This is a genomic window from Hyphomonas sp., from assembly GCF_041398385.1.
Classification (GTDB): Bacteria; Pseudomonadota; Alphaproteobacteria; order Caulobacterales; family Hyphomonadaceae; genus Hyphomonas.
Map to the genome: position 1 here is coordinate 1 of NZ_JAWKUW010000009.1, position 56,312 is coordinate 56,312.

The window sequence follows — 56,312 nt, forward strand, 5'->3', positions numbered from 1 at the left end:
CTCGACAGTGATCGGTCTTGCGAAGAAGCAGAAGGCGCCGATCCTTCCGCTCAACCTCGATGCCTGGAATTCGCAGCTTTACTACCTGTTCTGCAATCTCAGCGGTGAGCTGCGCGACATCACCCTGTTCCACGAGCTGCTCAACAAGAAGGGCGCGAAGGTACGGATGACGTTCGGTCAGCTGATCGACCCTGCGTCGCTGCTGGGCGATACGAACGAGCTGACCGAACAGCTCAAGCATCATGTCGCCTACGAACTGCTGGGCAATCCGAAAGCCGTGTTCCAGCCCTGAGGGTCAGTAGGAGGTGATCCGGCCGGCCATGGCGGGATTGGCGGGGCAGGCGGCCGGAACGCCGTCCGAACCATCCGGCATCTGGCCGTCATGGCGCGCGGCCCAGGCGGCGGCCACGGAGATTTCCTGCGCATCGTCGAACAGGGTGACGAGGCGCTTCAGCGCCGTTTCGCTGGCATCGGCCGATTTCGCGGCCTCGAGCGCAGTGAGCTGGACTTCTGCTTCCTCCGCCATGCCGCGGAAGATGCAGCCAAGGTCCTTCGCGCCGCTGACCTGGTCGTTCCATGTTCCGAGACGCGTGGCGGTGGCCGAGAAGCGTTCGAGGTCGATGAGATAATGGTCCGGCAGGGTGGGGGCCTCGCCGGTCCGTGCTGTATCGAGGTAGCCGACGGATTCCGTGTAGAGCGCGGCAGCCCGGGCACCCCAGCTTTCCGCGAGTTCCGGACTGGCGGCGGCCGGCAGGGCCAGCGCAGCGAGCGCGATCGGGACGATGAGGCGTTTCAACATGGGGCAGACGCTCCTTTTCGCCTGTGAGGCGAGCAAGTCCCGTGCCGCTCCCGCCGCAGGGCTTTCCGCAAGGGCCGGTCTTGCCAGTCATGGGCCGGCTGCCCAAACATCGGGAAAACAGGGAAATGAATGGGATGAGCGGGGAAAACAGGGGAATCGTTCGCGACCAGCCGCCGGAAATTCCGTCCGAAGGCGGCCCGCTCGCGCCGTTCCACGGCGAGGTGCCCCCGGCGCCGGACTGGTTCCGTAAGGCGGTCGCCACCCCTTACGAGACGGGTTCGGTGACGGTTAAGGGCGCGAACGTGACCTATCAGCGCTGGGGCAGGCGGGGCGCGCCGGGCCTCCTCCTGGTGCATGGCAACGGGGCGCACGCCCATTGGTGGGATTTCATCGCGCCGTATTTTGCGAGCCGCTACAATGTTGCCGCCATCACATTTTCCGGCATGGGCGACAGCGACCAGCGCGAAAAGTACAATATGGAGACGTTTGTCGAAGAAGAGGTGGCCGTGGCGGAAGCTGCGGGCCTTTTCGACGGGCCGACGAAGCCGATCATCGTGGCGCATTCCTTCGGTGGTTTCGTCACGCTCGTGACTGGCGCGAAATATGGCGAGCGGTTCGAGGGCATGGTGATCGTTGACAGCCCGGTGAACCCGCCGGAGCGCCCCCATCGGGGACCGGACCGCAAGGGACGCCCGAACCGGGTCTATCCGGACCTTGCGGGTGCCCTTGGCCGTTTCCGCCTCGCCCCGCCGCAGCAATGCGAGAACCTCTACGCAATGGACTATATCGCGCGCTGGAGCCTGAAGCGCGCCGACGGGGAGGGCTGGACGTGGAAGTTCGACCCGTTGATCTGGACGCATTTCGATCCGGGCCGCGACCCCGGCGAACTTCTGAAGTCCGCGCGCTGCCGCGTGGCCATCATTCGCGGCGAGGACTCATCCCTGATGCCCGACGATGTCGGCGACTATATGCGCCAGCTGCTCGGCCACCAGGTGCCGTTCATTTCCATTCCGCATGCTGAGCATCATGTCATGCTCGACCAGCCTCTGGCCTTCATCGCCGCGTTGCGCACGCTGCTGGCGGAGTGGGACCATTCGGACCCGCACCGCACCGTGTAGCGCGATCACGAAGGCGGCGTGGCCGGCACGACCCGGCCGGCAATGCCCAGCCACTCGACGATCTTGAGCGCAGATTCCCAGAGCGATGCCTGTTGGGCATCGCCGTCAGACTCGGCTCTTGCGGCCTCAGCCGAGAGCACGCTGGCCGATTCCTCGACGCCGACGCGCCGCATCGTCGTCACCGCCGTCGAAAAGGCTTTCGGGTCGCAGAATTCAGTACGCGGGCTGCCCAGCACCCAGGCTACCGCATTGCCCTCTTCCTTGCGCCCGAGCAGGCAGCGCTGGTCAGGCTCGAGGCTGAGCCACAGGATGGCCTGGAAGTCCGGGAAGGCGCCGCCGAAAATGTCGGAATGGCCGAGGCCGCCATCGGAGACGGCGGACGTGTCGATCGTGTTGAGATCGGGCAGCAGGACGGGATCGGTCGAGTCCCCGGCGCGCCGGCCCTTGCCGTTGAAGCGGCGTGAGGCCTGAAGGGCGAGATCCTTCGAGCTTGCATACAGTGTCAGATCGTCGGCCAGCGGGCCGAAATTCTTCACCATGTCGGAGAAGATCTGGGCGTCGACATCAGGAGAGGCGAAGACAATTTCATTGAACAGCTTTTCCTGCGGCTGGCGCTCGGCAAGCTTTTCAAGCGCCTTGACGAGGAACTCGTTGCCCATCGAGTGCGCGACCACGCTGATGCGTTTTGCGTGGGTCTTCTCGGAAAGGACGAGCAGGAAGTTCTCGAGGTCCGCGGCGGCCTCGTCGTTGATCTGCGACCGGTCTGCGCGGTAGCTGAACAGGCTGCCGGCGGACGGCCAGGAATAGAAAACGGCCGCACCATCGATTTCGAGATCGGTCGACAGCTGCGCCGTCCGCTCGATGCCGTCAGAGAACTTTGTGTTGTAGCCGTGGATGAAGACGAAGATTTCGCGGCGCTTCGACTTGGCGAGTTCCAGTTTCACCTCGTTCACGAACGTGTCCATGCCGGGGAACACTTTCATGTCTCCCAGGATAACGTGCCGAGCGGGGTCCGGCCGGAATTCGAAACGAAGGACGCTCGGCTTTGGAACCTCACCGATATTGCGGTTGCGCGGCACCGAGACCATGACGCTGCCGGTCTCGAGGGGCCCGCGCGTCGCGCTGTAATAGGTGCGCGGGTCGATCACCGGGCGGCCGGAAATGTCGATCTGCTTCACCGGCGCAGGGGCGCGGTCCGTTCCGTAGAAGACCCTGACGAGATCGAAGTCGGCTTCCTCGCCGAGCTCGCGGACCATGGGTTCCCCGGGGGCTGCGGCAGCGGCGAATTCCTCGTCCGACCGGGCCCGGTCCACCGAGTCGCGGAGAACGGAATCGGCTTCCTCAGCGGTGTAGAGACCGCCCGCCCTGGCGATCTGGCCGAGGTCGAGATCGTTGGCCTTGGCAAAGGCGAGGAGCGGGGCCATGCGCGGATGGTCGGCGCCGAGATGGTCGTTGACCAGTGCCACGGCGCGCCCGGTGTGGAAGGTGGCCGCGTCCTTCCGGCCGGCATCGATCGCGATCTCGCCCATGCGGGCCTCAAGGTCGATGAGCCGGGTGAAGTCCGGCGACGGGAGCGCCGCTTCGGCGTCATAGGCGGCCTGGTAGGTGGCGAGCGCGGTGTCCGGATCTCCAAGGATTGCGAGCAGGTCGGCGAGATTGAGCTTCAGGGCCTCGTCGCTGGCCGGATCGGCCATCAGCGCGTGCGCCAGCTCCACCTGTCTGGCCGTGTCGCCGGCCGCTTCGGCATCGCCCAGCTCGACCAGCAGGTCGCGCGGCGGGGCCGGCTCGGCTTCCGCGGCAGGTGCGGGCGGGGCAATCGCCGGAGGCGTCTCCGGCGGTGTGGCACAGGCAGCAAAGCAGCTCAGCAGGACAGCCAGTGCGGCGGTGCGGATGCGGATCATGCGTCTCCTCCTCCCCGGGCAGGCGAATACTAGCCGGGGGCGGGGACCGGCCGCAACCACTTCTGCGGCGGCAATCAGCCGTCTTTCTTCCAGCTTACCGAATAGAGGTCGAACCGGCGGTCCTTGAGGTTCTGGACGGCGCCGGACTGGCGGGCGGTCAGCAGGTCCGACAGGGACAGGTCGGCCAGCGCAATGGTCTCGGTGTTGGGGGCTGTATCAGCGGCCACACCGTCGCGCGCGAACGGGAAGTCCGACGGTGTCAGGATGCAGCTTTCGGCATAGTGGATGTCCATGTTCTCGACGTTCGGGAGGTTCCCGACCACACCGGAGAGGGCCACATAGCACTGGTTCTCGACGGCGCGGGCCTGGCAGCAATAGCGGACCCGCAGGTATCCACGGCGCTCATCGGTGCAGAACGGTACGAACAGGATGAGGGCGCCCTGGTCGACCAGATGGCGGGCGAGTTCCGGAAACTCGGAATCGTAGCAGATCATCACGCCGATCGGGCCGCAATCGGTCTGGATCACGTTCGCGCCCTGGCCGCCCTTGATGTTCCACCACATCTTCTCCGACGGCGTCGGGTGCAGCTTCTGCTGGGTGTGGACCGAGCCGTCGCGCAGGAAGACATAGGAGATGTTGAGAATGTCGCCATTCTCCATCCGGCTCGGATGCGTCCCGGCGATGATGTTGATGTTGTACGATACCGCCAGCTTTTCCACGAAGGCGATGAAGCGCGGCGTATATTCGCTGATCTTCTCGATCGCCTCCACCGGCCCCAGCGGCTTGTGCTCAAGCGACAGGAGCTGCAGCGTGAAGAGTTCCGGGAACACCACGAAGTCCGCCTTGTAATCGGCGGCGATGTCCGTGAAATATTCGATCTGCTGTTCGAATTCGTCGATGGCATTGATGCGGCGCATCTGGAACTGCACCGTCGCGATGCGCACACGCTCGGGCAGGGAAGTGTCGCCAAGACTCGGCTTTGCCTTGATCTTGTCCTGCTCCAGCGGGTTTTCCCACAGCATGTGGGTGGCGCAATCCTTCGACTGGGTATCGCCCAGCAGGTAATTCCGCATCACGCCGATCGGCCGGAAGCCCTGGCGCAGCTGGAAATTGATCACCGGATCCTTCAGCTTCTGGTCGAGGACGGCGTTGATGTAGTCCTTCGGGTCGGGATAGTCCTTTGCGTGACGGGCATAGCCCGGCATCCGTCCGCCGAAGACGATGCCCTTAAGTTCCAGCCACTGGCAGAGATCCTTCCGTACCCGGTAGAAGCGCTCCCCGATGCGCAGGCGCCGGTAATCGGGATGCACCATGACGTCCATGCCGTAGAGCATGTCGCCGTCCGGATCGTGCCGGGCGGCAAAGCCCGCGCCGGTGATTTCGGTCCATGTATGGGGCTTCAGTGCCACCTCGCTCGAAATCATGAAGGTCGCGCAATAGCCGACGATCCGGCCCTCATATTCGGCGACGAACTGGCCGTCATGAAAGCGGTTGATATGGCCGAGGATTTCGCTCGGCCCATAGCCCATGCCGGTGCCGTAGACGCGCTCGGATACCTCCACGATTCCGGGAATGTCGCGGGTCTCGGCATTGCGGACGATCAGTTTGGCGGGTTTGTCGGGCATGGGGCTCAATCTTTTGCGGGCTGAACTTGGATCAATGGGGCAGGCGGAGGCTGGCGCGCAAGCCCCCCATCGGGCTTTCCGACAGGCGCAGGTCGCCGCCATGCGCATGGGCGGTATCGCGCGCAAGCGTCAGGCCAAGCCCGGTGCCGGAGGCATTCTGCGAGCGGGCCTCGTCGAGGCGCGAGAAAGGCCGGAACGCCTCTTCATGGCGTTCCTTCGGAATGCCGGGACCATTGTCGTCGACGTGGACTTCAGAGGCGTGCGGGCCCGCCACCAGCGTCACGCGCACGTCGCCGCCATACAGGGTACCATTGGAAATAAGATTGGTGATCGCCCGTTTCAGCGCAAGGCGCCGGCCACGGATGCGGATACTGTCCGGCCCGATGACCTCGACCGGCTTGTCGAAGCCGGAAGCGATCTGGCGCACCAGCACGGCAAGATCGAACGGCGCGACACTGTCCTCATCTTCGCCCTTCGCGAAGGCGAGGTATTCGTCCAGCATCATCGCCATATCGTCGAGGTCGGCCTTCATGGCCTTGATCTCGCCCGTCTCGTCCATCATGGCGAGCGACAGCTTGAGGCGGGTCAGGGGCGTGCGCAGGTCATGGCTGACGCCTGCCAGCATGGCGGTGCGCTGGTCGGCAAAGGCGGTGAGGCGGTTCTTCATGTCGATCACCGCCCGCGCCGCATCGCGCACTTCATTGGCGCCCGACGGGCGGAAGTTCGGCACGTCGCGTCCCCGGCCGAAGGCGCGCGCCGCTTCCGACAATTGCAGGATCGAGCGCACCTGCTGGTTCAGGAATGCAATGGCGATCGCCAGCATCAGGCCTGTTGCAACGATCATCCAGACGATCAGGAAGTGCGTATTGGCCACCTGCGCGCGCTTCTTGTCGACATCGAAGACGACCGGCGCGCCGCGGTTCGAGACGATGAAGGCAATGCGCGAGGAAGATCCGTCAAGAAACACATCCACGTCCTGATGGAAGGTGTTGCTCAGTTCACGGACCAGCACATCGCGATAGGCAAAGTCCGACCGCAGCCGGTCGACGGCGGTCTGCGGGTCGGGCACCGTGCACTGGACCGATATGTCCAGCTCCTGCGCCATCGCCGCCACATCGTCTGGTGCGCGGTCGCAATACTGCATCAGCAGGGCCGCGTCGCGCCCGACATTCTGGGCCAGCTTGCGGTTCACTTCGGCGATGTGGCCGGAATAATAATACCAGGTCAGGATGCTGAGGATCGTCAGGATCGGAATGATGACGAGCGCCAGGATGCGGGCGTAAAGGCCCCTGGGTGTGAAGTCTCTCAGCCTGAAAGACAAAAGTTTCATGGATCAGGGCGCAGCCTGCTTGATCATGTAGATATTGGTGTTGGACTTGTGGTCCACCACATAGCCGTGCTGGTCCAGCAGCGCCATGCAGTCGCGCTCCCAGCGGCCGGCATGGCAGTCCTCCATCATGATCGCCGCAGGATGCAGCGCCGCCGGCGCGGCCTCGAAGAAGGGGAAGAGGGCGCGGTCTTCGAAGCCTTCAATGTCGATCTTCAGGAAGTCGATCCGCGTCATGCCGGCTTCCGCGAGGATCGAGAGCAGCGGTCGCACCGGCACTTCGATTGCCTTGGAATTGGCATTTCCGACGAGCGAGCTCTGGCCGAGATCGTCGCCGAGATGCAGTTCCATCATGCAGTCTTCGGCGCCGACGGCGCAGTTGAACAGGTTGAGATCTAGCTTGCGCGAGAAGTCCGGATTGACGGTCTTCAGGTTGCCGGACAGCCGGGCGAACATCACCGGGTTTGGCTCCACGGCGACCAGCCGGCCTTTGGGGATGATGGACGCGGCATAGAGGCTGATGATCCCGGCATTGGCGCCGATGTCCACGAACTGGGCGTCGTTGCGCCGAAGGAACCGGTCCATGAAGGCGGCCTCAGCCCGCACGACCGACTTTCCCATCAGGGCCGATTTCAGCTCGGAATTATTGTCATGGATGTTGAGGCGCGCATTGACGCCGAACAGCTCGACATCGAGCGGCCCGTCGACCGTGCTGCGCAGCCATCTGGCCAGGATCTTCCGGGGCGAGCCGCGTTGCAGGAAGGAGTTTCTGGAAGCCGACAGCACACGGGAGACCGCCGGCGAGGGACGGAAGCTGCCGAAGGGCTGGCTGTCAGCAGTCATGATCGTCGTTCCTTGCCATGCCGGGCCATGCCGGAAACCTGCCCTGCGCTTGGCTCTAGCTGGGTAGGAGCCGATAGCCAACCCCGCGCACTGTCTGGATATGCACGGGCTCCCTGGGGTTGGGTTCGATCTTGCGGCGCAGGCGCGTGACCTGCACATCGACCGACCGTTCCATGCCGGCGGATGTCAGTTCCGCCAGTTCCTCGCGGCTGATCGCTTCGCCGGGGCGCGCGGCGAGGGCGGACAGGAGCTGCAGCTCCGCATCGGTCAGGCGGATGCGGTCGGCGCCGTCTCTCAGTTCCCCGCGGGCGGCATTGAAGACGAGGCCCGACATTTCGATTTCCTCCGGCGGCGCTTCCCGGTGCGACCGGCGCAGGATGGCGGCGCAGCGCAGGGACAGTTCCTCCGGTTCGAAGGGCTTGGCGAGATAATCGTCGGCGCCGCGCTTCAGGCCTTCGATCCGGTCGCTGGCCTCGCCGCGCGCAGTCAGCAGCAGGACCGGCGTGTCCTTCAGCGCGCTCGTGCGGATGCCCGCCAGCAGCGACAGGCCATCCTCGCCCGGCATCATCACGTCCAGCACCGCAAGGTCGAACGCCATCGTCGCCATCAGTCGCCGGGCTGTTTCAGCATCGCCCGCCGCGGTGACGCGATAGCCTTCGCGCGCGAGGAATCGTTTGAGCAGGTCACGGATCCGGTCGTCATCGTCGACGACAAGGATATGCGCGGCCTCACCCATCAGCGCACCAGCGCGTCGAGTACCCGGCGCGTTCCGTCCACCGCGTCCGGCCCGGCGCTGCGGAAGGCAAGCCGAAGCCGGTCGCGCAGGACGATGGCGATGGGCGTCGTCAGCGTGGTGCCGGCATCCGACAGGGCCAGCGTGCGCTGGCGGGCATCCTCGGCGCCCTTGGCCTTTTCGATCAGGCTGCGCTGATCCAGCGCACCCAGGATGCGGGCGAAGGTCGGCACGGTCATGCCGAGCGACTCCCGCATCTCCGACACGGTCAGGCCCGGCCGGTACCGGATTGCCATGAGAATCTGCATTTCTGACTTGCTGAGGCCTGCCTTGTTGCGCGCCTTTTCTGCGGCTCTGTTGAGTTCCATGGCGCCGGCCAGAAGCAGGCCGACCCCCCGGTCCAGCTCCTGATCCATCAGGAAGAGGCGGGGGTCGAATGGGCGGTTCAGGTTGACGTCTGGTGCCATAGGAATGAAATGAACGCGAAAATCAAAGAAGTTCAAGCGAGGAGCGCTGAGAGCAATGGCCGCAACCCCGGCAACCCCCTACGACGACCGTGACGGATATATCTGGATGGACGGCGAATTCGTGCCCTGGCGCGATACGAAAATCCATGTCCTGACGCATGCCCTGCACTATGCCTCGTCGGTCTTCGAAGGCGAGCGTGCCTATAGTGGCAAGATCTTCCGCTCGCTCGACCATTCCAAGCGCCTGCACAAATCCGCGGAAATCATGGGCTTCGAGATTCCCTTCTCGGTGGAGCAGGTCGAGGAAGCCAAGCGCGAGGCGCTGGCGAAATCCGGTCTCGAAAGCGCCTATGTCCGCGCCGTCGCCTGGCGCGGCTCGGAAATGATGGGCGTTTCGGCTCAGAACAACACGATCCATCTGGCTGTGGCGTGCTGGCACTGGGGCGACTACTTCGCCGACAAGATGAAGGGCATCCGCATGACGCATGCCCCGTGGCGCCGCCCGGCACCTGACACCGCGCCCTGCCATGCCAAGGCGGCCGGTCTCTACATGATCTGCACCCTGTCCAAGCACGCCGCAGAAAAGGCCGGCTATGCCGACGCGCTGATGCTGGACTATCGCGGCCAGGTGGCCGAGGCGACCGGGGCCAACATCTTCTTCGTCCGCGACGGCGCGCTGCACACGCCGACGCCCGACTGCTTCCTCAACGGCCTCACCCGCCAGACGGCGATCAAGCTCGCGAAGGAACGCCAGATCGAGGTGATCGAGCGGGCCATCATGCCGGACGAGCTGCCGACCTTCTCGGAATGCTTCATCACCGGTTCGGCTGCGGAAATCACGCCGGTCGCAGAGATCGGCGCGCACAGCTACAAGCCGGGCCAGATCTCCGAAGCGCTGGTCAACGATTATTCGAACCTTGTGAACGGCAAGCTCGAAATGGCGCTCTAGCCTGCCATGATGTGAGCGCCAGCGGCCCCTTGCCGCCGGCGCTCACTTGATTTCCCCTGTGAAAATGGGCCTAAGAAGGTGCGCGTGGTGCCGTCCCGGCAGTGCGCAAGTACATTTCTGATTGCCGGACCCATAGATGAAGCGCCTGATCCTGATGCGTCATGCCAAGACCGAACCCTTCGGGGAGGGCATCGACGATTTCGGCCGCGCCCTGACCGAACGGGGCCATGAAGACGCAAAGCGCATGGCCGAGGAACTCGTCGCCATGGGCTGGAGTCCGGAGCGGATCCTCGTCTCGACCGCGCGCCGCGCCCGGGAAACCTGTTCCGAAGCCGCCCGCGTCTTCGAGGGTGAAAAGGTCCGCCCGATGGAGTCGCTCTATCTGTGCGGCGTCCGGGGCCTCGCCGATGCGGTCTCCCAGAATGACGGCGCCGGAACGCTCATGGTGATCGGCCACAATCCGGGCATCCATGATTTCGCCCTCGACATCCTGCGCGAGGGTGGCAGCCAGGACCATTACGCGGCCCTGCGCCTCTCCGAGAAATTCCCGACCAGTTGCGTCGCCCTGTTCGAACGTGAGGATGAGGGCAGCTTCGTCCCGGCGCTGCTGCGCCTGTCGGCCGTCCTGCGGGCGAAGGATTACCGCGAAGTCGAAATCGACTGACCCCACAAAAAAGCCGCCCTGCCTTGGAGCAAGCAGGGCGGCGGGCGGGTCAGGCACCGTGGCGGGGGAGAGAGGCAGTTCGGCGCCTGCCGGTTCTGTCTTATTTCGACATGTCCACGACGTGCGCGGCGGTGAAGTTCGCATTGCCGATGCGGCGGACGACGTCACGCATCGTGTTGCGCTCGCAATATGAGACCGCGAAGGATTTGCCGAACGGGATGTCGGCGCTTTCCGCTTCGCAACGGTCAGCGACCTGCTGCTTCACGTTTTCATATTCAGCGGCGGCACCGGCCGGGGTGGCGAGGGCGTCACGGTCGAACTGGACCGCCATGCGGAACGGCTCGGAGGAGGCAAAGGCCGGAGCGGCGAGGCTGACGGCGAGGGCGGCGGCGATGAGGGGGCGGATCATGAGAGTATTCCTGCTTGCTGGTGTTTTGAAGAGAGAGGGAGACGGCGCTGCCAGTCAGGAAGGGGGCCTGACCAGGGGGGTGGCAGCGCCGTCCGGCGGTTAGTGCGACTCGCGGCGGACGAGGCGCTTGCGGCGGCGGACCAGGAGGCTCTGCTTGTGCCGGCCCGGCTCGTCATTTGCCGGCCGGGTCCGCAGCGTATTGCTGCCAGTGAGGATGGCGAGAGCCATCGGCGCGGCAAGCGCAACGATCTCGGGGTCAGTCTGACGAACGCGGGGGGTCATTTTTAAAAAAGTCCTTCTTGGTTTCTTGTCCCGGCGGGACCATCCCGCCGCCGACACACTCAAGATAGGACAGATCTTATCGTTTTTCAATATTAATTTATCGAAAAAAAATAAAAGCCGGAAAAATCAAGGCACTCTGTCGTTTTCCGATTATCGATATGGTGCCATGCGGGCTGTCTTCAAGCCAATGAATTGCCGTTCATGTTCGAATCTGCTGCCGTTTTTGGAGATTCCGGCACCTGGCCGGTGCGGAAGGGTGCCTGAAGTCAACGCACAGTCATCCTTATGGACCCTCTGGTCACGCCCTGGTCACGGGTTGGGACGGATCTATCCCCCCTCTTGTCCGACGAATAAGGATGTTCTATATTTGTTCCATGAGTGGTGTACATGTCATCTGGTTCAAACGGGATCTGAGGATCCACGACCATGCGGCGCTCGCCGCCGCATTGGCCAGCGGCGGGCCGGTTCTCCCCCTTTATATCTTCGAGCCCGGCCTCTGGACCCAACCCGAATCCTCCCGCCGGCAGTTCGACTTCCTGATGGAATCCCTCACCGAGCTGGACGAGGCGCTGACCGGCCGGGGCGCCCGGCTGGTGGTTCGCACCGGCACCGCCCTCGACGTGTTCGCTGACCTCCACCGCCGTCATGGGCTTGCGGCCATCCACACGCATGAGGAAACCGGCCTGCAATGGAGTTTCGAGCGGGACAAGGCGGTACGCCGCTGGGCACTGCAGGCCGGTGTTTCGCTGCGTGAGCAGGACCAGTCCGGCATATTCCGGGGCCTGAAGGACCGGGACGGCTGGGCCGCGCGCTGGGATGAGGCCATGTCGCGGCCGCGCCTGCGCGCGCCGGAGGCCATCCCGATGGCGGCGGTTCCGTCCGGGCCCTGGCCCATCGCGGAAGATTTCGGCCTCAGGGAAGATGAGTGTCCGGGCCGCCAGAAGGGCGGCCGCACCGCTGGCGTTGAATTGCTCCGCAGTTTTCTCGCGGGCCGCGGCCGGCGCTACCGCAAGGCCATGTCCAGCCCGGCCGGCGCGGCGGAAGCCTGCTCGCGCCTGTCGCCGCATCTTGCATTCGGCACGGTCTCCGTCCGCGAAGCCGTGCAGGCGGCGCGGCGCGCAAAGGCCGCCTATGAGGTCGACGGTGACACGACCTATGCCGACTCTCTCGACAGTTTCCTCGCCCGCCTGCAATGGCGCAGCCATCTCATGCAGAAGCTGGAAGACGACACCTCGATCGGGGTGCGCCCGCTGCCCCCGGCCTATGATGGCCTGCGTCCGGAGGCAGCAGCCGGGGATGCACGCCTCGACGCCTGGCTGAACGGGCGCACCGGTTTCCCCTTTGTCGACGCCTGCATGCGCTCGCTTCGGTCCACCGGCTGGCTGAACTTCCGCATGCGCGCCATGCTCATCGGATTTGCGACGCATCACCTCTGGATGGACTGGAAGCGTCCGGCCGAACAGCTCGCCACCCTGTTCACCGATTTCGAGCCCGGTATCCACTACCCCCAGGCCCAGATGCAATCCGCCATCACCGGCACCAATATCCCCCGCGTCTACAATCCGGTGAAACAGTCACAGGAACAGGATCCGGACGGCGCCTTCATCCGCCGCTGGGTGCCGGAACTGGCGGCGCTGCCGACGCAATACCTGCATGCGCCCTGGGAAGCGCCGAAGGCCGAGCTTGCCCGCGCGGGCATCGTCTTCGGCCAGACCTATCCGATGCGCATGGTCGATCATATTGCCGCTGCGCGGGAGGCCCGGGAGCGGATCGCCGCAACGCGCCGCAAGCCGGGTCATGCGGAAACGGCCCGCGTGCTCGAAGACCGGCACGGCAGTCACAAGGCCGGCATCGCACGCCCCACACGCCGCGCCGGCCGCCTCGGGAAAGTTCACGCTGGCCCGGTTCAGCTCAGTTTCGATCTTGGGCTCCCGCCGCCGGCGCGGTAAGGGAAGGCCGATCTGCTTTCAGGCGAAAATAAAAGCCCGACACGGGAGTTGTTTCGGAATCGCAACGAATGCAACTTCCGGTATATGTCCTTTCCGGGTGAAATGATTTTTCTACCGGAATGGGAGTTGATGGGATCCGAGGGTCGGCAGTGCCGGTCACAGAGCTGCGCGGGCTTCCGGCGCCGCCGCCGGATGCCCTGCTCGCCGATGCGGCCGCTTCAGGCTTCGCCCGCCGGGCCGCAGGCCTCTCGGCCCGTGAGACGCTCACACCCCCGCAAGTGCGGGCATTCGCACGGTTAATCGCCGTGGCCGGAACGCTCGGCCTCGCAGCGCCCGGCCTCCTCGCTGGCACGGCCCTGATGCTCGCGCCGGTCATCTTTCTTGCGGTGATCCTGTTCAGGCTGGCCCTGCTGGGCGTGGCGCTGGTTCCCCGCCGGCGAGCGTCCCTGCCGCCGGGCCTGTCGGTCCTGCTGCCGACCTATACAGTGCTGGTCGCGCTGAAGGATGAGGCGCCCTGCGTGCCACAGCTGGCGCGCATGCTGCGCGGCTTCGATTATCCCGATCACCTTCTGGACGTGAAACTGCTTCTGGAAACCGGGGACACGGAAACGCGCGACGCCATCGAGGCGGACACATGGCCCCGCCGCACCGAACTTCTCGTACTGCCGCCCGGTGATCCGCAGACCAAGCCGCGCGCCCTCAATTATGGCCTCTCCCGCGCGGCCGGTGCCTATGTCGTTGTCTATGATGCGGAAGACCGTCCCCATCCCGGCCAGTTGCGTGCGGCGGCGGAAGCTTTCGCCCGGTCGGGGCCACAGCTTGCCTGCCTTCAGGCGCCTCTGGTGGGCACGCCGGCAAGCGGCGGATGGCTCTCGCGGCAATGGGCCCTCGAATATGCGATCCAGTTCGGCCTGATCCTCCCCGCGCTCGCGCGCCTCGGCCTGCCCATCGCGCTTGGCGGCACCAGCAACCATTTCCGCCGTTCGGTCCTGCGCGGCGTTGGCGGTTGGGATGCCTGGAACGTGACCGAAGATGCGGACCTTGGCTTGCGCCTCGCGCGGCTCGGCTGGCGCGTCGGCACGATTTCCTCGCCAACCCTGGAAGCGCCACCGGAGAAGGGCAGGGTCTGGCTCGCGCAGCGCTCACGCTGGCTCAAGGGATTCGTGCAGACCTGGCTGGTCCTGATGCGCGATCCAGCGGGGGCTTTCCGGTCGCTGGGGGCGGGCGGGTTTGCTTCTGTCCAGCTGACGCTTGGCGCGGCGATCCTGTCCGCCCTTGTGCACGGGCCCTGGATGCTCTGGTGCCTTGCCTGCCTTGCCAGCCCCGGCCTGACGCTCGGTCCGGTCGGCATGGCGGGTCTCGTCCTCTCGCTCGTGACCGGCGCTCTTTCCGCGGCGTTAGCGCCGGGCCGGCCCCTTTGGTGCAAGGCCGGCGACATCCTGACCCTGCCGCTTTACTGGCCGCTGCAGACACTCGCCATGGTTCGCGCCTTGTGGAGCCTTGTCCGCCGGCCGCACTACTGGGCCAAGACTCCGCATCCCCTCTGACCCGGCGACAGCGCTTGGCGGCGGCGTGGGCAGGGCATAGGGTCATCCCAACCACATCACACAAGGGAGACCGACATGGCCGACACCGCCGTCGACGAGCTTGAGACCTTCCGCGCCGAGACACGCGCCTGGCTTGAGGAGAATTGCCCGCCTTCCATGCGCACGCCGATGAAGGACGACGAAATCGTCTGGGGCGGCACGCGCGAAAAGTTCAAGAATCCGGAGTCGAAAGTCTGGCTGGAGCGCATGGCCGCGAAAGGCTGGACCGCGCCGCAATGGCCGAAGAAATATGGCGGCGGCGGCCTCTTGCGCACGGAAGACAAGGTGCTGCAGGAAGAGATGCGCCGTATCCGCGCGCGCCCGCCGCTCTTCTCCTTCGGCCTCTGGATGTTCGGCCCGGCCCTGCTTGAGTTCGGTAACGAGGAACAGAAGCAGCGCTTCATTCCGGACATTGTCCACGGCCGCACACGCTGGTGCCAGGGCTATTCGGAGCCGGGCGCCGGCTCTGACCTTGCCGACCTGCAGACGCGCTGCGAAGACAAGGGCGATCATTATCTGATCAACGGCCAGAAGGTGTGGACCTCCTATGCCGACAAGGCGGACTGGATCTTCTGCCTCGTGCGAACGGACACGAGCGTCAAGCATGAGGGCATCAGCTTCATCCTGTTCGACATGGCATCGCCCGGTGTCGAGGCGCGGCCGATCCAGCTCATCTCCGGCGAAAGCCCGTTCTGCGAAACTTTCTTCAGCGATGTGAAGGTTCCGAAGGATCAACTGGTCGGCAAACTCAATGGCGGCTGGGAAATCGCGAAGCGCCTCCTGCAGTTCGAGCGCTCGTCCATCTCGGCCGGCGGGTTCGGCGGCACGGGCGGCTCAGGTATTCTGAGCCCGGAGGATTATGCCAAGCAGCATATCGGCACCGACGAGTCGGGCGCATTGCTGGATGGCGACCTGCGCGCGCGCATCGCAGAGCACAAGATGTATGCCAAGGCCTTCAACCTGACCGTCGCGCGTCAGGCCGAACAGGCGAAAGCCGGCCAGGCTGTGAGCCACACCGCATCCATCCTCAAATACGGCGCCGCCAAGATGAACCAGGATCGCTGGGAACTGACGATCGAGGCGCTCGGCACCGAAGGTCTCGGCTGGGAAGGGGAGGGCTTCGACAAGGGCGCGATGAAGTCCACCCGCCAATGGCTGCGGTCGAAGGGCAACTCCATTGAGGGCGGCACCAGCGAGATCAATCTCAACGTCATCTCCAAGCGTGTGCTTGGACTGAAAGACCATCAGTAGGCCAACGGCGGAAGAAACGGAGACACCCAACATGACTTTCCTTCTGACCGAAGACCAGGAAATGCTGCGCGACACGGCGATGGCCTTTGCGCGCGATGAGCTGCCCGTAACACGCCTGCGTGCGCTGCGCGATGCCGGGACAAACGGCAAGGATGCCGAAACGCGCCAGAAGCTCGCTGAACTCGGCTTCTTCGGCGTCATCGTGCCGGAAGAGCCGGGCGGCGAGACATTCGGCCTTGTCGGCCTTGGCCAGATCCTTGAAGCGCAGGGCCGCACGCTGGCGGCAACGCCGCTGCTGCAGACGGCCCTGATCGGCGCGAGCGCGCTGGAACTCGGCGGCAGCCCGGCGCAGAAAGCCGAATGGCTGGCGAAAATCTCCGGCGGCGAGACGACCTTCGCGCTCGCACTGGACGAAAGCGCGCATTTCAATCCGCTGGGCATTGCCACCGAAGCTGAACGCAACGGGCAGGGCTACACGATCAATGGCGAGAAGCGCTACGTGCCGGACGGCCATCTTGCCGACATGTTGATCGTCGTGGCGCGGACATTCGGTGAGCCGGGCGACCGTCACGGCCTGTCGCTGTTCATGGTGCCGGCCAACGCAAAGGGCGTGTCGATCCAGGAACTCGAAACCGTCGACAGCCACGGCGCGGCGCACATCAGCTTCACCGATGTCGTCGTGAAGGAAGACGCCGTGATCGGCGTCGTCGACCAGGGCGCCGATGTGCTGGAGCCTGTGCTCGACCGCGCGGCCATTGGCCTTGCCGCCGAAATGCTCGGTTCCTCGCAGGCAGCGTTCGAGATAACGCTCGAATACCTCAACAGCCGGAAGCAGTTTGGCCAGTTGATCGGATCGTTCCAGTCGCTGCAGCATCGCGCGGCAAAGATGTTCGTGGAACTGGAAATGACGCGCTCCTGCGTCGCGGCGGCGCTGTCGGCTGCGGATGAAGGCAGGACTGATCTTTCCGAACTCGCCAGCCTTGCCAAGGCGCGTGCGGGCGAACTCGTACATCTTGTCTCGAACGAGTGCGTGCAGATGCATGGCGGCATCGGCATGACGGATGCCGCCGATCCGGGCCTCTACATGAAGCGGGCCCGCGTGCAGGAAGCGCTTTACGGTTCAGCGAGCTGGCACCGCGATCGCTTTGCGCGGCTGAACGGCTACTGATCCAGCGGCAATCAAGCGCAAAAGAAAAGCCGGGCGCAGCGCAAGCTGGCCCGGCTTTTTTCCGTTTCCGGAAGATCGCTTATTTCAACGCGGCGCCTTTGCGCAGCGACTTGGCGATGAGGTAGTAAACCACCGGGCGATGCTTTGCGCGCACCGAACGGCCATACTTCTCGATCGCTTCGGCGATGGCGGCATCGGCCTTGGCTTCGTCAGCCACGCCAAGTTTCTTGGCGATAAAGGTCTTCTTGATGCGCTCGAGCTCATCTTTCTGCGATGCGGCCACCGTGGCGGAGTCCGACTTGTAGATGGACGGGCCGCAGGCCTTCACGGCGCCTTCGAGCAGCGCCATGTCAGGACGGGCTTCACCGACCTTTTCCTTCAGGTCGGCGACATACTTTTCCATCAGGACTTCTTTTTGCGAAGGCGCCTTTGCGGGGGCGGCCTTCACCACTTTCGGGGCTGCAGCTTTTTTCGGTGCAGCAGCTTTCTTCTTCGGCTTGATTGCTTTTGCCATGGGAGTGTCTCCTCTATGGGCCCGTCGAACGGGCGTGATTTCAGATTACGCAGCGACTGTTCACGAATCAAAATGAAACGTGAAAAGACCCAAGCCACGATTTCCACAAGGAAACAACCCTTCGCGATCAGGAATCGCGAAGGGTTGAGCAGAATTTTACTATCAGCCTACGGATAATTCGTCAATTGCCTGCGGCGTAGATCATGCACACGCTGGAAGAGATCGTCTGCTTGCGATTGTCAGACGGCAGATCGAGGGCGTCGATGTCGGCCTGGCTGATCGTCACCTGCTGGCGCCCCACCATGCCTGAAGCGACAGGGGCCGGCGGGGGAGGTGGCGGTGCGGCGGCATAAGCCATCTCATCGCGGTAATAGCTGTCGTCTGATCCGGAGTTGGTCGACCAGCGGCCAAGGCAGGGGCCGCCGCCTTCTTGCACGGCCAGCAGTTTGCCGAGCTTTGTGCTCGCGGCTTCAGCGGTTGCCTTGGCGCGCGCGGCGCCATCCTTCACGGCGGCTTCATAGGCGGCGCGGTTCATCTCTGTCGTCGCTTCGAGATAGGTGCTGAGCGCGGTGGAGGATTCCGGGCCAAGCGCCAGCGCGCCCGCGCGCGCCTTTCCGGCAATCGCCACATCCTCGACCAGAACGTTCAGCGACACGCGCGCCTCGTAACCGGCCACCTTGTCGGCGCGGTCATTCTCCACCTTGTTGCCGTCCTTGTCGCGATACTGCTCATAATAGGGCTGCACGGACACCGAAGACGTCACGATAGCCTTGTCGCCTGCAATCTTCTTGATGGCATCATAGGAAATCTTGCCGCGCTGCACGGCCAGCTTCATGGCTTCGTCGGCTTTCTTGTCGGTTTCGAGATAAGTCACGGAGAATGAGGCGCGGTTCGGCGCAACCTGCATGTTGGCGCGGCCGATGGCCTCGATCACCGGCATCCGCGTCCAGTAAGGCGTCACATAGACATCTTCCTGGTAATCGCGCCCGCCGGTTGGCGAGGCCGACTGGGCGAACGCGGCCGGCGTTGCGGCCAGCAACAGGGCGGCGAGTGACAAAGCGGTCTTCATGGATGTTCCTTTCGTGCGGGCAGGACACTTCCCCCCTGCAAGAGCAGGTCTTCCACACTTCCCGGCGTGCGGCTAGGCTCGACACTTAGGGAATCGGTCGGGAGGCGCCGCGCACCCATGTCTCGCTATGCTGCACTCATTATCGCCGCACTGATCTCAGTCGGCGGTGCCGTCTTCTGGAAGACCGGCCCCGCTGCGCAGAGTACGGCCATTCTTGCCGCGCTCGTTACGCTGCTGGGCCTGTATGATCTTGTCCAGAAGCGCCACTCGCTGTGGCGGAACTATCCGTTGCTGTCGCGCGTGCGCTGGCTGGCGGAAGAATTGCGGCCCTTCTTCCGTTCCTACATCGTCGAGAGCGAAACCGAAGGGCGCCCTTTCAATCATGAAGACCGCGCGATGATCTATCGCCGCGCCAAGGACGTGACCTCGGTTGAGCCCTTCGGCAGCCATCTCGATATTGACCGGCCACCTTACGAATGGCTCGCGCATTCGATGGCCGCCGTGCATGCGGACGACTCCGACCCGCGCGTCATGGTCGGCGCACCCGGAACCGCGCAACCCTATTCCGCAAGCGTCTTCAACATTTCCGCGATGAGCTTCGGCTCGCTCGGGGCGCACGCCATCGAGGCACTGTCGGCCGGCGCCAAGAAGGGCGGCTTCTATCACGACACGGGCGAAGGTGGCGTCTCGCGCTATCATCGCAAGGGCGGGGCCGATCTCGTCTGGGAAATCGGTTCGGGCTATTTCGGCTGCCGGGCAAAGGATGGCGGTTTCGATCCGGAGCGCTTCCGCGATGTCGCGGCCGATCCCCAGGTCAAGATGATCGAGATCAAGCTCAGCCAGGGGGCGAAGCCCGGCCATGGCGGTGTGCTGCCCGGCGCGAAGGTGACGCATGAAATTGCCGAGGCACGCGGCATTGAAGTCGGACAGACCTGCGTTTCGCCGCCGGCGCATTCGGCGTTTTCCTCGCCGGTCGAAATGATGGAGTTCGCAGCGAAGCTGCGAGAGCTTTCAGGCGGCAAGCCGGTGGGCGCAAAATTTGCCGTCGGCAATCGCTGGGAAGTGCTCGCCTTGTGCAAGGCGATGCTGGAGACAGGCATCCGGCTCGATTTCATGGTGGTCGATGGCGGGGAAGGCGGCACGGGCGCGGCGCCCGCGGAATTCCTCGACCATGTCGGCGCGCCGCTGCGCCAGGGGCTTGTCCTCACACGCAATGCCCTGGTCGGTACGGGCCTCAAGGATGAGGTACGCCTTGCCTGTTCGGGCAAGCAGATCAGCGCCTTTGCCATTGCCTCGTCCATGGCGCTCGGTGCGGACTGGGTGAATACCGCGCGCGGCTTCATGTTCGCGCTCGGCTGCATCCAGTCGCTCAACTGCCATAACAATCATTGTCCCACCGGGATTGCGACGTCCGACAAGAGCCGCCAGCACGGCCTCGACGTGTCGGACAAGACGCTGCGCGTCGCCAACTTCCATCGCAATACGGTCAAGGCGCTGACGGAAGTCGTCGGTGCTGCGGGGTGCCGGCATCCGAGCGAGCTGACACCGCGCCACATCATGCACCGCGTGACCGAAGACATTGTGCGGCCGGCCGACGAATCCTATGACCTCCTGCAAAGGGGCCAGCTCCTCCACGATGCCGATGCGACGCATCTGGCGAAGGAGTGGAATTTGGCGCAGGCCGGCAGCTTCAGGCCTGCAGGCCTCTGAGCGCCGTGCGCTGGCTCACCCCGGTCTTGCTGGGTGCGCTCGCGGCGTTCGGCCTGTTCCTGTTTGCCGTAGTGACCAAGCAGCCCCGTCATGACCGGGCCTGGTATCCGCACCTCTCGCGCCTTCCGCATGTCGAGCTTGAAGGCGGTGTCTTCTCCATCGCACCTTACGGCAACTGGACGTATACGGAAGACGCGCCAAAGGACATGGTCTGGACCGAGGTGCCGCCGCACCGGATATCCGATGTCCGCCGCGTCTGGTTCGTGATGGAGCCGCACCCCGGCCTGAAAATGATGGCACACACCTTCGTCATGTTCGAATTCGGGGAAGGCGATCTCATCGGCCTCACCGTCGAGGCCCGCAAGGAAACGCGGGAGGAGTACTCCGCCCTCGCCGGCGCCTTCAACAAGTTCGAACTCATGTTCTATTGGGCCAGCCCGCGCGATCTGATGACGCGCCGCGCCGTGATGATGGACCGCGAACTCTACATGTATCCGCTGGAGCTGACCCGGGGCGAGGCAGAAGCCTATCTGACAGCGCTGCTTGAAAAGACCATCTCGATCGAACAGCGCCCGCGTTTCTACAACACGCTCACGTCCAATTGCACCAATGAACTCGCCAAGGCCGCTGCGCTGCCATGGGATCCGGCCTTCATCTTCACCGGCGGAGCGGACAAGGCGCTTTACCGGCTGAAGCGGATTGCCGGCGAAGGTGGCTTCGACGCGGTGCATGAACGCGCCCGTGTCGACCAGCGCGTCCGCGAGATCGCCGATCTTCCGGAGACGGAGTTCAATGCGGCACTGGTCGCCGCCGCGGCGCCCTAGTCGGCGGGCGAGGCGTTCGCTTCCGATTGCAGCAGGATGTAGCGCTCGATGCCGACCCGCTCGATCAGGGCGAACTGCGTCTCGATATAGTCGACATGTTCTTCCTCATTGTGGAGGATCTTGCCGAACAGGTCGCGGCTCACATAGTCCTGCACCGACTCGCAATATCCCATCGCCTCGCGCAGCAGCGGGATTGCCATGTTTTCCAGCTTCAGGTCGCATTCGAGGATTTCCTGGACGTTCTCGCCGATCTGCAGCTTGCCCAAATCCTGCAGATTCGGCAGGCCGCCGAGGAACAGGACGCGCTGGATCAGCCAGTCGGCGTGTTCCATTTCCTCGATCGATTCCTTGTATTCCTTGTCGCCCAGCTTCGAGACGCCCCAGTCGTGCAGGATGCGGGAATGCAGGAAGTACTGGTTGATCGCGGTCAGCTCGTTCTTCAGCGCCTTGTTGAGGTATTCGATGACCTTCTTGTCGCCTTTCATGGCAGAGCTCCTTTCCTGCTACGGGGATATACGTAGCAGATAGGCCGATTGGTGCAGCGCGGCAACAAAAACCCGAATAAAAACAATTGCATATGAAAGTGCGACACAGTCGCATTCATCACCCCGCGCCAGCGGGTTCAAAAGCCGAGAGATGCCAAGGGGTTGGGCCTATTCGGCCGGGACGAGCGCCGGGGACTCACCGCGCTGATACATGTGATCAGAGATCATTTCACCGATCGACGGGCGGCACTTGCCGCACTGGAACTTGCAGCCATGGTGCGCCTGCACGGCCTTCGGGCTGTCGGCACCGGCATCGACGGCCGCCCGGACGCTCTTGCAGTTGATATGATTGCAGACGCAAATGATCATGAGAACCATTTGCAATAAAATGCGAATGATTGTCAATACGCTGGATCGCGCAGGTGCGAACATTGCCCGGATCGGCGAAATTTCTCGGTTCAGGCGCACGGATCTGTCAGGGTTTTCCGTTAACTAACAGGGATGTCGAAGCGGTCGCCCTCTCTGAAGACGATGCAACGCGTGTCGCTCATGCGCGCTGGCCTGGTTGCGCTTGTCTCGATCCTGGCGAGCTACATCCTGACAGCTGCTTCCATATTCGTTTCTCCGATTGAAGGTGACGACGTTGCCGAGTTCATAGTGCCGTCTTTCGTCATCGCGACCATTGTGCCGCTGCTGGTGGCGACGCCCGTATCCCTCATCATTCAGCGTCAGCAGATCCGGCTCAGTGCAGCTTTGGTGGCGCTGGAAGAAGCCAATGCAGAAATCGCCTACAGGGCCCGTATGGATGGCATGACCCGCATCCTGAAGCGCGACGCGTTTCTGGAAGACATGTCGGCACTCCAGGCAAAGGGTCTGCGGGGCGCCATGCTGATGATCGACGTTGATCACTTCAAGTCGATCAATGACGCGTTCGGGCATCACGCCGGCGACGAAGCGTTGATATTGGTCGCCGCAGCGATCCGGTCCGTCGTGCGCGAACAGGATCTTGCCGGCCGTCTGGGCGGCGAGGAGTTCAGCGTTTTCCTGAAAGATGCTGACCTCACTTTGGCGGGTCAGATTGCCGAGCGCATCCGCGTCGCCATCAGCGAGGTCCGGTTTTCGCCGTGTGTCGGCGTCAAGCGCCAGATCACCGCCAGCATCGGCGTTGCGATTGCCGAGGACGACCTCGAACTCGACGACCTTCTACGCGTCGCCGATCACTGCCTCTATGCATCCAAGGAGTCCGGCCGCAACCGCGTGACCACCAGCGAGACGCACTGGAAGCTCGCCTAGGCGTCGCCGCGCCAGATGCTGAGGCAGACACCGCTGCCGACATCCAGCACGACACTCTCATATGGACCGCCCGGGTTGCCGACATAGTCCGTGTACGGCTTCAGTGTCTTTCGGAAGCTGTGGATGTTGTCGGCAAACACCACGGCGCCCGGTGCAAACCTGGGCTCCAGCAACTTCAACACAGGCACATAGAGATCCTTCCAGCCGTCCAGGAACAGGAAGTCGATCGGCCCATCCAGCGGTGCGAGGCTTTCCAGCGCATCGCCCTCGCGGATATCCGACCAGCGCGAAAGGCCCGCGTCTTTCAGGTTGGCAATCGCCACCTGCGCCTTCGCCGCATCCTTTTCGCTTCCGGTGAAGAAGCCGCCGGCCTCGCGCGCCGCAGCGGCAAGGTAGATCGACGAAATGCCGTAGGAGGAGCCGAACTCGACAATGTTCTTCGCGCCCCGGCTGACTGCGGTCACATACATCAGCTGGCCGAATTCCGGCGAGACGGGGATGTAGGCTTTCGAGAGATAGGGCTCCGCCGAGTCGAAGGAGGAGCGTCCGGCGAACTTGCCGGCGACGATCGCGGGCAGGGCGCGGGCAAAGACATGAACATCCCGGCGGGCGGCGTCCCGGTGCAGGCGCGCCAGCGTGTGGGCGACATCCGGATCGTTCAGGCCGCGGCGCGGCGGGGAAGCGACCTCGCAATCGAAAGGCATGGGGCTTTCCTTTTTTCGTCCAACTCCTATCTCTATTAAATATGAGCGATAGCTCGCATTGAAACTCGCATTTGCCCATGTCCGCCGACACCCTGCCAGTCCCCAGAAAAACACCGGTTCAGGCCCGGTCCAGCGCCACGGTCGAGGCGATCCTCGAAGCGGCGGCTCACATTCTCGAAGCCGAAGGGCTCGAGGGCTACACGACCAATGCAATCGCAAAGCGGGCCGGCGTCTCCATCGGCTCGCTCTATCAGTACTTCCCGAACAAGGACGCGGTGACGGCGGCGCTCGTGCGCTCGGACTCGGATTCCATGGCGGTTCGGATGGAAGAGGTGATGGCCACCCATGCGGGCCGTCCTGTCCGCGACTGTATCGACGCGCTGATCGACGTTGCCGTCTGCCATCAGTTCGACCGGCCGCTGCTGGCCCGCCTGATCGACCTTGAAGAACACAGGCTCGGCGGCAGTCTCGGCATGGAGGACGCCAAGCTCCGGATCGTCGGCGTCGTGCGCAACCTCCTCGCCAATAGCGATCTTGAGCTGCCCTTCGACGTCGAAACCGTCACGCAGGATATATTCGCCATGTCGCACGGCATCACCGATTCCGCAGGCATGAGTGGCGAGACCGATCGCGCGCGCCTCAACGCCCGGATCCGCCACGCCATCCTCAGTTATCTTGGCCTTCCTCCCAGCTGAACACGTCCTCCACGCCGACACCAAACACGCGCGAGATGCGGAAGGCGCTTTCGAGGGAAGGGGAATAGCGGCCCTGTTCCATGGCGATCACGGTCTGGCGCGTGACGCCGATTGCCTCTGCCAGGGCCGCCTGGCTCATCTGGTCATGCATCTCGCGCAGCTCGCGGATGCGATTCCCGATCGGGGGGCGTTTGGCCATGGTTTACACGCCCCGCCGGAAGAGAAGGATCTGGAATCCGTATTCGGCAATCTGGCTCACCATCAGGCTGGCAAAGCAGATGTGGAACAGGAGGTTCCCGTCGCTGGTGACGCCGAAATTCATCATGCCGGTAAAGACGCCAATAGCGAGGACATAGCCCGACCAGTGACCGGCCTTGTCCAGGATGACCTTTTCCCGCTCGTCGACCGGCGCATTGGCCTCCTTGCCGGACGCGCCCGCAATTATGGACATGATGACGATGGAGGCGATCACGACCATCACCACATAAAAGATCACGAGGCCGATGATCGGCGGGGCCGTCTGGCCCAGGGCCTGCGAAATGGCGAACACCTTGTTGAAATAATAAGCGCCCGCGCTGATCAGGATGAACACCATCGCCCAGGCGGACTTTTCTCGGAATGACATGTGGGGGCTCCTTTCTATGTCAAAAATTTCTTACACACCCCATGTAGTAAAAGATTTTTGACATGTCAAAGATTTTTTACAACAAATTGCGCCGCTCGCTTGACGCTGCAGGGCGGGGCCTTTAGGCCCGGCCAACTGTTCAACACGCACCGAAGACCGATATTTCAGATGACCGACTTCTCCGTCCTCGCCGAGAGCGCAAAGGCATGGCCCTTCGAGCTGGCGCGCGCGCTGAAACAGCGCGTCGAACAGCAGAAACAGGCCGGCCAGCGCAAGGACGATGACCCGGTCATCTTCGAGACCGGCTATGGCCCCTCCGGCCTGCCGCACATCGGCACCTTCGGCGAAGTCGTGCGCACCACGATGGTGCGTCATGCCTTCGAAGTGCTGACCGGCGGCCAGGTTCCGACGAAGCTGATCTGCGTTTCCGACGATATGGACGGTATGCGGAAGATTCCGGACACAGTGCCGAACCCGAAATCGCTGGAACCCTATCTCCAGATGCCGCTGACCGTGGTGCCGGACCCGTTCGGCACGGCCGAATCCTATGGCCGCAACATGAATGCGCGCCTGCGCGCCTTCCTGGACCAGTTCGGCTTCCAGTACGAATTCCTGTCGGCAACGGACTGCTACAAGTCCGGCCGCTTCGATGCGATGCTGCTGCGTGCTGCGGAGAAGTACCAGGACATCATGGATGTCATGCTGCCGACGCTCGGCGAAGAACGCCGCGCGACCTATTCGCCCTTCCTGCCGATCTCGCCGAGCACGGGCCGAGTGCTCTACGTTCCGATGAAAGCGGTCGATGCCACAGCCGGCACGATCACCTTCGAGGATGAAGACGGCACGGACGTGACGCTGCCGGTCACCGGCGGTCACGTGAAGATGCAGTGGAAGCCGGATTTCGGCATGCGCTGGGCCGCCCTCGGCGTCGATTTCGAAATGTTCGGCAAGGACCATCAGGCCAACGCGCCGATCTATTCGAAGATCTGCCGCATCCTCGGCGCCCGCCCGCCGGAACAGTATGTCTACGAACTGTTCCTCGACGAGAAGGGCGAGAAGATTTCAAAGACCAAGGGCAACGGCATTTCGGTCGAGCAGTGGCTCACCTATGCGCCGGATGAGAGCCTCGCGCTCTTCCAGTTCCAGAAGCCGCGCGTCGCCAAGAAGCTCTACTTCGATGTCATCCCGAAGACGGTAGACGAATACCTCACCTTCCTCGAGAAATATCCTGAAGAAGAGCCGGAAAAGCAGATCGAGAATCCGGTCTGGCATATCCATCTCGGGAACCCGCCGAAGGCCGATGTGCCGGTCAGCTTCGCGCTGCTGATGAACCTTGTCGCCGTGGCGAACCCGGAAGACAAGTCCCAGCTCTGGGGCTTCATCACCCGCTATGCGCCTGGCGCCTCGCCGGAAACCCATCCGCTGCTCGACGAACTCGCCGGCTATGCCATGCGCTATTACCGGGACTTCGTCCTGCCCGCGAAAACCTACCGCGCGCCGACCGAGCAGGAGCGCGCCGCGATGGTGGAGCTTGCGACTAGACTTCGCGACACTGCGGACTTTGCAAAGCATAGTTATGGTCGACAGAATGTTCTCGATCCCATCGGTCCTGAGGCGCTCCAGACCCTGACATTTGACGTTGGAAAAACTCACGGCTTTGAAAACCTGCGCGAATGGTTCAAGGCACTCTACGAAGTGTTGCTCGGCCAGGAGCAGGGGCCCCGCTTCGGCAGCTTCGCCGCGCTCTACGGCGCCGAGAACACCGCCCGCCTGATCGACGAGTCGCTGGCGCGGGGGTAGGGCTTCCCTTCTCGGAATCCGGAAGTACTTTCCTGATGGTGCAGTGAGAATTGCGCCGAGACGCGGTCGCTAAAGGTGAGGTGGTGAATGGCTGAGCTTTGGAATCGTATTCCTGGTCCGGTTCGCCGCGGGGGGGCTTTCGCATCTTCATTGATTGGTGCCGTGGCGACGGGGCTGTCGATCTTCAACCTTGTAGTAGATGTTCTTGGCATCCCTGTTTCGCCAATGGCTGAGCCGATTGTGCGTGTTTACAGTCTGATCGTCGAAGAAGTCATTTCAAGGCTTGGTGCGTTGGCCAGTTGGGCTGTTCCCAAATGGAATTCCAATTTCACCGCAACCATTGCCCTCATGGCGGTCATTGTTGGCCGGGCAATCGGGATAAGCCTTTTACCATCGGGGACGCCAGTTGTTAGACATATTGGAGCGGTAGTCTCTTCATTGCTTCTTCTAGTTCTTGCTGTTTGCATCCCCCTAGTTCGATACGTAGGCACGCTTTATGTGCTCGTTACTGTGCCCATACTGATGATTAGCGGAGTGATTCAGTTGGCAAAAGGAAAGGTGTACGATGATGATTTGTCGAACATAATGCCAAATGCGGGACTTTACTTTCTGGGCTGCCTTGTTGCGGGTGCTGTGTTCTTGATACTCAACTATTATTACTGAGCGAAAGAACTATTCTTGTTACTGTGGCTCGCAGTCCGAACAGACAATAATTCAGAACCGAAGTGGGCCACCTTCATGCACTTACGTTTGCTTCTGATCGCCGGGTTATTTGCGGCACTGCCGGCCTGCATGGCGGCCAAGGTTGTGACGGCGCCTGTCCACGTGGCGGGCGAAGTCGTCGAGGGTACGGCCAAGGGCGTCTACTATGTCGGCTCAGCCGCAGTGCGCGTCACCGGCGATGCGCTCGACGGTCCGGACCAGATGGTCCGCCTCGATGTGACGATGAAATCCGGCAAGCATGTCCGCAAGACGATCAAGGCCAAGAACCTCGAACGTGAGCTGAACAGGATCGAAAAGAAAGGCCGCATCGTCGACGTGGAAGTCACGCCCGTCGACTAGGGCCTTATCCCGCCGTCGGATCCTCCACACGGCCAAGGAACATCACCGTTCCCGTCGGCTTGTGGCGCAGCGCGATCAGGAACGGATGGTCGGCGCGGAAGATGACCGGTTCTTCCTGCGGCGGCATGGCCATCGCCCGCTCCATCAGGATCGCCGTCGCGGCGGCGGCTTCGGTGCCTTTCTCGTCGATCTCCAGGAAGGTCTTGTGCAGCACCTTGCTGATCACCAGGTCGCCGGGCCCGGCACCTTCGATGAGCCCCGAGAAATCCGCGTCCGAGGTGAAGGCATGGCCAAGGCCGAGCGCGATCATCGCGTCGTTCAGCTCATAGTTTGCCTCGATCTTCACCTTGGGCAGGAACACGCGCACGCGCTTTTCGCCGGCCGAGTCCATGTCGCCAATCAGCGTCACGAAGGCCTCCGGCGTCATCGCGCCGGCGATGCGGGGCAGGGCATTGCCCTCGTCCGGCAGGATCACCGTCAATGCATAGTCGCCGCCGCTATAGTCCATGTCCAGCGCGGCGTAGCCGTCACGCGAAAGATAGCGGGCGCGTTTCAGCGTCTGCTGCATCATCTTCGCGCGCACTTCGCCGGCGGGCGCATGGAACGGCATGTCCTCCGTCGCGTCCTTCTTGAACTGGCTCTGCCAGTCGGCCTTGAACCAGACGGCGTTGGTGAGGATCATCTCCGTCGCATCCGGGCGGATCGCGGACGGTGGAATCAGATCCTTGATCCGGTCATTCGTATGGTCTTCCACCCAGTCATTGATCAGCTTTGCAGCTGCGGCCGGCTTCGTGAAATCCACCAGCGCCACCTTCGCCGCCATCACGCCTTCCACCGCGCTGCGATAAGGCGCCTTCAGGACGGACGTCTGGCGCAACCAGACGGCATTGGCGACCGTCATCTTGGCCGTTTCCGTATCCGTCACGATGGCATCGGCGAGGGCTTTTTCCGCTGCCGGGAAGTCCGCTGGCGAAACGGCGTCGAAGCCGAACAGGCGGGCCATCTGCGCCTCCGTCTCGCCCGCGGCGCCCGGATAGAGCAGGCCGAATGCGCCCGTCACCGAAGCGGGCGAAACGAACACATTGCTCGCTTCACCTTCCAGCGCGCCGAACAGGGACCAGGCGAAGCGGTTGTTCCCTTCCGCGAGGGCGTGCAGCGTTTCATTCGTCACGGCAGGCGTCTCCGCGGCTGTTGAGTCGGGGGAAGGCTCGGCTGCCTGCGGTGCAGGAATATCACTCGCAGGCGGCTCCGCTTGCTGGCAGGCCGCCAGCAGGGCAAGCGCGCTGAGCGCGGGCGTAATGAAGCGGCGCATGGGCTCCTCCCTATGGATCTTGCGAACCATAGCACCCTTGCACGGATTCCGTGACTATTGTGCGGCGATCAGCGTGGTTTTTGTTGCGGGCAGCTTTCCCTCCGGCCAGCCGGCCCAGAGGTCTGCTTCCTTCGCCCGCGCCGTCACCAGCGCCGCATCCTTCACATGACCGAAGCCGCGGATCTCGTCCGGCACCGTCGCAATGGCGACGGCCAGTTCGTGATTCTTCGCGGTCAGCCCGGACGCCATGCGTTCGAGGCCGGCAAGATAATCGTCGCGCAGCTTGCGCTCATGCTGGCGTTCCTCGGTATAGCCGAAGAAATCGAACCGCGTGCCGCGCAGGCCCTTGAACTTTGCCAGCAGCCTGAAGCCGGTCATCATCCACGGCCCGAAATGCTTTTTCTGGAAGTGGCCGTGCTGGTCCTTCTTCGCAATCATCGGTGCGGCCAGCCAGAAACGCAGCTTGCCGCCCTTGAACTGGCTGGCCAGCTGTTCGGCAAACTTCCCGTCGGTGAACAGGCGGGCGACTTCATACTCGTCCTTATAGGCCATCACCTTGTAGGCATAGATGGCCGCAGCGCGCGTCAGCTTTTCGCCGAGGCCTGCCGCCGTTTCGGCTGCGCGAACTTTTGCCACCACGGCGCGATACTGCGCGGCATAGTCGGCGTTCTGGTAGGCTGTCAGGCGCGCCGCGCGATCCTCGATCAGCTCGTCCAGCGTCTTTTCCTGCACGTCGCCGCGCGGATCCTGCTGCTTTGCAAGGCGCTCCGGATCGGCTGCCGCGATACGGCCGACATTGAAGGCGGCCATATTGTCTTCCACCTTCGTGCCGTTGAGGCGGATCGCCCGGTAGAGCGCGCGCAGCGACACCGGCAGCTTGCCCTTCTGCCAGGCATACCCGGCCATGATCATGTTGGTGTAGATCGCATCGTGAAGGTAACCGACGGCCAGCGCTTCGGCATCGAAGGCCGCAAACTCGGTTGCCTGCCGCCTCACGCGCGCCGACAGGAGGTCGCTTTCAAAGCGCTTTGACCGGTCACGGATGAATTCGCTGGTCGGTGTCACGTCCGTATTGGCATAGGCGGCCGTGCGGTCGGCATCCATCAGGTTCAGCGCGTCGCCGCCGGCGGCAACGACCAGGTCGCAGGCGATGATCACATCGGCGCTCGCCGGCGGCACGCGGCCGGTCGAGATCATGTCGGGCTCCCGCGCAAAGCGGATATGCGACAGCACCGGGCCGCCTTTCTGCGCAAGGCCTGTCATGTCAAGGCTGGACGCGGCATGGCCGTCGACATGCGCGGCCATGGCCAGTACGGCCGCCACCGTCGTCACGCCCGTACCTCCGACGCCGGTGAACAGCACATTATAGGGCTCGGTCAGCGGCGGGGTTTCGGGCAGGGGCAGGCCGTCGGCGCTGAAGCTCGGCCGCGCCTGAGATTCCCAGGCGGCCTCACCGTCGGTGACGGTCACGAAGCTCGGGCAGAAGCCCTTGAGGCAGGACAGGTCTGTATTGCACGTGGACTGATTGATCCGCCGCTTGCGGCCGAGATCGGTTTCCACCGGTTCCACCGACAGGCAGTTCGATTTCAGGGAACAATCGCCGCAGCCTTCGCAGACTTCGGTATTGATGATGACGCGCGTGCGGTCCGGCGCGCGCAGGCTGCGCTTGGCGCGGCGGCGCTTTTCCGTGGCGCAGATCTGGTCGTAGATGATGACCGACACGCCCGGCGTTTCGCGCATCTGCTTCTGCACATCGTCCAGCACGTCGCGATCATAGATCTTCACGCCATGGGGCAGGCCCTTGACGTTGGCATAGCGGGTCGGATCCTCGGTGACGATCACGATCGTCCTGACGCCTTCGGCCTCCACCTGCCGGGCAATCTGCGCCGGCGTCTGGCCCGATTCCACATGCTGGCCGCCGGTCATGGCGACCGCGTCATTGTAGAGGATCTTGTAGGTCATGTTGGCGCCGGAGGTCACCGCGGCGCGGATTGCGAGGCTGCCCGAATGGGAATAGGTGCCGTCGCCAAGGTTCACAAACACGTGCGGCTCATCGGTCGCCCAGTGCTGGCCCACCCAGGCGATGCCTTCGCCGCCCATCTGGCTGGTCATGTCGGTCTTCCGGTCCGGCATGAAGTTGGCCATGTAGTGACAGCCGATGCCGGCAAGCGCGCGGCTGCCGTCCGGCACGACCGTCGAGGTATTGTGCGGGCATCCCGAACAGAAGTGCGGTGTGCGGACGGTTGGCGTCGCATTGCTGCGCGCTGCTTCGCTGGCGCGGCCGACGCGGTCGAAATAGGCCTCGGCCCGGCTCGTGTCCCAGCCATCCGGCAGCACGCCCATCAGGGCCCCGGCCATTTCCGGAATGGTGATCGAGGCGATGTCGGAGAGGAGGCGCTTTCCGTCCCGGTCGAACTTGCCTTCGATCAGCGGGCGCTTGCCGTCCGGCAGGGTGTAAAGCGCCGCACGCAGCTGGTCTTCGATCAGCGGGCGCTTGTGTTCGATCACCAGCACGCGCTCGAGGCCCGCGCAGAATTCGCGCACGCCTTCCGGCTCCAGCGGCCACGGCATCGCCACCTTGTAGATGGTCAGGCCAAGGCGCCCGGCTTCCTGCGGGCTGACGCCGAGCGCGGCGAGTGCCTCGAATACGTCACGGGCTGCCTGGCCGGTCACGATTACGCCGACGCGCGGCTTCGGAGACGGCAGGATCACATGGTCGAGACGGTTCGCGCGGACATAGGCTTGCGCCGCCGGCAGCTTCACCTGCCGGAGGCGCTGTTCCTTCATCAGCGGATTGTCGCCGCGCCGCATGTGCACGCCGGTCTCCGGCAGCGCAAAGTCAGGCCGCACAATGTCGAACCGTCCGAAGTCGACATTCACCACGGCGCCGGAATCCATCGTGTCGGCCAGCGCCACCATGCCGGCCCAGGCGCCGGAATACCGGCTCATTTCCCAACCATGGATGCCGTAGTCCAGCACGTCCTGGATCGAGGCGGGGTTCAGCACGGGGATCTCCGCATCCGCCATCGCGAATTCCGATTGCGAGGGCAGGGTGGAGGATTTGCAGTTATGGTCGTCGCCGATCACGGCGAGCACGCCGCCCAGCGCCGAAGTGCCTGCGGCGTTCGCATGCTTGAACACGTCGCCCGTCCGGTCGACGCCCGGCGCCTTGCCATACCAGATGCCGAACAGGCCATCGAACTTCGCACCGGGGAAGAGGCCCAGCTGCTGGCTGCCCCAGACGGCCGTGGCGCCAAGATCCTCGTTCAGGCCTTCCCAGAACCTGATGTCGTGCGTGTCGAGCCATTTCTGCGCGGCGCGCAGCTGCTGGTCGTAACCGCCAAGCGGAGAGCCGCGATATCCCGAAATAAATCCGGCCGTGTTGTATCCGGAGGCGCGATCCAGCCGCTTGCGGTCAATCGGCAGGCGCACCAGCGCCTGGATGCCCGTCATGTAAGCCTTGCCCTCGACAAGATCGTATTTGTCGTCCAGCGTAACTTCGCGGTGTTGCATGAAATGCCTGTCCTTTTGGGGGTAAGTGGCAGTTTATTCGACAATTCGCACGAAATTGCTTGCCTTTCTTGCGCTAATTTTGTTTATTCGGGGTATATTTTGCCTTCGAATGGGGGAGTACAAGCAAAATTGGCCCAAGAAATTGATTCCGTCGATGCAAGAATTCTCGACATTATCCAGCGTGACGCCAGCCTGTCGGTTGCCGAAATTGCCGACCGCGTGGGACTTTCTTCCTCTCCGTGCTGGCGCCGCATCAAGCGCATGGAGGAGGCGGGCTTCATCAAGGGGCGCGTGACCATCCTCGACAATTTCTCGCTCGGCCTGAACTTTGAAGTCATCGCCAGCGTGAAACTCGCCCTGCCGAACCGGGAAAACCTCGAAACCTTTGAGAGCATGGTGCGCGCCTGGCCGGAAGTGACCGAGTGCATGACCGTGACCGGGCAAGTCGACTATATGGTCCATGTCGTGACCACCGACATGCATGCCTATGACAATTTCCTGCGTGACAAGCTGCTCGGCTCCGCGCTCGTGTCGGATGTCCAGTCGCGCATCGTCATCCGCGTTGCCAAGCGCACGACCGCGCTGCCGCTCGACCTCGTCGAGAACACGAAATAGGCTTCAGGCGAGGTCGAGGTGGAAGAACTGGTTGAAGTCGCTCGCGACATATCCGCCAAACGCCTCGCCTTCGCGGAAGCCATGCTTGCGGTAAAGCGCCAGCGCCGGTTCGAACTCTTCCCCTGAACCGGTTTCAAGGCTGACGCGCCGATAGCCGCGCGTGATTGCAAGATCCAGCAGGGACACCAGCATCAGCGTCGCCGCGCCCCGGCGCAACTGGTCGCTCCGTGTGCGCATGGATTTCAGCTCGCCATGCGTGGGCGCGAGTTCCCTCATGGCGCCGATGGAAAGAAGGGTGTCCTCGTCCCAGATCGCCAGGAACGTGATGTCCGGCTGCTCCAGGCCGCTGACATCCAGCGCGAAACTGTGCCCCGGCGGCGAACAGCTGTGCATGCCCTGAAGGTGCAGGCGCAACAACTCCACCACTTGCGGATCGGACAAGTCGCCCGGTTTGACCTTCATGTCCCCAATTCCATTCCGCCGGCGCGGGGGCCGGACGGCGGAATCCTAATCCATGTCGCGGGTGCCGGGAAAGCCGGGAAACGAGGGCGCGCAAAAAAATCGGTCCGCCCGTGTAAGAAACCTCGCGTCCGGCCGACTAATTCCGAAAGCAGAACGGGAGACGCCCCATGTTTCGTACTCTTCTGGCAGTCATTGCCCTGTGGCTGGTGCCGCTGTCCGCCGCAGCGGTGCCAACCGCTGAGGAACTTCACCAGCAGCTTGAGCGGGTTCGCGCGGAGGCGGGGCTGGTCGCGCTCGGTGCTGTCGTGGCGGACGCCGACGGCAACATTCTCGGCCTCGCTGTGACAGGCGAGCGGCGCAACGGCAGCGGCGATCCCGCCCAGCCTGAAGACGCCTGGCATATCGGCTCGAACACGAAAATGCTGACGGCACTGCTCTATGGCCGCCTCGTTGAACAGGGAGAGGCCGAGTGGGGCGCGACCCTTCCTGAGCTTTTCCCTGACCTTGCCTCGGGCATGGACCCGGCCTGGCGGGGCGTGACGATTGAAGATCTCTTCGCTCATCGCAGCGGCCTTGCGCCCAATCCGGGGGCGCTCTGGTTCCTGACATCGCGGGCTTCGAAAGCCAGCCTGCCGGCGCAGCGCAGCAAGCTGGCTGCAGGTTTCCTGTTCCAGTCGCCGCGCGGCGAGACCGGCGACTTCGCCTATTCCAATCTCGGCTATATGATCGCCGGTGCGGCCATCGACCGGATCGCCCGGCGGCTTGGCCAAAATTCCTATGAAGACCTGTTCCTGTCCATGCTGATCCCGGACGGGGAGGGCTGGGGGTTCGGGCCGCCGCCTGAGGGCATTGAAGGCCACGTCCGGGGCCTCTTCGGAAAGATGAAAGCTGCCGGCAAAGGTCCGGAGGCTGACAATCCGCCGGGGCTCGGTCCGGCCGGAACGCTGCATGTGCCGCTCGCGGCCCACGCCCGGCTGCTCAGCCGCTTCCTCACGCCGGATGCGACCCAATCGAGATTGCTGGCGCCTTATCCGGACGACGCATCCCACTATGCGCTCGGCTGGGGCGTGACGCAGCTTGACGGCTTCGGCCGCGTCTATGGCCATAACGGGTCGAACACGATGTGGCTGTCGGCCGTCCTTCTGGTGCCGGAAGCCGGGCTGGTCGTCATCGTCAATACGAACAGCTACACAGAAGAAGGCTCCACCGCGGTCAACGCGCTCAGCCGCGATCTCGTCGCGCTCTACGCGCCGGGTGGCTGACCAAAAAAAGGCCCGCGCATTCCTGCGCGGGCCCGTCAATTTTGTCTGTCTTCAAACGATCAGGCGCGCTCAAGGCACATGGCGATGCCTTCGCCGCCGCCGATGCAGAGCGAGGCCACGCCCTTCTTGACGCCGCGGTCTTCCATGGCGGCCAGAAGGGTGACGATCACGCGGGCACCGGAGGCGCCGATCGGGTGGCCCATGGCGCAGGCGCCGCCATTGACGTTCACCTTGTCATGGCTGATGCCCAGTTCCTTCATGGCGATCATCGGGACGACCGCGAAGGCTTCATTGATCTCCCACAGGTCGACGTCCTCGGCCTTCCAGCCGGCTTTGTCGAGCGCCTTCTTCATCGCCGGCACGGGGGCCGTGGTGAAGTATTCCGGCTCATGTGCGTGGCTGGAAGAGGAGACGATCGTCGCCAGCGGCTTCAGGCCGCGCTTCTCGGCTTCGGATTTCTTCATCAGGACGAGGGCGGCTGCGCCGTCCGAGATGGCCGAGGCGTTGGCAGCGGTGACCGTGCCGTCTTTCGAGAAGGCCGGCTTCAGCTGCGGGATCTTGTCCGGCATCGCTTCGCGCGGCAGCTGGTCGGTGTCGACCACGGTCTCACCCTTGCGGGTTTTCACCGTCACCGGGGCGATTTCGCGCTTGAACTTGCCGGAAGCGGTGGCGTCCTGGGCGCGCTTCAGCGTTTCCAGGGCGTAGGCGTCCTGCTGCTCGCGGGTGAACTGGTACTCGCCGGCGATCATGTCCGCGAACTGGCCCATCGGGCCGCCCTTGTAGGCATCGGACAGGCCGTCCAGCGCCATGTGGTCTTCTGCGGCCATGGTGCCGTACTTGTGGCCCTTGCGCACATTGATCAGGTGCGGCGCGTTGGTCATGGATTCCATGCCGCCCGCGATCACGATGCTGGCGTCGCCGGCGAGGATCGCGTTGCGGCCCATGACGGCGGCCTGCATGCCAGAGCCGCACATCTTGTTGATGGTGACCGCTTCGAGGCTTTTGTCCTGGCCGGACTTGAACCCGGCCTGGCGGGCAGGGGCCTGGCCCTGACCGGCGGGCAGGCAGTTGCCCATGATGATCTCATTGGCGTCGCCGGGCTTGAGGCCAGCTTCCTTCACGGCGGCTTCCACCGCGATGGCGCCAAGCTCGTTTGCGCTGAAACCGGCGAGGTCTCCCAGCAGGCCCCCCATCGGGGTGCGCGCCATACCAACGATTACGACGGGATCCTGTTCGGCCATGCATGTCTCCTTGCTGCAGATGCGAGAAAATTTTGCAGGCACAAAGCGCCCTGGCGGCGCACCCGTCAAGCCCTACCAAGGGTGAGGCAGGATGACATAAGCGCGCGAGCAGCGGTTCTGTCTGTCTTGCCGCCGAATTTGCAAAGGTTTATAAAAGCTTAACACTCTGGAGCGGCCCATGACCCGTATTGGGACGAATGTTTGCGCGATTGTGCCGGAAAGGCACGAATCCGTATTCTTCAATGGCGTCGCTGGCGCGCCGTCCCTCATCGTGGCTGTGCCGACCTACCGGGACGATCCGTCCCGCCTGATCGATGCCCTTTCGCTCTGCTCGGCGGATGAGCCCTTCGGCCTTGTCGTCTATGATGACGGCACGGGGAATCCGGTCCAGACCAGCAATTCCGAGGCGGCCCTCAGGGAATTTCCCCAGCCGGGCTTCCTCATCACCGCGGCGGTCAATCTCGGACGGGCGCAGGCGCGCAACCGGCTGATTTCATCGACGCAGTCTGAATGGCTGCTGTTCATGGATGCCGACATGCTGCCGGATTCGGCAGACTTCATTTCCGTCTATCTCGAGGCGGCGCGGAAGCAGGCCGGACCGGCCCTTCTGGCGGGCGGTTCCTCGCTGAAGAATTCGAACATCTCGCCGGCGACGCGCCTGCAGGCGGCCCAGGCAGCGCATTCCGAATGCCTGCCGGCGGACCAGCGCAACCTTGCCCCCGGCCAGTATGTCTTCTCGTCGAACATCCTGGTGCACCGGGACATCCTGAACGACGTGCCCTTCGATCCCGGCTATGAGGGCTGGGGATGGGAAGACACCGACTGGGGCATCTCGATCGCCAAGAACTACCCCGTGGTCCATATCGACAATACGGCGAGCCATCTCGGCCTGCTGCCGGAATCCCTTATCCTCAGCAAGTACGGCACGTCCGGCGGCAATTTCGCCCGGCTCGCCGCGCGCCACCCGGATGAAGTCCACAAGATGCGGATATATCGCGTCGCGCAGGGGCTGAACCGGTTTGGCGATGTCGGCGTGTCCGGTGTGCGGACCCTGTCGCGCGGCCTCGCGCAGTCGCGTTTCATGCCGATGAGCACGCGCCTGTTCGCGCTCAAGCTGTTCCGCGCAGCGTCCTATTCGCCCTATCTGCGCTCCGGCGCCTGACGGCCGGACGCTTCGGGGCAGGGCGCCTTATTTCTTCTTTTTCTTGGGTTCGGCGTCGACTTCGAACGTCATCTGCATGTTGACGCGATACTTGTCGATCTTGCCGTTCTTGATCGTGGTCGACATGGAATTGACGTGACAGGACGCAAGGCCGCGCACCGTCTTCGAAAACCGCGTGACCGCCGTCTGGATCGCATCCTCGAACGATACCGACGATTCCGACATGATCTGCTCGGATTTCATGATTGCCATAACGGTCTCCTGTCCCTTGGTTAACCGAGGGGCATAAGAGCCTGTCAGGAGGCGGATGCCAAGGAGTCTCCCCCGTGAGGAGAACCGGCGGTCAGGGAGATCAGGTAACGATCAGTGCGAGGCCGGCTTCAGAGTTTTCCTGCCAGACCACGCGTGCCGGGCCATCCAGTCCGACGGCGCCGGCATGCAGGTGCACTTCTTCCGGCAGCCGCTCATTGGTCGGGAAACGCAGGCGCACGCCCGTCGGCGAATAGTCCAGCACCACGCCCTTGCGGCGATAGCCGGAGTCATACACCACGAAAGCCTCGCGATAGACCATGGCCCGTGCCGAGCGCGGCAGGTCGATCTCTTCCGGCACAGGACGGTTGACGCGGGTGAGGTCCGGCGTCTCCTGTTTCTTGTGTCCAAATAGGCGGTCGATAAGGGCCATATTGCGGGTCTCTGCTGCCGGTGAGACGTCTCACCATCACCCGTCATCCTAAACACCAAGCGTTAACAAGGCGCTTAGACAAAAGATAAAGGCGGCACGAAACCGTGCCGCCTCTAGTTGTTTTCAAGTAAACGGGAAGTCGTTTACCAGATGCGCACGCGATCTTCCGGCGCGAGGTAGAGCGCATTGTCCGGCGTCACGCCGAACGCGTCGTACCATTCGTCCAGGTTCCGCACGATACCGTTGACGCGGTAGTAGGGCGGGGAGTGCGGGTCGGTCATCAGCTGCTGGCGCTGTGCCTCGTCGCGATACTTCGAGCGCCACACCTGGGCCCATGCCATGAAGAAGCGCTGGTCGCCGGTCAGGCCGTTGATCACCGGGGCTTCCTTGCCGTCGAGCGACAGCTTGTAGGCGCGGTAGGCGAGCGACAGGCCACCGAGGTCGCCGATGTTCTCGCCGAGGGTCAGGCGGCCGTTCACGCAGGTCGTGCCATCGTCCAGCGGGCAGTAGCCATTGTACTGCGTTGCCAGCTTGTCGCCGAGCGCGCGGAAGGCGGCCTTGTCTTCTTCGGTCCACCAGTCGGCCAGCACGCCATTGGCGTCGAACTTGGCGCCCTGGTCGTCGAAGCCGTGACCCATTTCGTGGCCGATGACGCCGCCGATGGCGCCATAGTTCACGGCCGGGTCAGCCGAGATGTTGAAGAAGGGCGGCTGCAGGATGGCGGCCGGGAAGACGATCTCGTTATACGCCGGGTTATAGTAGGCGTTGACCGTCTGCGGCGTCATGAACCATTCGGACTTGTCCGGTTCCGTGCCGAGGCGCGAGATGTTGTCGTCGATCTGCCACTGGATCGCGGCGATCGCATTGTCGACGGCGTTGTTGCCAACGGTCAGCGTTTCGAACGTCTTGAACTTGTCCGGATAGCCGATCTTCGGGTTAAAGGCGTCGAGCTTTTCCTCGGCCTTCACCTTGGTCACATCGCTCATCCAGGACAGGTCTTCGAGGTTCGCCGCCATGGCCGTGCGCAGGTTCTTCACCAGCTTGTCCATTTCGGACTTGTTTTCCGGCGGGAAGTAACGCTCGACGAACACCTGGCCGATGGCTTCACCCAGGATGCCCTGCGTTGCGGAGACCGCCCGCTGCCAGCGCTCGCGCTGCTGCGGCTGGCCGCTCAGCGTGGTGCCGTAGAAGGCGAAGTTCGCATCGTCGATTTCCTTCGGCAGGACGCCGGCGAAATCGGACATGAAGTGTGCCGACATGTACGCCTTCCAGGTGTCCAGCGGCGTGTCCGACATCAGCTTGAACAGGGCCGGGAAGCCACCGCCGAGTTTGGCGGCATCTTCCGCCGAGAGGCCGGCGGCATCGAGTTCTTCCTGGGTCGGTGGAATTTCGGCCACGAGATAGTTGGACTCGCCGGCAACGCCGGTCGCTTCCAGCATGCGCAGGGCCGGGAAGCTGCCTGCCATGGCGAGGAAGTCTTCCTTGCTCACCTTATTGTAGGTGATTTCCGGGTTGCGCGCGAGGGCGCGGTCCCAGTCTGCCTTGGCGATTTCGGTTTCGAAGGCCAGCACCTTGGCGGCCATTTCGCCGGCATTCTCATAGCCGGCCTTGCCGAGCATGAAGGTCAGGAGCTCAAGATACTTGTCGCGGATCTCGACCGATTTGTCGTCGGTCTTGAAATAGTATTCGCGGTCCGGCAGGCCCATGCCGCCGATTCCCATCTGGAAGATGTACGTGTCCGGATCCTTGTCATCAACGAACACGAAGCCGCCGACCGGGGTCGAGAAGCCGGGCTTGGGGAACAGATCGGCGAGGTCGTCGAGCGACGACACGGCCTGGATCTCGTCGAGATAGGGCTGCACCGGGGCGAGGCCGGCAGCCTCGATCGCGTCGGTGTTGAGGTAGGCGTTATAGAACGCGGCAATCTTGCCTTCCGACGTGTCGGTCGACGGTTCGGCGGAAGCAAGGTCTTCGATGATCTTGCGCACGCGCTGCTCGGATTTCTCGCGCAGCAGGTCGAAGGCGCCGAAGCGGACCTTGTCGTCCGGAATGACGAAGCTTTCCTGCCACTTGCCATTGGTCCAGGTGTAGAAATCGTCGCCCGGCGTCACGGCCGTGTTCTGGACGCTGGTGTCGATGCCCCAGCTGCCCCAGTAGTCGGGGGAGGTGAGTTCGAGGCCGTCGGCGGTCTCATACTTGCCATCGGCATTCGCGACGGGCGGGGCCGTCACTGTTTCGGGCGCTTTGGTCGCCTTGGGGGTACAGCCCGCGAGCAACGCAACGGCTGCGGCGCCCATCAACAGGTGTTTCATCACTGGTTTCTCTCCTTGTTTAAAACACCGGACCCCGCGCGCCAACGCAGGGTACGGCTTTGTCATGACTGGTAGCAGATCATTCTGCCGGTGCCATCTGGCCACCCCCACCTTCGTGGCGTGTGCCGATCAATTCTTCTTCATCGATTGTCACATGGCCGCTATAGCCGTCGCCGATATGCCGGAACGGCGCGCCGCCCCAGGTCCAGGCGAAGACCCGCTTGATCTCCGCACCGATGACATACATCGCCGGCACCAGGAACAACGAGATGAACAGCGCGAACCCGACCGCCGAGCCCAATGCCACAAGCATCGGTTTCAGGAACTGCGCCTGAACTGAACGCTGCGACAGCAGCGGCAGGATGCCCACCATCGTGGTCAGCGAAGTCAGCAGGATCGGGCGGAAGCGCGAAACGCCTGCATCGATCAGGGCCTGCACGGCGCCTGCGCCTTCATCCCGTCGCTTGTTCACGTAATCGATCAGCACGAGGTTGTCGTTGATGACGACCCCCGCCGCCGCGGCGATGCCGAAGAAGGAGAACAGCGCCATCGGCGTGTTCCACAGCCACAGGCCGAACAGTGCGCCTGCATAGGCAAACGGCAGGGCCATCATCAGCAGCAGTGGCTGGGCATATGACCGGAAAGCAATCGCCAGCAGGATGTACATTGCGCCGATCGCGATCAGCGAAAGCCGTCCGATCTCGGCCAGGAAGAGGTTTTCCTCCTCGAACCCGCCGGCTTCGCCGCGCTTGATGTCCGGGAACCGCTTCTGGAATTCCGGCCAGAAATTGGCTTCCATGTCTTCCATGATCTGCCCGCGGGCGCCTTCGCCCTTCACTTCTGCGAAGACATAGACCGAGCGAATGCGGTCGCGGCGCTGAATCCGGTTGATGCCCGGCGCATAGGTGAAATCCGCTACTTCCGTCACCGGGATTTCACGCCCGTCAGGGGTCCGAACGCGTAGCGAGTTCAGGCTGTCCAGGCTTTCACGGGCCGCTTCCGGCAGGCGCACCATGACGCGCACGTCATCACCTTCGCGCGGCAACCTCTGGACTTCCTCGCCATAGTAGGCCTGGCGCAGCTGGTTGGAGACGTCGGCAAGGGTAATTCCCAGTGTCTCTGCACCCGGCTTCAGCGCGATCTGGATCTCCTCGGCGGCGGACGAGAGGTTGTCGCCGATGTCATAGGTGTTGGAATAGGTCGCCAGGTGCGCTTTCAGGTAATCCGCCGCGTCCCGAAGGCGGTCGAGATCTTGGTGGCTCAGTGCGAAGCGGACGCCGGTGTCGTTGTCATTGAACGTGAACGCGAAATTGATATCCTCCGCATCCTGAATTTCGCCTGTATTATCGCGCAGGATCTCGGCGAGGTCCTTGGACCGGATGCTTTCCGGCCGGTCTTCCGGCGCAGCGAGACCGACAAAGGCCCGCACATTTGTGCCATAGGCGATCACAGAGGCGTCGCGGATCAGGCCGTCCTTGACCTCGGGGTGCTCGTCCCGGGTCTGCTGCTCACTCTTTTCGATTCCCGCCTGCAGCTGGTCGCGGACCTGGATCAGGCGCTCATAAGGTGTGCCGTCGGGCATTGAAATCTGCACCTGGATCAGGTCCGCCTCGATTTCCGGCATGAACTTGAACGGCACGATCTTCATTGAGAAGAGGCTGGAGGCGAGCCAGAACAGGCACAGGAAAAGCGCCGCTGTCGCATAGCGATACTTCAGCGCAAGTTCCAGCACCGGCTTGTAAATGTTCTGCGCGAACCAGAGCAGGCTGTCGGCGATCCGGCGCTGCAGCTTCATCAGTGTGCCGCTTGCTCCATCGAAGCTCTGCTTCTTCATGTGTGCAAGGTGCGAAGGCAGGATCAGCATGCATTCCACAATGGAAAAGATCAGCGCGGCGACGACAACGAATGTGATCTGCTGCGTGAACTGACGCTCCGGGCCGCTAAGAAAGGCCCAGGGCAGGAAGGCTATGATCGTAGTCAAAACGCCGAAGATCACCGGCTTCAGCACCATCTGGGTACCGACAATGGCAGCATCGATTCCCTGCCGTCGTCCGCTCTCGACCTCTCGGTGAATGTTCTCGCCGACGACGATCGCGTCATCCACGATAACCCCGATCACCAGCAGCACGGCAAATGTGGAGAGAACGTTCCATGATACGCCGAGATAAGGCAGCAGCAGGATTCCGCCGCCAAAGGCGGTGAAGATGCCGACAGTCACCCACAGCGCCACGATCGGGCGCAGGAACAACAGCAGCACGATCATAACGAGTACAGCGCCCTGCATGGCCGAGGACGTGATGAGATGCATACGATCGTTGAACGCCTCGGAATCGTCCCAGAGCACGTCCAGTTTCACGCCCTGCGGAAGAATGCCGGTTTTAGGGTCGTTGGCGCGCTCGACATAGTCCCGGATGTTCTTGGTGTATTTGACGATGTCCATCTTGTCCGGGCCGGGCATCATGATGAATGCCGTCGGTTGGCCGTCATAGATCGCGCTGAACTTGTCCGAGACGAAGCCGTCAATAACAGTCGCGACGTCCTCCACACGGATCGTACCTTCATCCGAAGACTGACGGATGATGATGTTGTTAAACTGGTCTTCGGTGTCGGCCAGCTGGCGTGCCGTGATGGCGACGTCACCCGTGGAGGACTCAATCCGGCCACCGGATGAGTTCAACGAGGACCGGCGGATAGCGGTGGCGACATCGCCGAAGCTCAGGCCGAAGCGGCGCAGGGCCTGCTCGGAAACCTCGATGTTCACCTGTTCGTCCAGAGTGCCTTGCAGCTGGGCGAGCTCGCCGCCCGGCAGCTGCGCGATGTCGTCGCGGATCCGGTCGGACAGGCGCTTCAGCTCACGGCCTTCGATGTTGCCATGAAGGGCGAGTCCCATGTATTGCTGCCGCTGTTCCCAGCGCGTCACCTGAGGCTGGAAGGCGGCCTGCGGAATATTATTGATCTGGTCGACGCGCAGTTTCACCTCATCGAGAAACTGGATCATATCGACATCGTTCTGGCCTTCGATATTGACCCAGCCGGAGCCTTCTGCCGATGTCGAGGTGATGCGCTTCAGGCCGTCGATATCGGCGACCGCCTCCTCGATGCGCATGACGATCTGCTCTTCGATATCCTGCGGCGAGGCGCCGGGCCAGGCGACGGAAACCGTTGCACCATTGAAAGTTCCGGCCGGGAACATTTCCCGTTCCATCGCCGTGTAACCGAAAATGCCGCCGACGAAACAGATGATCATTAGAAGGTTTGCGGCGACCGCGTTGCGGGCAAACCAGGCGACAATCCCGTTCATTCGTCAGTTCCCTCCTGGCCGGAAACCGCCATCACGGTTTCTTCGGTCTTACCTTCATCCGTGTCGGATTTAGGTTCGTAGGTCTTGATCGTGCCGTCCGGCAGGCGTTCCATGACGGTGATGTTCATGCCGTCGAACGCCGCCTGGATCGGGCTGGTAACGGCGTATTCGCCCGGCGCGATGCCGGCGCGGACATAAGCGCCATCCGGATCGGAATAAATGAGGTCCACCTTGCGGATCGACAGTTTGCCTGTGTCCGGCACGCCGATGAACAAGCGGTCGTCGCCGCGCAGTGCCGCGCGGGGCGCGATCAGCACGTCGTGAATGGTCGCGCCCTCAATGTGGGCGGACACGAACAGGCCGGGAGCCATCGGCGCACCGTCGTCGGCGCCCGCGCCGTATGGATCCTTCAGTTCGGCGATCACGTTGATCTGGCGCGTCTGCGTGTTCAACGCAGCGGCCGTGCGCACGACCTCGCCGGTCCAGTGACGCTTGATGCCGCCAACCATGGCCGAGAAGACCACTTCCGGGCCGGGATGCTCCGCCGTCGGGGCAAAGGCGAGCGGCAGGCCGAGCCGGCCCATTTCCTCATCGTTCAGCGGCAGCGACACTTCCACGACATCGTTGGCAAAGATGCGGCCGAGCGACTGGCCGGCGGCAACCACCTGGCCGATGTCGACATTCCGTTCACGGACACGTCCGGAGAAGGGGGCATACACCGCCGTCCGGTCGAGGGCGAGCTGTGCTTCCTTCAGCTGGGCATTGGCGGCGTCGAGCGAGGCGCGTGCTTCGGCCAGCTGCGGTTCGCGGCGGGCGAGGGGCGAGGCATTGTCGAGGCCGAGGTCTTCGATGTCCTGGCGCGCCAGCTCCGCTTCCGCAGTCTCGCGGGCGAGGCGCTGCTCGGCGCTGGCAACAGTCGACTGGGCGCGCACGACGGCGAGTTCATAGTCGGCCGCCTCGACGCGGACCAGCAACTGGCCCTTCTTGATGAAGCCGCCATCAATGAAGTCCGGCGAGACATAGGAGATGCGGCCCGAAATCTGCGGCGCGACCACGATTTCGCGCTTGGGGCGGACTTCGCCCTGCGACTCCACCGAGATCTGGAGGTCGCCGCGGCGCACCTGTTCGGCAAACACATTCAGGCCGACGCGCGCCTCTTCGGCTTTTTCCGGCTTCGGCTTCAGCGCCTGCAGCACGACGGTGCCTCCGACGCCGAGACTGACGAGGATGGCAATGGGGGCGGCGATGGCAATGATACGGGCCATTCTGGGGAACTCCTGGGGGCTACTCTTCCGCGACGTCGGCGGGAAGGGGGGCTTCGGCAGCTGCTGCGACGGGCAGGCCGCCGCCGAGGGCAAGGTGGTATGAGATCCGGTTCGCGGCGCGGCTGGACCGGACCGAGATCAGCTGGCTTTCAGCCGTGATGCGGCGCGTCTGCGCGTCGATCAGGTTGAAGATCGTGATGGTACCGCTGGTATATTGCCGCTCAGCCAGCTCTTCAGCAAGTTTTGCTTCTTCCAGAGAGCGGGACTGGGCGTCTTCCTGCGTCGCCAGCAGCGTGTCTGCAGCCAGCGCATTCTCGACTTCCGACCAGGCGGACAGGGCCGCGCTGGCATAGTTCGCCACGGCGCTTTCCGCTTGCGCCACAGCAGCGTCGCGCTGGGCATCGAGCCGGCCGCCATGGAAGAGCGGCAGGGTCAGTCCGCCGATCAGGCGGGCAGCGATCAGCTCCGGATCGAACACATCGCCGATGTCGGTCGACGTGTTGCCGGCGCTCGCGGTGAAGCGCAGCGAGGGCAGCATGGCGAGCCGGGCCTGTTCGGCGCGCAGGCCGGCGGCTTCGACGCGCGCTTCCTGCGCGGCGATATCGGGCCGGCGCGACAGCATCAGGGCCGGGTTTCCGTCCGGCACGATCATCGGCAGGACCGGGATCGCTGCCGGCGCATCCAGTTCCGCCGCCGGATAGCGGCCGAGCAGGATTTCGAGCCGGCGGGCGGCTTCCCCGGAGAACTGGCGGCGGGCCGCAATCGCGGCTTCGGCATTGGCCAGCGCGCTGCGGGCGGTGCGCACGTCCAGTGCTTCCGCCAGGCCGCGCTGGAAGCGGCGCTCGGTCAGCAGGCGCACGCGGTCGCGCGCGTCATAGGTCTGTTCAGCGAGGTGTTCCTGCGCCCGGGCCTCGTTGAGACTGATCCAGGCAATCGCCGCCTGCGCGGCGAGGGAAAGCTCTGCGGCGGCAAGGTCGGCCTCGCTCGCCGAATAGTCGGCCTGCGCGGCGCGGACGCTGGCGCCGATGCGGCCCCAGAGGTCCGCTTCCCAGCTCGCATCCACGCTGAGGCCATAGGATTCCGAATTGATCCGGTCAGCCGGGGTGCCGGTGGACGTGCCGCCGGCGGACAGCGACGCGTCGATGTTCGGCCGCCCGGCTGAGCGGGCAACCCGCGTCTGCGCCTCGGCGGCGCGCACGGCGGCCTCGCGGGCGCGCAAGGTGGGGTTGTGGGCGAGTGCTTCGGCGACCAGAGAGGTCATGACCGGGTCATTGAACTGGCTCAGCCAGTCACCCTGGACGGCCTCGCCGGCAACGCCACGGGCCACCCAATCAGCGGGTGCGTCGGGCGCAACAGCAAAAAATTCAACGGGTTCGCCCGCCAGGCTGCCAATTTTTGCCGGCGAAGACGCACATGCCGCAAGAATAGCCGTGCTCGCGAAAAGGATTGATCGTTTCATGCCTGAGGCATTTCTCCGTGTTTACCCTGCAGTGCGTTACGCTCGCTCTATTCGACTGTCAATGAGGAATTATCGATTTTCAATAATTACATTGCGAACAGGGTGCAGGGTGCTCGCAGACAGCATACGAAGCCGGGGGGTTGGCAGATCGCACCTCTCACGATAGCGGCTTAACGAGACGTGCACGGCCATGCAGGAGCGGCCCGGAGGCCAGATGAGCGACGTGGTTTCCTCTGCAGCGCAGACGCGGGTCCGGCGCGCAACCGGCCTCAGGACGCGCGATTTCGGCGTGCTGCTCGCGATATTCGCCACCGTCCTGCTGTTGATGCTGGTAACCGGCGCAACCGGCCCCCTGGAGGCCATCGCCGGGGTGCTCGCGGCGGCGGCCGTCTCGGCGGCCTATTTTGTCGGCTCAGCGGTCATTTCCCCGCCGGATGCGGAGACTGACGGCGTGGCCGCCAGCCTCCCGCCCAGCCCGGCCATTTCCGTCATTCCGCTGAAAAGCCTGCCGCTGCCGGCCTTCGAGATCGACCTCGACGGGCGCATCGTCGCGTTCAATGCCGAGGCGGAGGACGTCCTGCGCCTCGATGGCCGCGTGCGCCCGCGCGCCAGCACGGTGATCCGCTCGCCTGTCCTGCTGTCCGCCATCGACGATGCTGTCCGAACGCCGTCCGACACGCCCGCTGCCGTCGATGTTGAGGTCGGGCCCGACGAGACCTGGCGGGCCTATCTCTCCCGCCCGCCCCAGGCCGAGCGCATCCTCGTCGTGCTGGAAGACCTGTCCCCGCTGCGCCGCGCCGCACGTTCGCGTTCGGACTTCATCGCCAATGCCAGCCATGAACTGCGCACGCCGCTGACGGCGCTCTCCGGTTTTATCGAGACCATGCGTGGCCCGGCCAAGGACGATCCGGAAAGCTGGGGCCGGTTCCTCGACATCATGGCCATCGAAGCCGAACGCATGTCGCGCCTTATCGCTGACCTATTGTCCCTGTCGCGCATCGAGTCGTCCGAACAGGTCGCCCCGCGCGACCGGATCAGCCTGCGCGACATCCTCAGGGCCGGCGCCTCGGCACTCGAAGGCTTTGCCGAGGATCGCGGTATCCGCCTCAACGTGGTCGTGCCGGCCGAGCCGCTGCATGTCATCGGCAATTATGACGAACTGATCCAGGTCGTCGAAAACCTCGTTTCCAATGCGATCAAGTATTCCCGGCCCGGCGGCACTGTTACCGTCACCGTCGGCACAGCCTCCGATACCCAGCAGGGCAGGGCGACTGCCGCGCAGGCCTGGCCCGAGAGCGACCGGATGACCCTGATCCAGACGGTCGCCCGCGTCGGCACGTCCGATCCGGCTGTCTGGCTGCGTGTCGAGGATGAAGGTCCGGGCATCGAGCGCGAACACCTGCCGCGGCTCGGCGAACGCTTCTACCGGACCGATCAGAGCCGTGGCGGCAAGATCACCGGCACGGGCCTCGGCCTTGCCATCGTCAAGCACATCATGGCCCACCATCGCGGCGGCATGGCTGTCGAGACCCGCCTGGGGCAGGGCACGGCTTTCGGTGTCTGGATGCCGGCGGCGAAGCCGGAAGCGGCAGCGTCCTAGAGGTCGTGTCCGCGGCGGGCGGCGTCGAACCAGTCGGTCAGCACATCGCCCGGCATGCTCGTGAAGTCATGCATCCAGGACGGAAGCGACTGGATCATCTCAGCCGTATCGCCCCAGCGGCGCAGGTTCACATCGGCTGCGGCATGGAAGGCGTCGCGCAGGCGGTTCTCGTTCAGCGGTTCGGTGCCGCCGAAACCGGCTACGCCCATCATGCTTTTCTGCATGACCAGCGTGGTTTCGAGCGTCGCGGCGGTGATCGTCAGCGCGGTGCGCCACGGGGCCATCCAGAGATCCATCATACGGCGCTCCTTTCGAGGTCGTAATGTAACAGTACTGTCTAATGCTGCATTGCACAACAAGACTCATGCCAAAGGCGGCGCAGGCGCCTTTTCCAAGGAAAACAGGTGCCTGCGTGCGTTTGTGACCCGGCCTAGTACCAGCTGCGCAGTCCCAGCACGAACCAGGTCTGGTCCGCGTCGCCCCCGCCGGCCTCGATCCAGTCAGACGTCGCCCCGAACGCGCTGTGCTGTTCCACGCCGATATAGGGCGCGAATTCCCGCTTGATTTCATAGCGCAGGCGCAGCCCGGCCTGCAGGCTGGTCAGCCCGCTGCCAAGCTCGCGTTCGGGAATCTCCTCTGCTGAAAACGCGGCGGCCAGCCGCGGCTGCAGGAACAGCCTCTGCGTCAGGCGCAACTCGTATTCGGCCTCGATTTCGGCAGTCAGGTCGCCTTCCTCGCTGAGGAAAGCTGCCCCGTCGATTTCGAACCAGTAGGGCGCCAGCCCCTGGAAGCCCAGCACAGCATGGGCGAGGCCGTCCGGCTCGAAATCATAGCGCACGCCCGTCTGCAGATCGAAATAGCGCGAAATGGCGTGCGACCAGAGCAACTGCACATCGGCTTCCTCGACCTCGCCGGCGTCGAAATTGTATTCGCCCTCGGTCTTCAGCCACACCTTGTTGAGATCGCCGCCATACCAGAGGCCCGCGTCCCAGACGCCGGTTTCCTCATCGTCCGTAAACTGAACTTCCCCCTGGTTCAGCATGAACATGACGAAGCGTGACGACCCATGGTGCATCTGCATGTGCTGGCGGACGGCGTCCATCTCAGCCGGGTCGAAATAGCCATCGGCCTGCGACCACGGCTTGTCGCCGGTTGCGGCGCCGTGGCCGGAATGGTCCTGCGCCATGGCGCGCAGGCAAAGCGCGACGCACGCGAGTGCGGTAAAACAGAATTTGCGCATCATTCCATCTCCCCATGCATGTCTTCCATGCGCTTGTCCTTTTCCTTCGCTTTGTCCGCAGACGGCAGGACCGAGACGACCTGCATCATGCCGGCATGCATGTGGTAGAGCAGGTGGCAGTGGAGCGCCCAGTCGCCGACATGCTCGGCCGACACGTCGAAGGAGAGTTTTTCCGCCGGCTTCACGATCACCGTATGCTTGCGCGGGCAATGATCGCCGCCGCCGTTTACAAGATCGAAGAACATGCCGTGCAGGTGGATCGGGTGCGGCATCATCGTGTTGTTGATCAGCGTCACGCGCAGGCGCTCGCCTTCATGGAACACGATGGCCTCTTTCACCTCGGAGAACCTCACCCCATCGAACGACCACATATAGCGTTCCATGTTGGAGGTGAGGTGGATCTCGATTTCCCGGCCCGGCGGGCGCAGGTCCGGATTACGCTCCAGGCTGCGCAGCTGCGAATAGCGCATCACGCGGTGGCCCACATCTTCGAGGCCGGTCCCCGGCTCATTCAGCCGGCTCACCGGCATCATCGCGACATTGGCGACGCCGGGGCCGGGGGAGATGTCCTTTGTCTCGACCGGCCAGCTCGCATCGTCCATCATTCCGTGTCCGGAGTGGTCCACCTCCATGCCGCTCATGTCATGACCGGAATGATCCATGCCCTCCATGTCATGCCCCATGGCCCCATGATCCATGGCGCCGTGGTCCATACCCATGTCCTTCATGGTCAGCGTCGGGACGGCGCGCAGGGCAGGGGCGTCCGCCCGCATGCCGGGGTGCGGCCCGAACGTCGCGACCGCCTGGCCGGAGCGGTCGATGCTCTCGGCCACAAAGGCAAAGGCCCGGTCGTCCGTCGGCTGAATGATCACATCATAGGTTTCCGCCACACCCATCTGGAACTCATCGACTTCCAGCGGCTGCACAGTCAGGCCGTCGGCTGCGACAATCGTCATCGGCAGGCCGGGCATGCGCACATTGAAGATCGTCATCGCCGAGGCATTGATGATCCTGAGGCGCACGCGCTCGCCGGGCTGGAACACGCCGTTCCAGTTGTCCGCCGTTGCATGGCCGTTGATCAGGTAGTGATAGGTCGCACCGGTCACGTCGGCGATGTCGCGCGGCGACATCCGCATCTGGCCCCACATCTCCCGATCGGCCCAGGCGGCGCCAAGGCCGCGGGCCTTCGCATCGGCGAGGAAGTCGCCCATCGTCCGCTGCTGGTAGTTATAGGCATCGCTCACCTTCTTGAGCTTGGCGAACACGCGATACGGGTTCTCGAACGTCCAGTCCGACAGCACCAGCACATATTCCCGGTCATAGGCCACTGGATCGTGATGGTGCGGATCGATGATGATCGGCCCGTAATGCCCCTGCTGCTCCTGCAGGCCGGAATGGGAGTGGTACCAATAGGTGCCCGACTGGGGCACGGCATATTTGTAGGTGAACGTCTCGCCCGGCCGGATGCCGGGAAAGGTCACGCCCGGCACGCCGTCCATCTGGAACGGCACCAGCAAGCCGTGCCAGTGGATGCTGGTATCTTCCTCCAGCGTATTGGTGACATTGAGCGTGATCTCGTCGCCCTCGCGAAACCGGATCAGCGGCGCGGGCAGGGTGCCGTTGACGCCCACCGCTTCGCCGGCGCGCCCGTCGATCTGCACCGGGAAGCGGCCGACGGAGAGATTGAATTCCGTGGCGGTGTCCGGCCTGAGGCCGGTATTGCCGCCGCTGGCGCTGCGCGCCCATGCGGGCAGGAGCGTGGCGGGCAGCAGGGACGAGAGGCCCGTAAGGGCGCCGCCCTGCAGGAAAAGACGTCGGCTGAACATGGAAATCCTTCTGAATCGGAAAACGGGAGAAGCGAGGCGCGCGCCGTCAGGGGCGCGCCGGGCCGTCCGGTCTCAATTCAGGAAGCGGGTCTTCAGCTGCAGCGGTGTTCGTCGCGGCGGGGCGTGCGATTCATAGGCCTGCCGCGGCGCGGGACCGGCATCAAACGAAGGCGGCCCGATGGCCTCCACCATCTGGAACAGGACCGGCGTTGGCGCCGCGAGGATGACCGGTGCCGGTGCCGGCTGCACCATCTGGAACAGCGGCGCCTTGCCTGACTGGCAGTGCGGACAGGTCGACTCATCGTGAACCGGCGCACCGGCCTCCTCGCAGGCATGGCCGCCAGCCATCTCGTGCGTTATGGCCATGCCCGCAGGCTCCGGCGTGCCGGCCAGCGCACAGGCACACAGCGCCTGCTGTGCGGCAAAGAACAGGATAAGGCCCGTCAACAGGATGCTGCGAAACATCGTCATCTGCCGTGATGGATACACCGGCTCGACACGTCAGGCAAAGTCACAACAATGTTGCCCCGTTTTCGCCGTTTGCGAATGCGATTAGGCTGGGATCATGCCTGAATCGCTGCCCAATCATTTCGTGCCGTCTCCTGCCCGCGGGCGGGTGCTGGTCTTCGATTCCGGGGTGGGGGGCCTGACCGTGGCGGAGGAGATCCGCGCGCTCGGCCCGGCGCTCGGCGTCCATTATGCCGCCGATTCCGGCTTCTTCCCCTATGGCGACAAGTCGGACGAGGCCCTGCGCGAGCGCCTGCCGAAAGTGGCGAAAGCGCTTTGCGACCGCGTCCGGCCGGATGTCTTCGTCATCGCCTGCAACACCGCCTCCACCCTTGCCCTGCCGGAGGTGCGTGCTGTGCTCGACATCCCGGTCGTCGGCACCGTGCCGGCGATCAAGCCGGCGGCGGCCCTGACACAGACCGGCACGGTCGGCCTCCTCGCGACGCCGGGCACGATCCGCCGCGCCTATACTTCAGAGCTGATCGAGAAATTCGCCGGCCACCTGCATGTCATCATGCAGGGCAGTATCGAACTTGTCCGCCTCGCCGAAGCCCATGCGCGCGGCGAGGACATCCATATCGACCGCTTTGCCGAAGCCCAGGCGCCGATGTTCGAATCGCCCGGCGGCGAGAAGATCGACACGGTCGTCCTTGCCTGCACGCATTTCCCGCTTGTGCGCGGCCAGCTCATCGCCAGCGCGCCCCAGCCCGTCAGCTACGTGGACTCCGGCGCCGCGATCGCGCGCCAGACCATCCGTGTCCTGCCAGAAGAGACTGAGGCGCGCGGCGTCGGCGGTCAGGCTTTCCTGACCAGCCCGCCGGAAGACGAGGCGGATCTCGCGCTCGTCCTCAGGCGATACGGCTTTCCCGATGTTCAGAGCGTGGCGATCGAGCCGATGGACACGACTTCCGCACCGACCGCGCCGTAAAGGCTCGGCCAGGGCGCATCCTTCACTTCCACCACTTCGGTTTCGCCGAAGCCGTTGAAGCGGCTGGACATCGCGCGGCCATAGGCGCCGAGGTTGCCGAACTCGATATAGTCGCCCTCGGTCAGGCCTGCCGGCAGCAGGATTTCCTCGGGGAACTTGTCGGTCGAATCGCAGGTCGGGCCGTAGACGCGGTAGGCTTTGAGGCCGCGCAGCTTGCGGCCGTTGCCGGCGATGGCGCGCATCGGGAACTGCCAGCGCTCGTGCACCGCATCGTAGAGGGCGCCATAGGAGCCGTCGTTGATGTAGAGCGCGCCGTCCTTGTTCAGCTCGATGCGGCACAAGAGGCTTTCCGACTCGGCGACCAGCGCGCGGCCCGGCTCGCACCACAGTTCGGCGTTTTCGAGAACGAACATGTTTTCGAACGAGGCTTCGACCATGGCGGCATAGGCTTCGAGGGCCGGCGGGGCGCCGTCAGCGTACACGGACGGAAAGCCGCCGCCGACATCCACGATGTCGACCGTGACACCGGCCGTGATGATGATGCGCGAAACGTCCGCCATCGCGGTCGCCCAGGCCGTCGGCTTCAGCGCCTGGCTGCCGACATGGAACGACACGCCCAGCTCGTCGGCATGACGGCGGGCTTCGCGCAGGATCTCGGCGGCATCGTCCGCATTTGCACCGAACTTGCCGGCCAGCGGCAGGGCTGCGCCGTCGCACGAGACAGCGATGCGCACGATGATGGTCAGGTCTTTCGCAAAACCCGTCTCCTCGAGGATCTTGTTCAGCTCGGCCATCGTGTCGGTGACGAAGATGCGCACGCCGAACTCGTGATAGGCACGGGCAATGGCGCGGCGGTTCTTCACCGGGTGCAGGAAGGCGATGCGCGCGGTCGGGAACCGTGTGCGGATCAGTTCGATCTCGGTGTCCGAGGCACAGTCGAAGCTGCGCACGCCGCCGGCCCACAGCGCGTCGAGGACGTGCTCGCCGGGGTTTGCCTTCACGGCATAGAACGGCTCGGCCGGGAACGAGTCGCGGAACCAGCGGGCAGCCGCAGTCACGCGCTCAGGACGGAAACACCATACGGGCAGGTCCGGCTGGGACTCGCGCACAACATGAATTGGGGTAGCATAAGTGTGCATGACACCTAACCTCCAAAGGGCTTTTAACCAGCTTTGGGCGTTAGTACGGGGGCCCCCGATGACCGGGTTAGCGCAGAGTGTCCGCCACATCTCAATTTTCGAGGGGGGATGTAGTGGACAAATACCGGGCACGCAAGAGAAAATTTTGGTCTGGCTGAAGTTTGCGTCGCAAAAGGTTCACAAAGGCGACGCGACAGGGTCACGGCATGTGAGTATCGCTGTTGGGAATCCGAACAAATCCAATTATTTGCTGCAGAAACAGGGAAAGTTTCGCGTCATGCGCGCATTAAGAAAATTTATGCTCGCAAGCCTCCTTTTTTGCGGGGCGGCCGCCTGCGGCCGGACCGACCTGTCGACCCTCGAAACCGGTGACCAGATTCTGGTCCCGCCGATCACGTCCGGAGATGTTCCAAAGATCCGGATTGTTGGCTCCTCCACGGTCGGCCCCTTCGCCAATGCCGTGGCCGAGCAATTCGGCGCGGTCACGGACTTTCCCACCCCGATCGTCGAAATGACCGGCACGGGCGGCGGCTTCAAGGCCTTCTGCGCCGGCACCGGGCCGCAACACGCCTCGGTGTCGGATGCCTCCCGCCCGATCAAGGACAGCGAGCGCGCCCTTTGTGCAGAAAACGGCGTCACCCGGCTTGAGGAAATCCGCATCGGCTATGACGGCATCGTCATTGCCAATTCGAGGTCCGGCCCGGACTTCGATCTCACCAAGGCGGAACTCTACCGCGCCCTCGCCATGGACCTGCCGGACGGGCAGGGCGGCTTCACGCCCAACCCGAACAAGACCTGGCACGATGTCGCGCCGCACCTGCCGGACGAGCCCATCCTCGTGCTCGGCCCGCCGCCGACCTCCGGCACGCGCGACGCCTTTGTCGAGCTGGGCATGGAGATCGGCGCGCTCACCGATCCGCAGATGCAGGCCCTCTTCGCCAGCGATGAGGCCGCCTTCCGCGAGCGCGCCCATGCCCTGCGCGCGGATGGCGCATGGATCGATTTCGGCGAGAACGATGCCGCGATCATCCAGTCGCTGCTGAAAACGCCGGGCGCCATCGGCGTGCTCGGCTATTCCTTCCTTGAGCGGAATACCGACCGGGTGAAGGCGGCGCGCCTCGCCGGGGTCGAAGCGGACTTCGACCACATCAAGTCCGGCACCTATGGCCTTTCGCGCCTCATGTACGTCTATGTGAAGTGCCAGAATCTCGGCCAGGTGCCCGGCCTTGCGGAATTTGCCCGTGAATTCGTCTCCGACAGCGCCATGGGGCCGGACGGCTACCTGCTGGAAAAGGGACTTATTCCGCTGACGGATGAAGACCGCACCGCCGTCCAGGCGCAGGCCGCCACACTTTCTGCAGGCGGCAAGGCGGGCAACTAGGCGTCTTCGTCCTTGTCCTTGACCTTGCGCGTCGGGCCCATGTTCAGCGGCGGCGGGATCACCAGCTCGATCGGCTTCTTGCGGCGGCGCAGGCGGATTTTCTGCCAGAACCGCTTGCGCGCCGGGGCCGGCAGCGGCTGCAGGTTCTCGATGAAGGCCGAGGCGCAGGCATGCCAGCTATAGCCTTCGGCATACTCCCGGCAGGTCGCGCGGCTGAGGTCGAGGCAGGCTTTCGCCCCGGCGGCAAGGTCGCCGCCCACCGGCGTGATCGTGCCGGCATTCGAGCCCGGAATCACGTCGCGCGGCCCCGTCGCCTCGAAGGCTGCGACCGGCGTGCCCGAGGCCATGGCTTCCAGCACCACGAGGCCGAACGTATCGGTCAGGCTCGGGAACACGAACACGTCGGCGCTCGCATAACAGGTCGCGAGATCCTCGTTGAACCGTGCGCCGAGGAACTTCACTTCCGGATAATTCCGCTTCAGCTCTTCCAGCTGCGGTCCGGCGCCGATGATCACCTTGGTGCCCGGCAGGTCCAGCTCGGCAAAGGCCTCGATATTCTTTTCCACTGCCACGCGGCCGACATTCAGGAAGATCGGCCGGGCCATGCCCTCGAACGGGTCGCCGGGCTCGCCCGCTTCGATGCGGCGGTGCGGGTTGAAGAGGTCGGTATCCACGCCGCGGCCCCAGGCGACAAGATTGATAAAACGCTGCGCCTGCAGCTCCTCCACCATGGAAGGCGTCGGCACCATCACCTTGCCGGAATATTTGTGGAACCAGCGCACGAAATTATAGCCCCATGCCACCGGGATCGGCAGGCGCGCAGACACGTATTCGGGGAATCGCGTGTGATAGGCGGTCGAGAAGGGGTGCTTGATGCTGAGGCACATGGCGCGCCCCGCCATGCCCAGCGTGCCTTCGGTCGCGATGTGTACGGCGTCCGGCTCGAATTCGCGGAACCGCTCCTCGATCTCGTCGCGCGCGAACAGGGCCAGCTTGATCTCCGGATAGGTCGGCAGCGGCATGGTCATGAAACCCTGCCCCGGATGCACGACTTCCCAGACATGGCCCATGGCCTCTGTCTCGGCGATCACGCGTTTCATGGTGCGCACGACGCCATTGACCTGGGGCTCCCAGGCGTCTGTCACCAGCATGATCCGCATGAGGACTCCATCATCATCTACCCGCCCGGCCGCAACATGGCGAGCTTGGGGAGAGGCGTAAAGGCCTCGTTTACTGCTCGCCCCCTCGCGTCC

53 protein-coding genes are annotated in these 56,312 nt (G+C 63.6%); 21 read left to right on the top strand and 32 right to left on the bottom strand.

Annotated features, from left to right (window positions below; genetic code table 11):
* Positions 1-292 (top strand): GNAT family N-acetyltransferase (locus R3C13_RS13940; RefSeq protein ID WP_371311444.1); only part of this gene is annotated, 292 nt, incomplete at its 5' end.
* A 3-nt stretch (positions 293-295) separates the two neighbouring features.
* Here the strand turns inward: R3C13_RS13940 and R3C13_RS13945 are convergent.
* A complete protein-coding gene (locus tag R3C13_RS13945; RefSeq protein ID WP_371311445.1) occupies positions 296-799 on the bottom strand; it encodes a hypothetical protein in 504 nt (167 codons plus the stop codon).
* A gap of 134 nt (positions 800-933) precedes the next feature.
* Here R3C13_RS13945 and R3C13_RS13950 point away from each other — a divergent pair, with 134 nt between their 5' ends.
* Positions 934-1,917 carry an alpha/beta fold hydrolase gene (locus R3C13_RS13950; protein WP_371311446.1) on the top strand — a complete coding sequence of 328 codons (984 nt, stop codon included), beginning with the start codon at positions 934-936 and terminating at the stop codon, positions 1,915-1,917.
* 5 nt (positions 1,918-1,922) lie between these two features.
* On the opposite strand, the gene R3C13_RS13955 is transcribed toward R3C13_RS13950, so the two are convergent.
* The 6 genes from R3C13_RS13955 to R3C13_RS13980 all read right to left on the bottom strand — a co-directional run bounded on the left by R3C13_RS13955 (position 1,923) and on the right by R3C13_RS13980 (position 8,813).
* Positions 1,923-3,818 carry an alpha/beta hydrolase gene (locus tag R3C13_RS13955; protein ID WP_371311447.1) on the bottom strand — a complete coding sequence of 632 codons (1,896 nt, stop codon included), beginning with the start codon at positions 3,816-3,818 and terminating at the stop codon, positions 1,923-1,925.
* A 74-nt stretch (positions 3,819-3,892) separates the two neighbouring features.
* Positions 3,893-5,443, bottom strand: coding sequence for a GNAT family N-acetyltransferase (locus R3C13_RS13960; RefSeq protein WP_371311448.1), 1,551 nt, complete (start codon positions 5,441-5,443; stop codon positions 3,893-3,895).
* A 31-nt stretch (positions 5,444-5,474) separates the two neighbouring features.
* Complete coding sequence (locus R3C13_RS13965; RefSeq protein ID WP_371311449.1) at positions 5,475-6,773, bottom strand: ATP-binding protein; 1,299 nt, start codon at positions 6,771-6,773, stop codon at positions 5,475-5,477.
* Between the two features lie 3 nt (positions 6,774-6,776).
* Entirely contained in the window at positions 6,777-7,613 is an 837-nt protein-coding gene (locus tag R3C13_RS13970) for an FkbM family methyltransferase (protein ID WP_371311450.1), read from the bottom strand.
* A 55-nt stretch (positions 7,614-7,668) separates the two neighbouring features.
* Positions 7,669-8,349, bottom strand: a complete 681-nt coding sequence (locus R3C13_RS13975) for a response regulator (protein ID WP_371311451.1) — start codon at positions 8,347-8,349, stop codon at positions 7,669-7,671.
* The gene (locus R3C13_RS13980; protein ID WP_371311452.1) at positions 8,349-8,813 is read right to left on the bottom strand and encodes a MarR family winged helix-turn-helix transcriptional regulator; all 465 of its coding nucleotides are present in this window, start codon (positions 8,811-8,813) and stop codon (positions 8,349-8,351) included. Before R3C13_RS13980 ends, R3C13_RS13975 begins: the two co-directional genes overlap by 1 nt.
* A gap of 55 nt (positions 8,814-8,868) precedes the next feature.
* On the opposite strand from R3C13_RS13980, the gene R3C13_RS13985 reads away from it, so the two are divergent.
* Positions 8,869-9,762 (top strand): branched-chain amino acid aminotransferase, encoded by an 894-nt coding sequence (locus tag R3C13_RS13985; RefSeq protein WP_371311453.1) that lies wholly within the window; start codon positions 8,869-8,871, stop codon positions 9,760-9,762.
* A 136-nt stretch (positions 9,763-9,898) separates the two neighbouring features.
* On the top strand, positions 9,899-10,426 hold the full coding sequence (locus R3C13_RS13990) for a histidine phosphatase family protein (protein ID WP_371311454.1): 528 nt from the start codon (positions 9,899-9,901) through the stop codon (positions 10,424-10,426).
* 100 nt (positions 10,427-10,526) lie between these two features.
* Here the strand turns inward: R3C13_RS13990 and R3C13_RS13995 are convergent, their stop codons facing one another.
* Positions 10,527-10,835, bottom strand: a complete 309-nt coding sequence (locus tag R3C13_RS13995; protein WP_371311455.1) for a UrcA family protein — start codon at positions 10,833-10,835, stop codon at positions 10,527-10,529.
* Positions 10,836-10,934: 99 nt separating this feature from the next.
* The gene (locus tag R3C13_RS14000) at positions 10,935-11,117 is read right to left on the bottom strand and encodes a hypothetical protein (RefSeq protein WP_371311456.1); all 183 of its coding nucleotides are present in this window, start codon (positions 11,115-11,117) and stop codon (positions 10,935-10,937) included.
* Positions 11,118-11,491: 374 nt separating this feature from the next.
* Here R3C13_RS14000 and R3C13_RS14005 point away from each other — a divergent pair, with 374 nt between their 5' ends.
* The 4 genes from R3C13_RS14005 to R3C13_RS14020 all read left to right on the top strand — a co-directional run bounded on the left by R3C13_RS14005 (position 11,492) and on the right by R3C13_RS14020 (position 17,071).
* Positions 11,492-13,066 carry an FAD-binding domain-containing protein gene (locus tag R3C13_RS14005; RefSeq protein ID WP_371311457.1) on the top strand — a complete coding sequence of 525 codons (1,575 nt, stop codon included), beginning with the start codon at positions 11,492-11,494 and terminating at the stop codon, positions 13,064-13,066.
* A gap of 149 nt (positions 13,067-13,215) precedes the next feature.
* Positions 13,216-14,613: a glycosyltransferase family 2 protein gene (locus R3C13_RS14010; RefSeq protein WP_371311458.1), complete on the top strand. Its 1,398-nt coding sequence runs from the start codon at positions 13,216-13,218 to the stop codon at positions 14,611-14,613.
* A gap of 75 nt (positions 14,614-14,688) precedes the next feature.
* Positions 14,689-15,903 carry an acyl-CoA dehydrogenase family protein gene (locus tag R3C13_RS14015; protein ID WP_371311459.1) on the top strand — a complete coding sequence of 405 codons (1,215 nt, stop codon included), beginning with the start codon at positions 14,689-14,691 and terminating at the stop codon, positions 15,901-15,903.
* Positions 15,904-15,934: 31 nt separating this feature from the next.
* Positions 15,935-17,071, top strand: coding sequence for an acyl-CoA dehydrogenase family protein (locus R3C13_RS14020; protein WP_371311460.1), 1,137 nt, complete (start codon positions 15,935-15,937; stop codon positions 17,069-17,071).
* A gap of 79 nt (positions 17,072-17,150) precedes the next feature.
* On the opposite strand, the gene R3C13_RS14025 is transcribed toward R3C13_RS14020, so the two are convergent.
* Together R3C13_RS14025 and R3C13_RS14030 are read right to left on the bottom strand one after the other, a co-directional pair.
* On the bottom strand, positions 17,151-17,585 hold the full coding sequence (locus R3C13_RS14025) for a DUF2853 family protein (RefSeq protein ID WP_371311461.1): 435 nt from the start codon (positions 17,583-17,585) through the stop codon (positions 17,151-17,153).
* Positions 17,586-17,766: 181 nt separating this feature from the next.
* Complete coding sequence (locus tag R3C13_RS14030; protein WP_371311462.1) at positions 17,767-18,654, bottom strand: SIMPL domain-containing protein; 888 nt, start codon at positions 18,652-18,654, stop codon at positions 17,767-17,769.
* A 117-nt stretch (positions 18,655-18,771) separates the two neighbouring features.
* Here R3C13_RS14030 and R3C13_RS14035 point away from each other — a divergent pair, with 117 nt between their 5' ends.
* Both R3C13_RS14035 and R3C13_RS14040 read left to right on the top strand, forming a co-directional pair.
* Positions 18,772-20,364, top strand: coding sequence for an FMN-binding glutamate synthase family protein (locus R3C13_RS14035; RefSeq protein WP_371311463.1), 1,593 nt, complete (start codon positions 18,772-18,774; stop codon positions 20,362-20,364).
* 5 nt (positions 20,365-20,369) lie between these two features.
* A complete protein-coding gene (locus tag R3C13_RS14040) occupies positions 20,370-21,188 on the top strand; it encodes a DUF4105 domain-containing protein (protein WP_371311464.1) in 819 nt (272 codons plus the stop codon).
* Here the strand turns inward: R3C13_RS14040 and bfr are convergent.
* Positions 21,185-21,673, bottom strand: a complete 489-nt coding sequence (gene bfr / locus R3C13_RS14045) for a bacterioferritin (RefSeq protein WP_371311465.1) — start codon at positions 21,671-21,673, stop codon at positions 21,185-21,187. The genes R3C13_RS14040 and bfr overlap by 4 nt on opposite strands.
* A 168-nt stretch (positions 21,674-21,841) precedes the next feature.
* The gene (locus R3C13_RS14050; RefSeq protein ID WP_371311466.1) at positions 21,842-22,042 is read right to left on the bottom strand and encodes a bacterioferritin-associated ferredoxin; all 201 of its coding nucleotides are present in this window, start codon (positions 22,040-22,042) and stop codon (positions 21,842-21,844) included.
* A gap of 180 nt (positions 22,043-22,222) precedes the next feature.
* Between R3C13_RS14050 and R3C13_RS14055 the strand changes: the two genes are divergently transcribed.
* Positions 22,223-22,966: a GGDEF domain-containing protein gene (locus tag R3C13_RS14055; RefSeq protein WP_371311530.1), complete on the top strand. Its 744-nt coding sequence runs from the start codon at positions 22,223-22,225 to the stop codon at positions 22,964-22,966.
* Here the strand turns inward: R3C13_RS14055 and R3C13_RS14060 are convergent.
* Positions 22,963-23,670 carry an O-methyltransferase gene (locus R3C13_RS14060; protein ID WP_371311467.1) on the bottom strand — a complete coding sequence of 236 codons (708 nt, stop codon included), beginning with the start codon at positions 23,668-23,670 and terminating at the stop codon, positions 22,963-22,965. The genes R3C13_RS14055 and R3C13_RS14060 overlap by 4 nt on opposite strands.
* Before the next feature lie 77 nt (positions 23,671-23,747).
* On the opposite strand from R3C13_RS14060, the gene R3C13_RS14065 reads away from it, so the two are divergent.
* Entirely contained in the window at positions 23,748-24,365 is a 618-nt protein-coding gene (locus R3C13_RS14065; protein ID WP_371311468.1) for a TetR/AcrR family transcriptional regulator, read from the top strand.
* Here R3C13_RS14065 and R3C13_RS14070 read toward each other — a convergent pair.
* Positions 24,337-24,564, bottom strand: coding sequence for a helix-turn-helix transcriptional regulator (locus R3C13_RS14070; RefSeq protein ID WP_371311469.1), 228 nt, complete (start codon positions 24,562-24,564; stop codon positions 24,337-24,339). The genes R3C13_RS14065 and R3C13_RS14070 overlap by 29 nt on opposite strands.
* Positions 24,565-24,567: 3 nt before the next feature.
* A complete protein-coding gene (locus tag R3C13_RS14075; RefSeq protein ID WP_371311470.1) occupies positions 24,568-24,990 on the bottom strand; it encodes a hypothetical protein in 423 nt (140 codons plus the stop codon).
* 168 nt (positions 24,991-25,158) lie between these two features.
* Here R3C13_RS14075 and R3C13_RS14080 point away from each other — a divergent pair, with 168 nt between their 5' ends.
* The 3 genes from R3C13_RS14080 to R3C13_RS14090 all read left to right on the top strand — a co-directional run bounded on the left by R3C13_RS14080 (position 25,159) and on the right by R3C13_RS14090 (position 27,852).
* Positions 25,159-26,790, top strand: a complete 1,632-nt coding sequence (locus R3C13_RS14080; protein WP_371311471.1) for a lysine--tRNA ligase — start codon at positions 25,159-25,161, stop codon at positions 26,788-26,790.
* 87 nt (positions 26,791-26,877) lie between these two features.
* On the top strand, positions 26,878-27,453 hold the full coding sequence (locus tag R3C13_RS14085) for a hypothetical protein (RefSeq protein ID WP_371311472.1): 576 nt from the start codon (positions 26,878-26,880) through the stop codon (positions 27,451-27,453).
* Between the two features lie 75 nt (positions 27,454-27,528).
* Positions 27,529-27,852, top strand: coding sequence for a hypothetical protein (locus tag R3C13_RS14090; RefSeq protein ID WP_371311473.1), 324 nt, complete (start codon positions 27,529-27,531; stop codon positions 27,850-27,852).
* Between the two features lie 4 nt (positions 27,853-27,856).
* Here the strand turns inward: R3C13_RS14090 and R3C13_RS14095 are convergent, their stop codons facing one another.
* Positions 27,857-29,164: a serpin family protein gene (locus R3C13_RS14095; protein WP_371311474.1), complete on the bottom strand. Its 1,308-nt coding sequence runs from the start codon at positions 29,162-29,164 to the stop codon at positions 27,857-27,859.
* 54 nt (positions 29,165-29,218) lie between these two features.
* Entirely contained in the window at positions 29,219-32,677 is a 3,459-nt protein-coding gene (locus R3C13_RS14100) for an indolepyruvate ferredoxin oxidoreductase family protein (protein ID WP_371311475.1), read from the bottom strand.
* Between the two features lie 129 nt (positions 32,678-32,806).
* Here R3C13_RS14100 and R3C13_RS14105 point away from each other — a divergent pair, with 129 nt between their 5' ends.
* Positions 32,807-33,292 carry an Lrp/AsnC family transcriptional regulator gene (locus R3C13_RS14105; protein ID WP_371311476.1) on the top strand — a complete coding sequence of 162 codons (486 nt, stop codon included), beginning with the start codon at positions 32,807-32,809 and terminating at the stop codon, positions 33,290-33,292.
* A gap of 3 nt (positions 33,293-33,295) precedes the next feature.
* Here R3C13_RS14105 and R3C13_RS14110 read toward each other — a convergent pair whose 3' ends face one another.
* Positions 33,296-33,754 carry a GNAT family N-acetyltransferase gene (locus R3C13_RS14110; RefSeq protein WP_371311477.1) on the bottom strand — a complete coding sequence of 153 codons (459 nt, stop codon included), beginning with the start codon at positions 33,752-33,754 and terminating at the stop codon, positions 33,296-33,298.
* Positions 33,755-33,921: 167 nt separating this feature from the next.
* On the opposite strand from R3C13_RS14110, the gene R3C13_RS14115 reads away from it, so the two are divergent.
* Positions 33,922-35,016 carry a serine hydrolase domain-containing protein gene (locus tag R3C13_RS14115; RefSeq protein ID WP_371311478.1) on the top strand — a complete coding sequence of 365 codons (1,095 nt, stop codon included), beginning with the start codon at positions 33,922-33,924 and terminating at the stop codon, positions 35,014-35,016.
* A gap of 59 nt (positions 35,017-35,075) precedes the next feature.
* On the opposite strand, the gene R3C13_RS14120 is transcribed toward R3C13_RS14115, so the two are convergent.
* Positions 35,076-36,257: an acetyl-CoA C-acyltransferase gene (locus R3C13_RS14120; protein ID WP_371311479.1), complete on the bottom strand. Its 1,182-nt coding sequence runs from the start codon at positions 36,255-36,257 to the stop codon at positions 35,076-35,078.
* Between the two features lie 178 nt (positions 36,258-36,435).
* Between R3C13_RS14120 and R3C13_RS14125 the strand changes: the two genes are divergently transcribed.
* Positions 36,436-37,419, top strand: a complete 984-nt coding sequence (locus tag R3C13_RS14125; protein WP_371311480.1) for a glycosyltransferase family 2 protein — start codon at positions 36,436-36,438, stop codon at positions 37,417-37,419.
* A gap of 27 nt (positions 37,420-37,446) precedes the next feature.
* Here the strand turns inward: R3C13_RS14125 and R3C13_RS14130 are convergent, their stop codons facing one another.
* From R3C13_RS14130 to R3C13_RS14155, 6 genes are all read right to left on the bottom strand, one after another.
* On the bottom strand, positions 37,447-37,671 hold the full coding sequence (locus R3C13_RS14130) for a dodecin family protein (protein WP_371311481.1): 225 nt from the start codon (positions 37,669-37,671) through the stop codon (positions 37,447-37,449).
* A gap of 100 nt (positions 37,672-37,771) precedes the next feature.
* A complete protein-coding gene (locus tag R3C13_RS14135; protein WP_371311482.1) occupies positions 37,772-38,101 on the bottom strand; it encodes a PilZ domain-containing protein in 330 nt (109 codons plus the stop codon).
* Positions 38,102-38,244: 143 nt separating this feature from the next.
* Positions 38,245-40,413, bottom strand: coding sequence for a M13 family metallopeptidase (locus tag R3C13_RS14140; protein ID WP_371311483.1), 2,169 nt, complete (start codon positions 40,411-40,413; stop codon positions 38,245-38,247).
* Between the two features lie 79 nt (positions 40,414-40,492).
* The gene (locus R3C13_RS14145) at positions 40,493-43,714 is read right to left on the bottom strand and encodes an efflux RND transporter permease subunit (RefSeq protein WP_371311484.1); all 3,222 of its coding nucleotides are present in this window, start codon (positions 43,712-43,714) and stop codon (positions 40,493-40,495) included.
* Entirely contained in the window at positions 43,711-44,979 is a 1,269-nt protein-coding gene (locus R3C13_RS14150; protein WP_371311485.1) for an efflux RND transporter periplasmic adaptor subunit, read from the bottom strand. The genes R3C13_RS14145 and R3C13_RS14150 overlap by 4 nt, the downstream gene beginning before the upstream one ends.
* 19 nt (positions 44,980-44,998) lie before the next feature.
* On the bottom strand, positions 44,999-46,438 hold the full coding sequence (locus R3C13_RS14155) for an efflux transporter outer membrane subunit (RefSeq protein WP_371311486.1): 1,440 nt from the start codon (positions 46,436-46,438) through the stop codon (positions 44,999-45,001).
* A 214-nt stretch (positions 46,439-46,652) separates the two neighbouring features.
* On the opposite strand from R3C13_RS14155, the gene R3C13_RS14160 reads away from it, so the two are divergent.
* A complete protein-coding gene (locus R3C13_RS14160; protein ID WP_371311487.1) occupies positions 46,653-48,038 on the top strand; it encodes a sensor histidine kinase in 1,386 nt (461 codons plus the stop codon).
* Here R3C13_RS14160 and R3C13_RS14165 read toward each other — a convergent pair.
* The 4 genes from R3C13_RS14165 to R3C13_RS14180 form a co-directional block, all read right to left on the bottom strand.
* On the bottom strand, positions 48,035-48,337 hold the full coding sequence (locus R3C13_RS14165; protein ID WP_371311488.1) for a hypothetical protein: 303 nt from the start codon (positions 48,335-48,337) through the stop codon (positions 48,035-48,037). The two genes, R3C13_RS14160 and R3C13_RS14165, sit on opposite strands and share 4 nt — an antisense overlap.
* Positions 48,338-48,468: 131 nt before the next feature.
* Positions 48,469-49,278: a copper resistance protein B gene (locus tag R3C13_RS14170; RefSeq protein ID WP_371311489.1), complete on the bottom strand. Its 810-nt coding sequence runs from the start codon at positions 49,276-49,278 to the stop codon at positions 48,469-48,471.
* Positions 49,278-51,104: a copper resistance system multicopper oxidase gene (locus R3C13_RS14175; protein WP_371311490.1), complete on the bottom strand. Its 1,827-nt coding sequence runs from the start codon at positions 51,102-51,104 to the stop codon at positions 49,278-49,280. The genes R3C13_RS14170 and R3C13_RS14175 overlap by 1 nt, the downstream gene beginning before the upstream one ends.
* 72 nt (positions 51,105-51,176) lie before the next feature.
* Positions 51,177-51,569: a hypothetical protein gene (locus R3C13_RS14180; RefSeq protein WP_371311491.1), complete on the bottom strand. Its 393-nt coding sequence runs from the start codon at positions 51,567-51,569 to the stop codon at positions 51,177-51,179.
* Positions 51,570-51,669: 100 nt separating this feature from the next.
* Here R3C13_RS14180 and murI point away from each other — a divergent pair, with 100 nt between their 5' ends.
* Entirely contained in the window at positions 51,670-52,539 is an 870-nt protein-coding gene (gene murI, locus R3C13_RS14185) for a glutamate racemase (RefSeq protein ID WP_371311492.1), read from the top strand.
* Here the strand turns inward: murI and R3C13_RS14190 are convergent.
* Positions 52,485-53,678, bottom strand: a complete 1,194-nt coding sequence (locus R3C13_RS14190) for a type III PLP-dependent enzyme (protein ID WP_371311493.1) — start codon at positions 53,676-53,678, stop codon at positions 52,485-52,487. The genes murI and R3C13_RS14190 overlap by 55 nt on opposite strands.
* A 298-nt stretch (positions 53,679-53,976) precedes the next feature.
* Between R3C13_RS14190 and R3C13_RS14195 the strand changes: the two genes are divergently transcribed.
* Entirely contained in the window at positions 53,977-55,059 is a 1,083-nt protein-coding gene (locus tag R3C13_RS14195; RefSeq protein WP_371311494.1) for a substrate-binding domain-containing protein, read from the top strand.
* Here R3C13_RS14195 and R3C13_RS14200 read toward each other — a convergent pair.
* On the bottom strand, positions 55,056-56,219 hold the full coding sequence (locus tag R3C13_RS14200) for a glycosyltransferase family 4 protein (RefSeq protein WP_371311495.1): 1,164 nt from the start codon (positions 56,217-56,219) through the stop codon (positions 55,056-55,058). The two genes, R3C13_RS14195 and R3C13_RS14200, sit on opposite strands and share 4 nt — an antisense overlap.
* Positions 56,220-56,312: the final 93 nt, after the last annotated feature.

Coding starts and splice junctions, on each gene's coding strand:
- R3C13_RS14120 (WP_371311479.1), bottom strand. CDS start 36,257: ATGGCCGAACAGGATCCCGTCGTAATCGTTGGTATGGCGCGCACCCCG.
- R3C13_RS14095 (WP_371311474.1), bottom strand. CDS start 29,164: ATGCGCCGCTTCATTACGCCCGCGCTCAGCGCGCTTGCCCTGCTGGCG.
- R3C13_RS14200 (WP_371311495.1), bottom strand. CDS start 56,219: ATGCGGATCATGCTGGTGACAGACGCCTGGGAGCCCCAGGTCAATGGC.
- R3C13_RS13985 (WP_371311453.1), top strand. CDS start 8,869: ATGGCCGCAACCCCGGCAACCCCCTACGACGACCGTGACGGATATATC.
- R3C13_RS14190 (WP_371311493.1), bottom strand. CDS start 53,678: ATGCACACTTATGCTACCCCAATTCATGTTGTGCGCGAGTCCCAGCCG.
- R3C13_RS14180 (WP_371311491.1), bottom strand. CDS start 51,569: ATGTTTCGCAGCATCCTGTTGACGGGCCTTATCCTGTTCTTTGCCGCA.
- R3C13_RS13965 (WP_371311449.1), bottom strand. CDS start 6,773: ATGAAACTTTTGTCTTTCAGGCTGAGAGACTTCACACCCAGGGGCCTT.
- R3C13_RS13990 (WP_371311454.1), top strand. CDS start 9,899: ATGAAGCGCCTGATCCTGATGCGTCATGCCAAGACCGAACCCTTCGGG.
- R3C13_RS13960 (WP_371311448.1), bottom strand. CDS start 5,443: ATGCCCGACAAACCCGCCAAACTGATCGTCCGCAATGCCGAGACCCGC.
- R3C13_RS14015 (WP_371311459.1), top strand. CDS start 14,689: ATGGCCGACACCGCCGTCGACGAGCTTGAGACCTTCCGCGCCGAGACA.
- R3C13_RS14060 (WP_371311467.1), bottom strand. CDS start 23,670: ATGCCTTTCGATTGCGAGGTCGCTTCCCCGCCGCGCCGCGGCCTGAAC.
- R3C13_RS14165 (WP_371311488.1), bottom strand. CDS start 48,337: ATGATGGATCTCTGGATGGCCCCGTGGCGCACCGCGCTGACGATCACC.
- R3C13_RS14115 (WP_371311478.1), top strand. CDS start 33,922: ATGTTTCGTACTCTTCTGGCAGTCATTGCCCTGTGGCTGGTGCCGCTG.
- R3C13_RS14025 (WP_371311461.1), bottom strand. CDS start 17,585: ATGGCAAAAGCAATCAAGCCGAAGAAGAAAGCTGCTGCACCGAAAAAA.
- R3C13_RS14065 (WP_371311468.1), top strand. CDS start 23,748: ATGTCCGCCGACACCCTGCCAGTCCCCAGAAAAACACCGGTTCAGGCC.
- bfr (WP_371311465.1), bottom strand. CDS start 21,673: ATGAAAGGCGACAAGAAGGTCATCGAATACCTCAACAAGGCGCTGAAG.
- R3C13_RS14020 (WP_371311460.1), top strand. CDS start 15,935: ATGACTTTCCTTCTGACCGAAGACCAGGAAATGCTGCGCGACACGGCG.
- R3C13_RS14055 (WP_371311530.1), top strand. CDS start 22,223: ATGCGCGCTGGCCTGGTTGCGCTTGTCTCGATCCTGGCGAGCTACATC.
- R3C13_RS14125 (WP_371311480.1), top strand. CDS start 36,436: ATGACCCGTATTGGGACGAATGTTTGCGCGATTGTGCCGGAAAGGCAC.
- R3C13_RS14100 (WP_371311475.1), bottom strand. CDS start 32,677: ATGCAACACCGCGAAGTTACGCTGGACGACAAATACGATCTTGTCGAG.
- R3C13_RS13955 (WP_371311447.1), bottom strand. CDS start 3,818: ATGATCCGCATCCGCACCGCCGCACTGGCTGTCCTGCTGAGCTGCTTT.
- murI (WP_371311492.1), top strand. CDS start 51,670: ATGCCTGAATCGCTGCCCAATCATTTCGTGCCGTCTCCTGCCCGCGGG.
- R3C13_RS13945 (WP_371311445.1), bottom strand. CDS start 799: ATGTTGAAACGCCTCATCGTCCCGATCGCGCTCGCTGCGCTGGCCCTG.
- R3C13_RS14030 (WP_371311462.1), bottom strand. CDS start 18,654: ATGAAGACCGCTTTGTCACTCGCCGCCCTGTTGCTGGCCGCAACGCCG.
- R3C13_RS14160 (WP_371311487.1), top strand. CDS start 46,653: ATGAGCGACGTGGTTTCCTCTGCAGCGCAGACGCGGGTCCGGCGCGCA.
- R3C13_RS14135 (WP_371311482.1), bottom strand. CDS start 38,101: ATGGCCCTTATCGACCGCCTATTTGGACACAAGAAACAGGAGACGCCG.
- R3C13_RS14000 (WP_371311456.1), bottom strand. CDS start 11,117: ATGACCCCCCGCGTTCGTCAGACTGACCCCGAGATCGTTGCGCTTGCC.
- R3C13_RS14110 (WP_371311477.1), bottom strand. CDS start 33,754: ATGAAGGTCAAACCGGGCGACTTGTCCGATCCGCAAGTGGTGGAGTTG.
- R3C13_RS14080 (WP_371311471.1), top strand. CDS start 25,159: ATGACCGACTTCTCCGTCCTCGCCGAGAGCGCAAAGGCATGGCCCTTC.
- R3C13_RS14075 (WP_371311470.1), bottom strand. CDS start 24,990: ATGTCATTCCGAGAAAAGTCCGCCTGGGCGATGGTGTTCATCCTGATC.
- R3C13_RS14035 (WP_371311463.1), top strand. CDS start 18,772: ATGTCTCGCTATGCTGCACTCATTATCGCCGCACTGATCTCAGTCGGC.
- R3C13_RS14090 (WP_371311473.1), top strand. CDS start 27,529: ATGCACTTACGTTTGCTTCTGATCGCCGGGTTATTTGCGGCACTGCCG.
- R3C13_RS14005 (WP_371311457.1), top strand. CDS start 11,492: ATGAGTGGTGTACATGTCATCTGGTTCAAACGGGATCTGAGGATCCAC.
- R3C13_RS14150 (WP_371311485.1), bottom strand. CDS start 44,979: ATGGCCCGTATCATTGCCATCGCCGCCCCCATTGCCATCCTCGTCAGT.
- R3C13_RS14145 (WP_371311484.1), bottom strand. CDS start 43,714: ATGAACGGGATTGTCGCCTGGTTTGCCCGCAACGCGGTCGCCGCAAAC.
- R3C13_RS14070 (WP_371311469.1), bottom strand. CDS start 24,564: ATGGCCAAACGCCCCCCGATCGGGAATCGCATCCGCGAGCTGCGCGAG.
- R3C13_RS13975 (WP_371311451.1), bottom strand. CDS start 8,349: ATGGGTGAGGCCGCGCATATCCTTGTCGTCGACGATGACGACCGGATC.
- R3C13_RS14170 (WP_371311489.1), bottom strand. CDS start 49,278: ATGCGCAAATTCTGTTTTACCGCACTCGCGTGCGTCGCGCTTTGCCTG.
- R3C13_RS13970 (WP_371311450.1), bottom strand. CDS start 7,613: ATGACTGCTGACAGCCAGCCCTTCGGCAGCTTCCGTCCCTCGCCGGCG.
- R3C13_RS14155 (WP_371311486.1), bottom strand. CDS start 46,438: ATGAAACGATCAATCCTTTTCGCGAGCACGGCTATTCTTGCGGCATGT.
- R3C13_RS14130 (WP_371311481.1), bottom strand. CDS start 37,671: ATGGCAATCATGAAATCCGAGCAGATCATGTCGGAATCGTCGGTATCG.
- R3C13_RS14140 (WP_371311483.1), bottom strand. CDS start 40,413: ATGAAACACCTGTTGATGGGCGCCGCAGCCGTTGCGTTGCTCGCGGGC.
- R3C13_RS14085 (WP_371311472.1), top strand. CDS start 26,878: ATGGCTGAGCTTTGGAATCGTATTCCTGGTCCGGTTCGCCGCGGGGGG.
- R3C13_RS13950 (WP_371311446.1), top strand. CDS start 934: ATGAGCGGGGAAAACAGGGGAATCGTTCGCGACCAGCCGCCGGAAATT.
- R3C13_RS13980 (WP_371311452.1), bottom strand. CDS start 8,813: ATGGCACCAGACGTCAACCTGAACCGCCCATTCGACCCCCGCCTCTTC.
- R3C13_RS13995 (WP_371311455.1), bottom strand. CDS start 10,835: ATGATCCGCCCCCTCATCGCCGCCGCCCTCGCCGTCAGCCTCGCCGCT.
- R3C13_RS14195 (WP_371311494.1), top strand. CDS start 53,977: ATGCTCGCAAGCCTCCTTTTTTGCGGGGCGGCCGCCTGCGGCCGGACC.
- R3C13_RS14175 (WP_371311490.1), bottom strand. CDS start 51,104: ATGTTCAGCCGACGTCTTTTCCTGCAGGGCGGCGCCCTTACGGGCCTC.
- R3C13_RS14050 (WP_371311466.1), bottom strand. CDS start 22,042: ATGATCATTTGCGTCTGCAATCATATCAACTGCAAGAGCGTCCGGGCG.